Here is a 57,671-nt window from a genome sequence, read left to right as displayed (position 1 = left end):
TTGTGCCCAAAATTCTGGAGACGGTAATTCTAACTAGGTTTTCATCAAGTTTTTTTACGGTTACCTGGTGTTCTTCATCCCTATTTTATTTGTTAATTTGCACACTAGATGAAACGTGAAATTATATTGATAACGGGCGGCTCCTCGGGTATAGGAAAGGCCATAGGTGTGTTTTTGACATCCAAAGGCTTTACGGTATATGGTACCACACGTAACCTTGCAAAGTATCACGATTTTTCCCATTTTCAATTGTTATCTATGGATGTACGTAATCCGGAAAGCATACAAGCTGCTGTGGACATTTTAATTGAAAAGGAAGGTAGATTGGATGTCGTAGTAAATAACGCAGGCATAGGCATAACCGGACCGTTGGAGGAAACACCCCAAACTGAGATTCTGAAGGCATTTGACACTAATTTCAATGGACCGCTCAATGTAGTCAAAGCAGTATTGCCACAAATGCGCTTGCAAAACCATGGTCTTATTATAAACATAACTTCCATAGCAGGATATATGGGACTGCCTTTTAGAGGTATTTACTGTGCTACAAAAGGAGCTTTAGAAATTATAACAGAGAGTTTTAGACTAGAGACGAAAGCGTTTGGGATTCATTTTACATGTCTCGCACCGGGTGACTTTTCCACCAATATTGCTTCAGGCCGTTATCATTCACCTGTGCAGGCGAACTCTCCATATAGGGAGGTTTATAAGAGGACGCTCTCCGCTATAGACGAGGATGTGGATAATGGCGGTAATCCTTTAGAAGTGGCTAAGAAGATATTGCAAATAATCCATACCAAAAACCCTAAAGTGCATTATAAAGTAGGATCCTTCCTTCAGCGCTTTTCGATAGTACTTAAGAGAATTTTACCAGATAAGGTTTATGAGAAGTTACTTCTTAAACACAGTGGAATGTAACAAGTATAAAATAATGGATTATAGGGTGCTATAAATGTTAGAAAATGCATCCACGATTATACCGTCTTCCGTTATTATGCACTTATTCATTTTATCTATTATAAATGTTTCCGTCAATTTCTTAAAGTTTTCAGCACGATATTGTTTAGAAGGATTCAATCCATGATTTTGAATAATTCCTTTCCAATTCTTTTCATCTGTTTTCATGCTAATCCCAATAAACTCTAAACTTGCATCAGCACTATATAATTCAGTAACTCTTTTAAAAATGTTTTCATAATGGTTTTTATCAGCAGATGACCAAAAGTAAAATACTACCTTTTTATTTTTGGCTACTTCCCTAAGAGATATTCTTTCTCCATCAAAACCAATGACATCGATATTCGGAACCTCTTCCGTAGGTTGAATTTTTCTAATACCATTATAGAGCGTTTCGATCTCCTTTATATGAACGTTGTTTCCAGAGACTTTTTGAAATTTTTGGATAAATATTTCATTATTTTTTGGCTGATTGTGTTCCTTCAACAAATAATTGAAGGCGACATTTCTAAATAGATTGTCCCTTAATTCCCTTTCTTGCACTAAGCTATCTATCACATGAAGTTTATGCTCGTTGAAATGCAACTGATTGCCCACAGCCTTTCCTTTTATACCGCATTTTTCAGCACAGGTCATATACGAAATATTACCGAAGTGAGATTTCATAAAATCATAATAGGGCCTTAAGTAATTTAGATGTCCGTTGTTGTAGTTTATATTTTTTCTATAGGAATAAAAGTCATTAGGCAGATTGTGAAGCGCGTTCTCACGTAATTTTCTTTTATGCTCAAAAGGGTAGATTTCCATATGCCTAAAATAGGAGTAATCAATACTAGCCTTTGCAATTTCATAAGCCCGATCTGAAAGACCAGTTTCACTTTGTACTTCATCCAATGTTTTAAGCTTCTCTTCCTTTAAAGTCTCTATTTGTGCTTTAAAATCATCAGGTTCTAAGTCATAGTAAGTCCGGTACATATCCTTCTCTTCTTCTTCTTGTGCTAAGAAAAGTTCTAGAAGAAAATTATTGACACCTTCGTTTGTTCCAGAGAAAATTAGTGATTCGTCAAAGTCAACCGTATTAAGACGTAATTGGAGGCTATCACCTTTTTCTAGATAGACATATTGATATTCTGGCTCATGATTAAAGTGATACAGGCCGTCCTCAATGGAGTCGAGTTGGAAAGAAAATCTGTTATTCCCGTCTAATTTTGTGGAATCTAACGCTTTCCCACCTTTATACAATACAACATATTCGTTGGTTGCATTTACGATTTCTCCGGCAAAGTAAACCGAATTGTTATTTGTTTCGCTGTCGGAACAGCTGATGCATAGAAGTAAAAATATTAGGGATAGATATTTATCCATACACAAATTGACCAATGATTCAATTTCAAATTTAATGAACCCCCCGCGCCAATGCTGTTAATAGCGCGTTAAATAATAGCTTGTTAAGATGTAAGGTATGATAAGGCGGACATACATTAAGAATGTTGGTGTAAGGCATTTAAATTCTGTATTTTTGCACGGATTTTAAAAAAATGTAATATGTTATCCGTATCCAATTTATCGGTTCAGTTTGGTAAGAGAGTTTTGTTTGATGAGGTCAATGTGACCTTTACGCAAGGAAACTGTTATGGAATTATCGGGGCTAACGGTGCTGGTAAATCCACTTTTTTAAAGATAATTGCAGGACAAATGGACCCTACGTCAGGCCATGTTCATCTGGAGCCGGGTAAACGCATGTCCATCTTAGAGCAAAACCATAATTCCGCGGATGAGTTTACCGTTTTGGAAACCGTGGTTAAAGGTAATAAGCCTTTATACAAGATAAAAAAGGAGATAGATGCGCTCTATGCAGATTATAGCGATGAGAATGCCGATAAGATAGGGGAGTTACAGGTACAGTTTGAAGAAATGAACGGTTGGAATGCGGATAGTGATGCAGCGGCCTTGCTATCTAATTTGGGTATTGGCGAGGAGCTTCACTATACCCTAATGTCCGACCTGGATTCAAAATTAAAAGTCCGTGTCCTACTTGCACAGGCATTGTTCGGTTCCCCGGATGTTTTAATTATGGATGAGCCTACCAATGATTTGGATTACGAAACTATAAGCTGGTTGGAGAATTTTCTTGCGGATTATGAAAACACGGTCATCGTTGTTTCTCACGATAGGCACTTTTTAGATACTGTATGTACCCACATAGGTGATATTGATTTTGGTAAACTAAATCTGTACTCCGGGAATTATACCTTCTGGTACGAGAGCAGTCAATTGGCCGCAAGACAACGCGCACAACAGAATAAGAAAGCGGAGGAAAAGGCGAAGGAATTACAAGAATTCATCATGCGTTTTAGTGCTAACGTTGCCAAGAGTAAACAGGCCACCTCAAGAAAGAAAATGTTATCCAAGCTTAAGGTCGATGATATTAAACCTTCTAGTAGAAGGTATCCGGCAATTATTTTTGATAGGGAGAGAGAGGCCGGAGACCAAATCTTGAATGTTGAAGGTCTTACGGCATCTTCGGAGGATGGCGATCTGCTATTTGAAAATATAAATATTAATCTTGCCAAGGGAGACAAAGTGGCACTAATCTCAAAAGATTCCCGAGCCACGACCGCCTTTTATGAAATTGTAAACGGCAATAGAAAGGCTGATAAAGGCTCGTTCCAATGGGGTGTAACAACTATACAATCCTATCTTCCGGCTGATAATTCACACTTCTTCAATGAAAATATTAACCTTGTGGACTGGCTCAGACAATGGGCAAAAACAGAAGAAGAAAGAGAAGAGGTATATATCAGAGGATTTTTAGGTAAAATGTTGTTCAGCGGGGAAGAAGCCCTAAAAAAATGTACTGTACTTTCTGGAGGGGAAAAGGTACGATGCATACTAAGTAGAATGATGATGTTAAGAGCCAACGTACTAATGCTGGATGAACCTACAAACCACTTGGATTTAGAGAGTATTACGGCTTTTAATAATTCACTCAAAAACTTTAAGGGGACGGTAATTTTCACTACGCATGACCATGAGTTTGCACAAACCGTGGCCAATAGGATAATAGAACTGACTCCTAAAGGCAATATTGACCGTTATTCTACGTTTGACGAATATATGTCCGATAAGACATTAAAGGAGCAGCGGGGCAAAATGTATGCTGTTTCAGTATAGTATAGTTTAACCCAAATCTGTACATTATGAAAACCTACGCCTCCGTAGTCGGCATGCTGTCGGCCTTATTACTATTGTCTTGCAGTAAATCTCAAGTAGAACCGGTCAACGAGGGTGAAAATCCTGTCGCTGCCGATTATGCTATTTTGCTACAAAGTGCCTCCTCACTTACACAAACTTTTTTAAATGAGGATGCTGATGGCCTCAAACCAAATCCTAAGGGAAGTAATTTTCCTGGATTCGCAAACCCTGATTTGAGCTATCGAACGGACTCTAAATTAAGTCTCTTTCACAAAACCGGAAATTGTCTTGGAGAAGTGCTTATTTACGATTTTAGTACCGACACCAAAGATGAATTTGAGCTTTTTAATGATTTAGGCTCCTGCGATATTACCGTAACAGCTATATCCCATACGGATAGTCGACTTTTTGTATCCTATGTAATTGAGGTGGTTGGAAAGGATAAGGAATATTTTGTGAGAACTGTAAACCTAGCATCCGAGAACAAAGTATTTGTTGATTTGGAAATGGTGAAAAGACCCATTGGACTGGTACCTACGAGCAACAGACTCTTCATATTGACTTTTGACGAAGACATTACCGACCAGAATGGTATAAGTGTTATGGAAATTGTTTCGGGCACCCTTATCCATGAGATGAACCTAGGATTTGATGCGAGTAAAATTTTCAAAAACCCGGACGGTGACATAATAATTAGTTACCCTACACTTCATACTACCTTGAACCCTAATACTTTGGAGATAGTCTATACGCAGTATGGAGAAGGTACTGAGCCAAAGTTTATAGATTCCGAGACTGTTTCGTTTGACTTAGAAGGTAAAATGTACTATCAACTGAAAACTTTGGAAGGTGAAACCGAAACAATTCCCGCCGTTTACGATTTCGATACCAATACGGCAGTATTGTATTATTTCGAAAACTTTCTGACGGACAGTCAATTAAATGTAGAATTTAAGGTGTCTTCGGCAACATCGGTCCAGTATGACGACAAAAACGATTTAATCCTTATAGGCTACGAAAAAACCGGAACCCAAAGTAAGGGTGGGTTAATGCGCATAACGCCGTCACCAGACCTTACCTTTGTGGATAACATAGATTTGGGAGGAGTTCCTTATGCTATTTTTGTAGAGTAAATCGACTCAAAAACTACGCGTTGAAATATTTACTGTTCCAAATTGCAGGGTTGAAATTTTTGCCCAAGGCAAAACCGTAAAAAATAACCACCGAAGCGATACACTTAAACATAAAAAAGAAAAGTATCCAAAATTCCATGGCCGAATTGGATTTTGAGAATAACCCGGAAGGAATCATAAGTGTTGCCAAAAAACTTATGGCTACAACGAGAAAAGTTAGGTTGATAATGTTTTTAAAAGGCCACATTAATAACTTTCTCAAAGGATGTAGGTCATTACCCCATTGGTGTATCAAATAGAAATATTCGTTGCCAATGGGTGCAAATAATAAAGGATCATCTTTATCCTCCAATTTAAAAAGTTTAGACGGCGCAATTATCTTGTAGCCAGTAACTTCAATTTTATGCTCTTTTTCTAATAATTTAATTTTGGAAATGGCTTCCTGGGGAATTTGACCCTTAAAATACTTTGACTCCAAAAATCTTAGTCGATAATCAATACATATATTTTTTATCTCGTTAATATGATAAATTCTATCGGTTTCCAGCAGGTCAAAATTAAATGCATTGGTTGGAACGACTTTCCCCTCAGCAATCGTACTTTCAATTCTTTCCTGATTTTTACTATCAGTAAGCAAAATTCTATAGACCTGCTCCAGTGTATTTTGCTGTAGTTTTGCATCCCTTAACTTTTCGGCATTTAATTTCTCCCGAATATTGGTTTTCTTCAGTAGCATCTTTCTTTTTTTAGCAATTCTTTCAAAGTTAATTATTAAATGACAACGAAGAAATTCTGTTTAACCTTTACAAATGTTAATATTATGTTAATTAAGATGAATGGACTAATATTCATAATGCAATTTCGGCTTCAAATTGTATCTTGTCGGAGAAAGGTTGCCTTTCATCGATTATAATAATTTTTGCCCCAAAAGAACCTAAAATGAAAAACTGGACATCCCCCGTGTCCCTATGTTTTGTGCTTTTCTCCATGTTTTGCACAGCACAGGAAAGGACCCCCAACGCAGAACTAAAAAGCATAGTTTCCTTTATGGATCCTAACAAATCCATTATTGTAAATACGGAAACCTCGGAAAGACATACTACGTTATTAACCGCTTTACGTGCAACGGAATTGGACGCAGTTCTAGATTATGACGGGCAATTCACAGTTTTTGCGCCTTCAAACCTCGCATTTGAAAAGCTTTCGAAAGCAACCTTTAGCAGAATGCTAGACCCACAAAACACTGAAGCTCTAAAGAACATTCTTTCCTATCATATAATAGCCCGTAAACTTTCTGCATCCAAAATTCTCAGGGCCATGTGCCAAGGAAATGGAAAGGCAAAGTTTACAACAATTTTGGGTGAGGAGATAACGGCCACCATGGACGGAATTGATATTATACTAACCGACCCTGCAGGAAATTCAGCCAAGATTATATTGGCAGATTCAAACCAGTGTAATGGAGTAATCCATGAGATTGATTCTGTTTTTCTTCCCGTTAAGATGTAATTATCTAAGTTCTGCGCCTAATTCCCGCTCGTAATTGCTTTGCAATTTGGCCATAATTCTATCAATCTGTTTGTCCGTAAGCGTACCTTTAGAATCTTGAAGGGTAAAACTTACCGCATAAGATTTTTTACTCTCTGGAAGGCTTTTCCCTTGGTAGACGTCAAAAAGAGTGATGTTGGTAAGCATCTTTTTTTCTGTCCTGAACCCAATATCGTACACCTCCTTAAAAGTAGTCGCTTCGTTCAATAAGAGTGCAAAATCTCGCTTTACTTCTGGGAACTTCGGTATTTCCTTGTATTTTATGCTCTTATTTTCCAAAAGACTTAAAATCATATCCCATTCAAAATGGGCGAACAATACCTCTTGCTTTAAATCAAATTGCTTTGCAATTGATTTTTTTACGACGCCGAGCGATACTAACGCTTTATCACGACTTGTAAGGGTAATACCTTCTGAAAACACTGTAGACGACGTTGGAATACTAATGGTAGCGTTTATTCCAAGTCTCAAAAGAATTGTTTCTACAATCGATTTCATTTTAAAAAAACCAGTTTGACCGCTCTCGCCTGTCCAACTTGGTTCGTTAACACTACCAGAAAGCAAAATGCTCAAGTATTTTCTTTCATGGCGATTTGAACTTGATTGGTGATAAGTCTTTCCGAACTCGAACAGCCTTAAATTGGATCGCTTTCTATTGATGTTATATTTTGCAACTTCCAACGCCGAAAAAAGAGAACTTCTTCTTAGTACTGATAAATCTCCACTAAGAGGATTTATAATCTCCACGGAGGTAGTGCCCTTATCGGTATCCTCTAAAAAGTTGTTGTAATGTGGTGATGTAAGACTATTGGTCAATATTTCATAAAATCCTTTTGACGCCAAAAGGTTCCCTATAATATGTTGAATTCGATGGTCGTCCAAGCGTCCAGTTGGTGCAACGGATGCATTGAGTTTTTCACTAAAATTGATATTGTTATAACCATAAACCCTTAGAATCTCTTCTATTACATCTACTTGTCGCTGTACATCAACCCTATAGGAAGGTACGGATAATCCCATTCCTGCTTCGGTGACATTCCTTACCTTAATATCCAAAGAAGCCAAAATAGATTTTATGGTGTCTTGTGGGATATTCTGGCCAATAAGTTTGTCTATTTTTTCGAAAGCCAAGAAAACTTCAAAATCTTTCATTTTGTTCGGATAGATATCAACAATATCCGAAGTGATATCTCCACCGGCAATTTCCTTTATTAATAAAGCGGCTCTTTTGAGACTATATTCCACATTTTCAATATCTATCCCTCTTTCAAAACGAAAGGACGCATCGGTGTTAAGCCCATGTCTTTTGGCAGACTTACGAATGGAAATGGGATTGAAATACGCGCTCTCCAAAAATATAGAAGTAGTATGTTCAGTAACCCCAGAATGCAGCCCACCAAAAATCCCAGCGATACACATGGGCTTTTCAGTATCGCAAATCATAAGGTCTTCCTCGTGTAGTTCTCTCTCTATACCGTCCAGCGTTGTAAATTTGGTACCTGGTGGCATGGTCCGCACTACAATTTTTCCTCCCTTAATTTTATTGGCATCAAAGGCATGTAGAGGCTGACCAAGTTCATGTAACACATAGTTCGTGGCATCCACGATGTTGTTCTTTGGTGTAATTCCGATAGCATTTAAGCGATGCTTAAGCCAATCAGGAGAAGGTTGAACGATGAGATTGCTCAGCGTCACACCGCAATATCTTGGTGCCAGTTCGTTTTTTTCTACCTCAACATCAATCTTTAGGGATCTATTGTCTACATTGAAATGACTGGTAGAGGGAGTTATCAATTCCTTGGTAATCTCTTTCTGCTTTAAACCTGCTTTGAGGTCTCGGGCCACTCCATAATGGCTCATGGCATCCGCACGGTTAGGGGTTAGGCCTATTTCAAAGACCTCGTCTTTTTCTATTTCGAATATCATCGAACAGGGCGTTCCTGGCTTTAGCTTATCGTTCAAGATTAAAATACCATCATGGCTTTCTCCAAGACCTAGTTCGTCCTCGGCACAAATCATCCCATGACTTTCCTCTCCACGTATTTTACCTTTTTTTATCTTCCAAGGTTCGCCTTCGTTTGTAAAGAGGGTAGTGCCAATGGTTGCAACAGGTACCTTTTGACCTTTTTCAACATTCGGGGCACCGCAAACAATTTGAACAGGTTCTGCTGCTCCAATATCCACCATGGTAACCTTTAGTTTGTCCGCATTGGAATGCTTTTCGCACTTTAAAACATGACCAACGACAACTCCTTCCAATCCCCCCTTAAGAGATTCAAAAGGTTCAATGCCTTCCACCTCAAGACCTAGGTCTGTAAGTAACGCCGCCGTTTTCTGGGATTCCCAATCTATATTAATGAACTGTTTTAACCAGTTATAAGAAATCTTCATTCTTCGATTTTAAAGTGGGTAAAGATAAAACAATGCCCCAACAGATTCAATATGAGCCGCAGTAATTGTTTTTAATTTTCAATTCTTCCATTTTAGTTGTTATTTCGCTGTCTAAATTAAGTTCGGATGAAAAGACGTTTAGTTGTTATTTCTTGTTTGATATTGGTTTTCGGCTGTAAACAAGCGGAAAAAGCACAGGACTTGAAAGAAGGTGTTTGGCAAGCTCGTTTGGATGTTATGGATGGCCAGCAGCTTCCTTTCAACTTTGAAGTTTTCAAGGCCGAAAATGGAGATTACTCCTTACAAATCTTTAATGCGGATGAAAAAATTCTAGTTGATGAAATTGATGTCAATGGCGATTCAATATGGATTCGAACTCCGGTGTTTGAAGGTTACATCGCTGGTACGTTTTCAGATAGCAGTATTAAAGGAAAGTTTATAAAGGAAAGTTTGGATAGAATTGTTCCTTTTCACGCGACACATGGCATGGAAGAGAGATTCTCCAATCCAAAGCCAACTACAAAGGATATATCCGGTATTTGGGAAACTGAGTTTAGTCCCGATACGGAAGAGAGTTATATGGGTAAAGGAATTTTTACGCAAAAAGGCCAGAAAGTTTCAGGTACTTTTAGAACCACGACCGGAGATTATCGCTTTTTGGAAGGCGTGATGGATGGCGACTCCTTAAAATTGTCCGCCTTTGATGGGGCACACGCTTTTTTGTTCGCTGCTCAATTAAAGGATAGTATTTTGAACGGTACGTTTTACTCCGGGAATCATTTTAAAGAACCTTTCGTTGCGTTTCAAAATGCAGATTACGAATTACCTAGTCCGGACTCACTGACCTTTCTTAAAGAAGGCTATGATAAATTAGACTTTTTATTCCCAAATAGTGAAGGTGAGGTAGTTTCATTAAATGATGACGAGTATAGGAATAAGGTTGTTATAGTCCAAATTATGGGTACGTGGTGCCCCAACTGTTTGGACGAGACAAAATTTTTGGTAGATTATTTGGACGAAAATAACCACGAAGACTTGAAGGTTATAGGTTTGGCCTTTGAATATGCAAAGACCGAGGCTTTAGCTTTTAAAAGTATACAACGCTTAACGGATAGGATAGGAGTGGAGTATCCTATTTTATTGGCTCAGTTCGGGACTTCCGATAAGGACCAAGCTCAAGAAAAGCTACCCATGCTGAATCATGTGTTATCTTATCCCACAACGATTTTCCTTGATAAAAAAGGCGAGGTTAGAAGAATCCATACCGGTTTCAATGGCCCAGCTACGGGCGATGCCTATATTGAATTCAAAAAGGATTTTGATAGTTTTTTGAAAGGTCTTCTGGCGGAATAATTTAATACCTATATAATAGTGGATTTTCCCAGACCGATGTTTTCATCGTTTATATTGAAACTTCCATCCAATTCCATAATATTATCGGCAATAAAATCACCCACATAATTGGTGCCATATTTACTGCTACCCATAATATCCGGGGTAACAATTTTCTTGGAAAATGATTTGAGTACCGCTGCAACCACGGCATCGGATTCTTCATCCATTTTAAAATGTTGTAAAAGCATAGCCGTGCTAAGAATGGATGCGACAGGATTTGCTATGTTCTTATTTTTTGCATTTGGGTAGGACCCATGAATTGGTTCAAACATGGCGTGTTCCGTTCCCACCGAAGCTGAGGGTAAAAGGCCTATTGAACCGGCTATAACACTTCCTTGGTCAGATAAAATATCACCGAACATATTATCGGTCAAAATCACGTCGAATTGGCTAGGGTTCAAAATCATCTGTACCGCCGCATTATCAATAAATAAACAATTCAAAGAAACATCAGGATAGCTTTCAGCTATGGTATGCACCACTCTACGCCATAATCTAGAGGTTTCCAAAACATTGGCCTTATCCACAAGAGTAACTTTTTTACGTCTTGCACGAGCTGCTTTAAATGCCAAATGACTTATTCTGCTAATTTCGCTCTCGGTGTAGGTACAGGTATCGGTGGCTGAACTCTGACTTTCATCTTGGATTTTTTCCCCATAATATATTCCGCCAGAAAGTTCTCTATAAATAACAAGATCAGTATGCTGTACGGTAGATTTTGCTAAAGGGGACTGTTTTATAAGGGTAGGAAAAACTTTAACGGGCCTGATATTGGCAAAAAGGCCTAGTTCTTTCCGAAGCCTTAGCAAGCCTTGCTCAGGCCATATTTTAGACGTGGGATTTCCATCATATTCGGGAGCACCAATAGCCCCGAAAAGAACGGCATCTGATTTTTTGCAAATCTCAAGTGTTTTTTCTGGAAGCGGCTCACCGGTTTCCTTTATGGCAACGGCACCAACTTTGGCTTTTGTAAACGTAAAACTATGACCAAATGTTTCCTCAACAGAACGAAGACATTTTATGGATTGCGCGACGACTTCGGGCCCAATACCATCACCCCCTAAAACGGCTATGTCTAAATGCATAATTAACTGACGCTTTGGGCGTCGACTTTACTTAATTCGATGATTTGATGTATGTCTTCATCTTTGACCTCTTTTTTGCTGTCCGCAAACTTTAAGAACTCCTCATATACCTCATCCAGTTGCAGTTTGGTGAGTTCATATCCCACAATTTTTGCCCTGTAGGCCAAAGCAGCTCTACCGCTCCTTGCGGTAAGCACAATAGATGATTCGGTTACCCCTACATCTGCAGGGTCGATTATTTCATAGGTTTCCCTGTTCTTAATTACACCATCTTGATGAATCCCTGAACTATGTGCAAAAGCGTTGGCACCAACAATAGCCTTGTTGGGTTGCACCATCATTCCCATTTTTTGGGAAACCATCTTACTGGTGTCATAAAGCAATTTGCTATTGATAGTGGTGTCCAAATTTAAATCGGGATGTTGCCTTAAGATCATCACCACTTCCTCTAAGGATGTATTTCCGGCTCTTTCCCCTATGCCGTTTATGGTGCACTCGATCTGTCTAGCACCATTTATAACACCTGCGATAGAGTTGGCTGTTGCAAGGCCTAAATCATTATGACAGTGGCAAGATAAAATGGCCTTATCTATCCCCTTAACGTTCTCCTTAAGATATTTCATTTTTGCACCGTACTCCTCTGGAAGGCAATATCCCGTGGTATCAGGAATATTAAGCACCGTAGCTCCTGCTTTTACCACGGCTTCACATATTCTGGCTAAAAATTCGTTATCCGTTCTTCCTGCATCCTCGGCATAAAATTCTACGTCTTCTACAAAAGTCTTCGCATAACTAACGGCATCGACCGCGCGTTCAATTATAGCCTCTCGGTTAGAATTGAATTTAAATTTTATGTGCGAGTCGGAAGTTCCTATACCCGTATGTATTCTTGGCTTTTTGGCATGCTTCAATGCTTCGGCTGCTACTTCAATATCCTTTTTAACTGCCCTGGTAAGTCCACAAACGGTAGCATTTTTAACAATTTTGGAAATTGCTTCGACGGACCTGAAATCTCCCGGACTCGATATGGGAAAACCTGCTTCAATGATGTTAACCCCAAGCTCATCCAACCGTTCCGCTATCACCAACTTTTGCTCCATATCCAGTTTACATCCTGGAACTTGCTCGCCATCCCTCAATGTAGTATCAAAAATCTGTACTATATCTTTACTCATTATATTTACGTAGTTTTAGCTAGTTAAACGAATATATGACCCTATACACAAAATTGATAAATTTTGTTATAGCATTTACAACGTTAAGACACTTTTTTGCGTAATCAATATATTGAAAATCAATTATTTAAACTCTTTTTTTTACGATGACAAATGCACATAAAGATGCGCTGTTCATTCTGGTTAAATCACTTTCCAAATCTGAGAAACGACAATTTAAACTGTACGTTGGCAGGTTGGGTGTAAATACCGATGCCAAGTTTCTGGCATTGTTCAATCTGTTGGACAAATTAAAAAATTATGACGAGAAGACCATTTTAGAAAGTGGTATTGTAAAAAAAGCACAACTTTCCAATTTAAAGGCACACCTATACAAGCAGATTCTTGTGAGTTTACGGTTGAATCCGGTAAACCAAAATATCCGTGTTCAAATCCGGGAGCAATTGGATTTCGCGACCATCTTATACCAAAAGGGATTGTACAAACAAAGCCTTAAGATTTTGGACAAGGCCAAGACTGTTGCGATAGAAAACGAGGAGAAGAATATAGCCTATGAAATTGTGGAGTTGGAGAAAATTATTGAGACCCAATATATAACACGGAGCATACCGGACCGGGCGGATGAGCTGGCGGTACAGGCGAAGGAATTGTCTGGGCAGAACGTAATGACAAGCAAACTCTCTAACTTATCCCTTCAGCTTTACGGGATGATGTTAAAGGTAGGTTACGTTAGAAGTGATGAGGATTACCAACAGGTTAAAAAATACTTCGAAAAACATCTGCCAAAATACGATTTAGATACTTTGGGCTTCCGGGAAAAATTATGGCTTTACAAGGCTCACCTTTGGTATAGTTTTCTAACACAGGATTTTCTTTCCTGTTACAAGTATGCCAGTAAATGGGTAGACTTATTTTATGAGAATAAGGAGATGATTTATTTAAATCCGGTTTTCTTTTTAAAAGGAAATCATTATTTATTAGAATCCTTGTTTTATGTAAAATACAGCTCTCAGTTTAAAGAAGTACTAGAACGTTTGGAACAGACTATTCAAGAAAAGGATTTTCCTAAAAATGACAACGTAAATTCATTGGCTTTCATTTACCTGAATGCCAATAAACTTAATCTACATTTTCTAGAAGGCACTTTTGAAAAAGGTCTTTATCTGGTAAAAATAATAGAGTTTGGCATCAACAAACATAAAGATCGCATAGATGCCCACCATATTCTGGTACTGTATTATAAGATTGCCTGTTTGTATTTTGGCGTTGGCGATAATAAAACGTGTATTCTTTATCTGAAGAAGATAATTGATAATAAGAGCCTAAAGATGCGAGAGGACCTTATGTGCTTCGCAAGGGTTTTGAGCCTGGTGGCGCATTATGAGGCCGGAATGGATTACCATTTAGAGGTACAATTAAAAAGCACCTATAAGTTTTTATTAAAGATGAACGATTTACACGCAGTTCAAAAAGAAATGATAAAATTCCTCAGAAATCTTGGTGGCATCTACCCGAATGAACTAAGGTCTGAGTTCCAAAAACTGCATACCGAACTAAAGAAATATGAGAATCACCCTTACGAGAAGCGTGCCTTTCTGTACTTGGACATTATCTCGTGGTTAGAAAGTCATTTGGAAAATAAACCGGTCTCACAGATAATCAGGGAAAAAGCGCTTGCCTATTCTCGATAAACCCAAGAATACTAATCTTCGGGACTGATGCCGGGAGTGCCTGCTCCAAATTGATTGAGCAATCCATCGCCTAGGGTCTCGAATTCATTGTTTTTGGCCATGTCCCTTATTTTTACGGGGTCAAAATTTCCATTGAAGTAAAGGAAAGAACCTGTCTGATTGTTATTATTATAAATCAATATTTCCTTAACGGTATTTTTCTTCTCTCGTATAGAAACGATATTTCGTTTCAAATTGTCGTTTTTACGATAAACCTCAATAAAGGAATTCCCGGTTATGCCGTTCATTTGTTTATTCAAGAAATCGGTTCTAGCCGGAGTTGCACTGGGAAATTGCATATATCTTAAATCCTTGGTATTGCCCACCAAGGATTCCATTTCGGGTGAAATTCCACTAATTAGGGTAAGCATGAATTGTGGCACGCGAATCGCGGTAACTTGATCATCATTTTTATGGGTGTTGTAGAAGGTGTCGATAGAATTATAACTTCCACAATTGACCAATAGGCAAAAAAGTAAAAAAGCCGATATTTTCTTAATCATAATTCTTTTTTAGTGTTGTTATGGAATTCTAAAAATACAAATATTAAGAACACGCATCCCAAATGGGATCTTTTGGCGGGGGAGCTATAATGGTGAGGGGTTCCTTTTTTACTGGATGTACAAAATGTAGTTTTCTGGCGTGCAAGTGAATACTTGCATCACTATTACTACGGTCAAAACCGTATTTCAAATCCCCTTTAATAGGACTTCCGATTGCAGCTAATTGAGAGCGGATTTGGTGATGTCTACCTGTTTTTAAATCGATTTCCAACAGGAAATACCGATCTAGTTTTTTCAAGGTTCGATAACCAAGTATTGCTTTTTTACTGTCCGGCACCTCATTAATGTGCGCGTAAGATTTATTCTGCTTTGGGTTGCGCTTCAACCAATGTATAAGGGTATCTTCCTCTTTGTTTATGTTTTTTACAATGGCCCAATAGGTCTTTTCAGCCTCTTTTTCGGCAAAAAGCTTGTTAAGTCTAGGTAAGGCTTTTGAGGTTCTAGCAAATAATACGATACCAGAGGTAGGCCTGTCCAAACGATGCACCACTCCCAAATATACGTTTCCGGGTTTTTGATACTTTACTTTTAGATATTCCTTTACCACTTCGCTCAAGGGAGTATCCCCTGTTTTATCACCCTGAACTATATCTCCTGGCCTTTTATTGATTATAATGAGATGATTGTCTTCAAAAAGTACTTGAAGATTGGTAGGGTTGGAACGTTGTTTTTTGGACAAAGGAGTTTGGATTATCGATTTTTAAAAAGTCGCTTCTTTTCTCTTAATACTTAATGCTAAAATTATGATTACCCCCAGAGTAACGGCTACATCAGCCATATTGAATATTCCGGTCGTAAAAATGCCCAATCGTATTTGGAAAAAATCGGTTACTGAACCATAAAATATGCGGTCTATTAAATTACCCATACCGCCCCCGATGACAAAGGCAAAACCAATCACCATCCAAGGGTTTAAGTTAGTTTTGGTCAACATTCGAAATAAAATTATCAGCAAAACCAAAAGCGGTAACCCCTGTAACAAAACCATTTTCATAAACGGTGAAAAGTTTTGACCAAAACCCAGCATTGCTCCTGTATTTTCGACATTGGTCAAAATAAAATAGTGTTCGATTAACGGTATATAGTCTTGTTGCGCAACGTTGGTACGAACCACTTCCTTGGAAATTTGATCACAGCCTACATTTAAAAGGACCAGGACCAAAATATAAAAACGATTAAGGATGAAGTGCTTTTGCATGGTAATGACGACTAGTATTGTTCTTCATCGCTCGGAAAATCCTTGTTCTTTACATCTTTTACATAATGGGAAATGGCATTGCCCATTTCCTCATATAAATTCATGTATCGCCTTAAAAATCTCGGATTGAACTCGTGTGTCATGCCCAAAAGATCATGAATGACCAATACCTGGCCATCCGCATGTTTGCCACCTCCAATACCAATGGTGGGTATGGTAAGACTTTCAGAAACTTTTTTAGTGAGCTCGGCAGGTATCTTTTCCAAGACAATACCAAAACAGCCCAGTTTTTCCAGCATTAAGGCATCTTCCTTTAATTTATCAGCTTCTTCGTCTTCTTTGGCCCTAACCGTATAGGTCCCAAATTTATAAATGGATTGTGGGGTAAGTCCCAAATGTCCCATAACTGGAATACCCGCCGCTAAAATACGTTTAACGGATTCCTTGATTTCAGCTCCACCTTCCACTTTTACGGCATGTGCACCGCTTTCTTTCATAATTCGAATAGCTGACCGTAAAGCTTCCTTTGGATCACTCTGGTAGCTTCCGAACGGTAAATCCACAACTACCAATGCCCTTTCGGTTGCCCTAATTACGGAAGAAGCATGGTATATCATTTGGTCTAAGGTAATCGGTAAGGTAGTCTCATGACCAGCCATCACGTTACTTGCGGAGTCACCCACAAGGATAACGTCTACTTTGGCGGCATCTACTATTTTGGCCATGGAATAGTCATAAGCGGTTAGCATGGAAATCTTCTCGCCGTTCTTTTTCATGTCCACCAAGGACTTTACTGTTATTCTTTTGTATTCTTTTTTAGCTATGGACATCTAATTGTATTTAAGCGGATAAAAATAAGGAGTTTTGGCGAGATTATGATTCTGGTACAATAATGCGCACATCTCTGCCAATAGGTAGAATATCGTTATTTTTAGCCTACTCTTTTAAAAAGCGGAATATCATGAAAAAGTTAATGATTCTTTTTTTCAGTCTCACTTTTGCAATTGGATGGTCTCAAGAAGAGGAGGCGGTGAAAAATACCATAAAGAAATTTTTCGAATCATTTCACGCACAAGATTCGGTAGGAATGCAAAGTCTGGTACATCAAGAAATTACACTTCAAACCATAGGTGCGGGAAAAGATGGAGTGCAGCGTTTACGAACGGAGCGCTTTGAGGATATGATTCGTTCCATTGTGAGTATTCCCGATTCTGTAAAATTTGAGGAAAAGATTTTAGATTATTCCGTTGAGATAGATGGCCCAATGGCCAATGTTTGGACCCCCTATGAATTTTGGCTGAATAGCGAGTTTCACCATTGTGGAGTTAATTCCTTCCAACTTTTCAAGGAGGCGCATGCTTGGAAAATCATTTACCTAATCGATACCCGTAGGAGGGAGGGGTGCGATAATAGACTTCGATAATTCATCGTTAGTAATAAACATACGTAGTCATTACTCGCCCCATTTCCTTGATGAAGTTTTGCCGGTGGATGGGAAATCCTCTGGAATTTTTTGGGTCACCTTTCCGGTAGCCGCCCATTCCGCACCACGTTGCAATGTGGTTATAAAACCGACACACTCCATAGAATAGTCAAAATGACCCAGAGTGGTATGGAAAATCCTTCCTTTACCATAGTTTATAGCCATTAACATAGGCACATGCTGCCCTAGACCTTTAACGTTAGGGTCCCATGGGGGAGCATTCTTTTCAACATCGGCATAGGCGGTAGCCAAAATAGTCGCATTTTCAAAAGGACCGCGCATGCGCTCGTACATCTCATCTTGCGTGTGTAACCATTTTGCAGGTAATCCTTTCATAATAGGATGCTCTTTTTCGCGAGTAGTGATTTCAAACTCATATTCTATTCCGTGAGAGCCGCAAACCCCATCGGTACTATCTCGCACAACTTCACCATCATCATTATAATACACGTATGGACCAGAACTTGTATCACGCCCTCCCCAAGCACCCAAACCAATCATTTTATTGTATTCTTCCCAATTGCCCCATGAATTATTGGCCGCATGTACCACCAAGAGTCCGCCACCATTGTTCATATAGTCCTCAAATTCTTTTCTGGTAGCCTCCGGCCATAAGGCCGCATCAAAACCTAGGTTGGATACAATTACATCATACTTATCAAAATCCATAGAAAAATTGGAGGTCTTTATGGGCTCGTGGGAAATAGCGTATGAAGCATTGCCCACGGGGTATTTTTCAATAAACATGGTATAGGGTTCCGGTCTGTTCTCGTTGTATTTTATCCCTAACCAAACGGAATCCATTCTACGGATCTCAACCTCGAACAATCCAGTTTGTTCCAAATAATCTTTCATCATCATGGTCGTTTTAGGCCAGATGTAGTGATTGTTCTGACCGTCAATGATCAAAACTTTTTGTTTACTAATTGGCTTTTGTTTTGGGACCTCTTTTTGTTGCTTTCCACAGGCGACAACCAAGGAGGCTAAAAGGAATAGTATGGTCAATTTTTTCATAAGAAGTGTAATTCGTGGTTACTAAAAAAGATAATGCCTTAAAATACACTAAATAATAAAACGAAAACAGGATTTAAGTTTCTTCTTGTAAAGTGAAGTACAATCTTGGAATTCTAGGGACCAGGGTATAAATTTGTTAAAGAACTATAATTTGGTATACATGCAATTATTGGGAATTGGCTCTAGAATTAATCATCCGGAATACGGAAAAGGTGTTGTCACCAATGTATCCGCCTCGCAGTATTGGGTCACTTTTTTGGAAAATGGGTTGGAGACCATTGAAATTGATAGCGATTTTGAGGTTATCGAATCGGTTGAAAATGAAGTGGATACCGTTAGTTTTTTTGATGTAGAGAGCTCGTTGGTCACCATTCTTCAAAAATGGAGTGATGCTACCCAACGTGTGGCCATTGCCGACAAGTGGAAAGGTGGTAACCTCGTCTTAGAGCCTGGTGAAACGGGGTTGAGCAATAAGGAAATTCCCATTGATACGTTTTTTCACAAAATAGTGATGGTGAGGGACCGTATCCGCGTTATGGAACAAAAAATAAACAGCAGTAAAAATTTGGATGATCAGGAGAAGGTAGACCTGCAGCAGTATATTACTCGAATTTATGGTAGCCTAACCACTTTTAATGTGCTGTTTAAAAATAAGAGCGACCAGTTTATTGGAGAGCGAAAGTGATTATTATAAGTCCGGTTTCGTTTTCGGTCTACTATATGAAACCTAGGCAGAAAAAACGATAGTGTTCGGATTGATGGACCCTATATAAATACTAAACATTTCGTAATGCTTTACTAAGAATTTTTTATACTTGTTTTGAATTTATTATTGAGATTCTGGATTGCTAATTATCAGATATAGAGACTTATTTAGTTATTCTATTTTTTTTAATCCATACGTAACCTCTCCACCGGGCTTTATAGTTCTATAAACGAATTCAGCTTCAGTTAGTCTAACTATTTTATTCTGATTTAAGCCCTTTCTGTCTACAGTAATGAGCATCTTTCTCTTGGGGTCGAATTTCCATTCACCAAAATATGGCCTTGGGCCGTCACTTACTTTAGTCGTACCGTTAGGATAGAAAATCACCCAATGTCCATAGCTTACGGGCATTGAATAAAAGTTTGGTTGACAATCACCGCCTATCCAATAAGACTTGTGCCATTTAACAAAACAAAGATTCTTTTCTAATTCTTCTGTTTGAGCGGATAGCATTTGAATAAAAAAAACAAAAAAAAGTATTTTTAATTTCAAAATCTCTTTATTTAAACATCAATAAATTTTTCCTCTTTGGTAAAAAATTTTACAGCGTATAGCTAACTAGAACTTTAATTAAATTTATGTCTGCATAACGAAATTAAGAATTTCTACATTTTATTTTAAGATTTTGGCAACTAAGTTCTTAATTTATATTTATTGGCACTAAACCGCCTCTTTCTTCTCACTTAAATATTTCCAATAGCGTTTGGGCACATGTTGTGTATGTAGTTTTTTATTGATTCGGGATTTAATATTGGTACTTTGAAAGTAATTGTTCCACAGGTCCTGATATTCATATTCTTCTGATGTGAACGCCTTATTTTTATTTAGGCTATTGGCATACGTGTCCTCAAGGTCTAATGAAATTATTTCCACTTTATTCAGGTCATAATAAATACCGTATTTGCGCTTTACGTCATAAATGATCCATTGCTGGTCCGCATAGCGGCTACGAAAATGTTTTGAAATTAAAGGAAGCACATCAAAGTCCGGCTCAATATTCGCGAAATAAACGTTGTCCTGGGTCAATTGAAACCGTACAAAGGCTTCCATACGGTGTTTTTCCCTTCCCACTTTCTGTGCGAGCTGACTGATTTTTAAAATACAATCATCAGAAAAGTCAGAGGCTTTATTTTGAGTACCGCTCATCAATTTTTTGATATAATGGAAGAGTAGGGGCTCTATCCCTTTTTTTTCGCTCAAAAAAGCAAAGTAGATGTTTTTTATAGCGGTGTTACTCCGGTTTCGGATACCGTTCCATACCCGTTTGGCTTTCTCCAAGTGGGTGAAAATCGTTTCCGTTTCCGCGAACAGCCCATTTTGTGTTTGCCCTTTGCGTTGAATGTCAGCTACCTCAATTTTTTCCTCAAAAGCGACAAAAACAGCCGTTAGGAATCCGTTGAAACTTCCATCGTAGATTAATGTTTTTGACGTATTCATACTTTTTTATTTAAGTTCCTCTATACTTTTATTTTGAAAGGCTAATGACGATTTAAATCTTCATTCCGAAGGTTATTCCACTGACTTTGGAATTTTCACAAACTTCGTCAACCTTTTTCTCACCTTACTTTTAAAAGTTATGTATCGGTATCCCAAATTCAATAAGGTTTCACGGCCTTGTTCTAAAAAATGGGTCTTTTGTCGTGTAGGAAGGTTATTTAAATTATTCATGAGCATCTTAATTAAATAATGATAATTGACTGCTGTATTGATTTCGAAATTTTCCAGCTGATGTTTGTAAAATCATTCCTTTGATTCTACCTGCATCCAAATCGCGTCGTTCCCAATCTCGGGAATCACATACCACAAAATATTTGGCGCGGTTTAGGGCTAATCCAATTTTCTGCAAATGTTCCCAATTCAGTTTTCGGAACTTTCTTGCCTGCATTATTTTATGAACCGAACGCATTCCTAAGCCCGGTATCCGTGCCAACATTTGTTTATCCGCCTTATTGATATCCACAGGAAAGTGATGCAGGTTTCGAAGTGCCCATGATAACTTAGGGTCCACATCCATATCCAAATTGGGATGGTCGTCGTTCACAATTTCGTTCACTGCAAAACCATAAAAACGGAGTAACCAATCGGTCTGGTACAACCTGTTTTCCCTTAACATAGGAACCTGCGTGCCTATGGCGGGCAATCGCTTATCATCCGCTACGGGAACATAACCGGAATAGTACACACGCTTCATATTATAGTTCTTGTAAAAATGAGTTGCGGAATACATGATATCTTTGTCGGACTCACCCGTGGCGCCCACTATCATTTGGGTGCTTTGACCGGCGGGAGCGTATTTGGGTGTACTCCTAATGATTTTCTTTTCGGCCTTATAGCGAACAATTTCATTCTTTACTTTAAGCATTGGCTTCAGGAAATCTTCGTGCTTTTTATCCGGTGCAAGTAATTTAAGGCCGGAAATAGTGGGGATTTCGATATTTACAGATAACCGATCTGCATATAATCCGGCCTCGTACATCAATTCATCGCTTGCCCCTGGAATGGATTTTAAATGAATATAGCCGTTGAAGTTTTCCTCTTCCCTCAATTTTTTGGCGACGGCCACCAAACGTTCCATGGTGTAGTCTGGACTTTTAAAGATTCCCGAGCTTAAGAACAAGCCTTCAATATAATTCCTTCTATAAAAATTGATGGTCAAATCAACGACCTCTTGAATCTTAAAGGCCGCACGCTTCACATCATTACTCTTACGTGTTACGCAATAAGCGCAATCAAAAATGCAATGGTTGGTCAATAGAATTTTAAGAAGGGACACGCATCTGCCATCTTCCGTATAACTATGACAAATGCCCATTCCGGTACTGTCGCCAAGACCCTTGTTCTTATTAGTGCGATTACTACCGCTGCTGGAACAAGACACATCATACTTGGCGGCGTCCGCCAAAATGTTCAACTTTTCCTTTATACGCTCAAAGTTCATAGTTATGGTATATATTCCAAAATTATGGATATATTCCTAATTATGGAAATAATCCAAATAAAATTTTGGATATAATCCATAATCACTATATTTGAGTATGGAAAATGAACTTACTTTAAAAAGATTTACGGATATACGCAGAGAATTAGGCTACACACAGGCCGATTTTGCAGCCCTGCTTGGCGTATCCAATACCACTGCGGACATTGAACGGGGGCGCACCAAATTATCCGGGAAAGTGGTTTCCGAGCTTTTAAAGCAGTTTAAAATAAATCCCTTGTGGTTATTCGGGGAAAGTGACCAACAGTATTTGGAAACCTCCAACACCAGTGTTATTCCTAAAGTAGTAACCGTAGATTCCTCGGATAGTGATAACATGGTCTTGGTGAACGCGAAAGCCGCGGCCGGTTATCCGCAAAATATATCGGACACCAGTTGGTACCGACAACTACCCGCTTTTGATCTGCCCATACCTGAATTCAGAAATGCCACCTATCGTGGTTTTCAAATTGAGGGAGATAGTATGTTGCCCAATTTGCACCCAGGTGAATGGGTACTGGCGAGGGCCATAGAGCATATAGACCATGTAAGCGCAAACAAGATGTATGTAGTGGTACTTCAAGACTCGATTATGGTCAAGAAAATAGAAAAACGGCCAAATTCCAATAACATTACTTTAGTTTCGCTGAACGAAACTTACCCACCTTACGATATAAAACCGTTTCAAGTTCAGGAAATATGGGAGGTAAGCAGTAAGATTACCTTTAATGTAGATGCTACAACAGATAGTGGATTGTTACGCCAGTTGCAGGAATCCATGCAAGAACTTAAAAACCAGTTGCAACACGTCAAAAAGGTAGAATAGAAATTAGTTTAACTTCTTAACGTAGAGTCCACTACTTTTTAAATTGAATCCCAAGCTCTTGTAGAGACTGATGGCCGCTGTCCTATGATGACCGCTAAAAAGTAATATATCGTTCAGATTTCTTTGAGTGGCCCGTTCCAACAGTTTTTCCATCAATTTACGACCGATGCCCTTGCCCCGATGAAGTTCCGAAACAACAACGTCCTCCACCATGCCCTTAAAACCTGAGACTACCTTGTAGTTGGCCATCATAGCAATACCGATTAGTGTATTCCCGTCCATACAACAAACCACATCGATAGCATCTGGAACTTCTAAAATGGTTTTTAAAGAGAGTTGTTTTATTTCTGAATTTAATTGATGATACAGTTCGGTCAATTGGCCTTGGAGCTGTTGTGTAATATCTTCAGGTTGCAATAGTCTTATTGTCATGGGATTTTGATTTTACTGTAGTTATAAAAAATATACCTTTTTCTTCATCCTCTTACAAACACAACTTTTTTCTAAAATACTGTATATTTAGTAGCTTTCAAATACATCATACGCATGAAACGAATTTTATACATGCTGGGATTTTTATGCTGTTTGGCTACAAATGGTCAAAAGGTTAACGACACACTATTGGTCGGGTTTACACCCGCTGCACCCTTTATCGTTGAAAATGAAGGTAAACTGGACGGTCTAAATGTTTGGTTATGGAAGCAGGTTGCTAAAGATATAGGTAAACCGTATAAGATGGTGCAGATGAACTTTTCCGATATGCTAGACTCCTTAAAAACGGGAGGTATAGACGTAAGCATTAACCCTTTAACCATTACTAGCAATAGAAGCAAGGAGATGGAGTTTACCCATTCTTTCTTTGCATCCAATTCCACAGTTACGGTAGCCCAAGTTTCGTCTTTCAGTAAATTCATGACCTTTATAAAAGGTTTCTTTAACCTCAATTTTCTCAAGGGATTGTTTTTGCTATTATTGATTATTTTAATCTTCGGATTTTTTGGGTGGTATTTTGAACGAAAAAGAAATCCTGAAAATTTCAGACCAACGTATAGAGGTATTTGGGACGGACTGTGGTGGTCCGCAGTAACCTTAACCACGGTCGGGTATGGTGATAAGGCGCCCAAAACACGGATGGGCAAAATTTCCGCCTTGGTATTAATGTTCGGCGGACTTTTGTTCATTTCCGGACTCACGGCGAGTATAGCTTCCAGTCTAACCGTAAACCAGATGAGTAATAATCCGGAAGGGTTTAACGAATTTAAGAACAGAAAAGTTGGCACTATAGCCAAATCCGGTACCCGCACCTTCTTATCCGAACATTTTTTTAAGAATGTGAGCACTTATCCGAGTGTTGTGCCCGGCCTAACCGATGTTAAAAAGGGAAAGATAGATGCATTCCTATACGATGAACCCATATTAAAATATAGGATTCAAAAGGATTCCTCCTTACGGGAACTTCAACTATTACCCATAAAATTTGATGTGCAGTTCTATGCTTTTGGACTTCCAAAAACGCACACGCTGTTGGAGCAACAGATATCACAGCGCATTTTGGAAATCATGGAATCCAAAGAATGGGAAATTGTGCTGAACGAGTATGGGCTAGCGGAACTTTAGGGATTATTGTAACCTTCTACATCTCCCAACGAGAGCGTAAAGGGACCGAATTCATGGGATTTGGGCAGGAACGCTCCACTCCGGGTCACCAACCAATCGTCCCAAGTCGCTTCAAGTCCACCAATGGGAATGATTTTTACCCACATTTTAAAACTTTTAGGAAAGCCGTTGGGCTGCAATATCCATAGATAAGAATCGCCCGGGGTGGTCCCTCCAGAGGTGTAGGTAACCAAAAGTGCTTCCGAACCATCTTCTAAAGCAACGATACTGCGCAATGCGCCTTTATCAAAAACCTTGTAAGGCGCCACAAGCCAAAAGGAGTCATTATTAAAATAGTCTATAGCTTTCTCAACTATATCCTGATTTTCATTTTCATTTAAACGTTCGCCGTTTTTAAAAGCCAAACTAGATTCTGGCGCAATTAAATCGACCTTTACCTCATAATTATCCCATTTTACGACCACAGAACCATTTTCTTTATCCCACTTGTATTTGTTTTTTCCTCCTTGGTAAGACCATTCCAAAAAGCGGGTGTTTTGGTATTGCTTGTAATTTAGAGTGGCTAGCATATTTTCGGCAAGGGCATCAGCCTCTGGACCAGATCGTCCCTCAGGAAGTTTTTCGTTATATATGGCATAAATAATCCCAAAGGCTACTAACCCAAGAATTAGTACCCCTAAAACTATTTTCAGTAAGATTTTCAAAATTCTTCTCATTTTGTAATTATAGGATTTGGACTTCACAAGGCCGTACAGGTGATTTTTTACTTATTTTCTATTTGTGGGCTTAATATCCTACCGCAGCATCATCTCCTCGTTTATCGGCGCCGCCTTCTAATTTTCCATCGGGTAGAATACGGATTGCATCGACTTTTCCAATAATAGGGGTGCGTTCTTCATTAATGATATACCCCTTTGATTTCATTTCCTCTTTTAGGGTCTCCGGAAAACCTTCTGGTTCAAAAATCACCATATCCGGCAACCACTGGTGGTGAAAGCGAGGTGCATTTACGGCCTCTTGCATGCTCATATTAAATTCGTATGCATTCAAAATCGTTTGGGCTACTGCCGTAATAATTGTGGATCCACCAGGGGTGCCGACCACAAGCCACAATTTCCCGTCCCGCTCCACAATGGTCGGCGTCATACTGCTCAGCATACGCTTTTCAGGAGCAATGCTATTGGCTTCTGCGCCTATAAGTCCGAACATATTGGGAACGCCCGGTTTTGAACTAAAATCGTCCATTTCATTGTTTAAAAAGAAGCCCAATTCATCGGAGTACAGTTTAGAACCATAGGCACCGTTCAAGGTGGTGGTTACGGATACGGCATTACCCTCGGCGTCTACGATAGAGTAATGCGTAGTTTCCATACTTTCTACAATTTCTATATTTCCATGCTCCACTTCGGACGATTTGGTGGCCCTATCAAAGGAAAAATTTTGCATCCGTTCTTTTAAATAGCCACCACTTAAAAGAACATCCAATGGAATATCCACAAAATCAGGATCACCTAGATAATAGTTGCGATCGGCATAGGCCCTTCGAGATGCTTCGGTGAATAATTGTATGGTTTTGGCCGAGTTGTGACCAAAATCGGCCACATCATAGGGTTCCATCATTTTGAATATCTGGTTGATCGTTACACCGCCACTACTTGGGGGGCTCATGGAAATAATCCGCAGGTCCTTATAATCAAAAATGATAGGTTGGCGCCAAACGGCTTCATATCTGGCCAAGTCCTCTTCCGTAACAAAACCTCCTTTTTCCTGTATGAAAGTAGCTAACTTTTGGGCGACTTCCCCTTTGTAAAATCCGTCCCTTCCCTTTTCCGCTATACTACGCATAGTATTGGCCAAAGCGGGATAGGCAATAACGTCTCCTTCCTTGAATTCTGTGGCAAATTTTGTGTTATCACCGTTAACCTCGATAAATTTTTCCCGTTGGCTTGCCAGTCTTTTTTCTTGGTTTGCGGTAACTACAACTCCTTTTTCCGCCAAGGCTATTACCGGTTCAAAAATATCTTTGAGGGGGAGGGAACCGAATTTTTTATGAACTTTAATAATTCCGGCAACGGTGCCAGGAACACCTACCGCTGTAGCGCCTAACGTACTCATGTCGGGAATTACATTCCCGAGGGAATCCAAATACATATCTTTATGCCCTGCAAGGGGCGCCTTTTCACGATAATCTAGTCCTCCTACATCACCATTGGACTTTCTGTAAACCATGAATCCACCACCACCAAGGTTTCCGGCAAAAGGATAGGCTACGACCAGAGCCATTTCCGTTGCTACCATCGCATCAAATGCATTTCCACCTTTTTTCATGATTTCAACCCCTATTTTTGAGGCCTCCTCCCGGGCCGATACGACCATCGCCTTTTCGGTAACCAATCCTATAGGTTCAGCTGGTGCTTTTTTACATTGTGATACTAAGAATAGGCAAACAATAAAAAGGGAAATTCTTTTCATTTGAAATAGGCGTGGTTTAGAAATTGGTTTAGTTAGAGTAATTTGAATTTTTGATGCGAAAAGATAATCAATTCCTCAAAAAACTGCGTGAATTCTTTTTCAAAATCGGCGTAGTTTTCCTCAAGGTCTACTATGGCGAAATTCATTTTAGATTTGTTCTTTGTCCTACGGTTCATACCATTAAGAACCTTGGCAATACCTTCCATTTTTGCGTAATTGTAAATCCAGTTATCGGCAATCATATAGGGCATCATACGTTTGACTCCTTCTGGTAAAATAGTGTAACGGTCCTCTAAAAGGTCATAGAAATTGTTCACAAAAATTTCCAATGGGACATCGGAATAATTGGTCCAATTCTTAGCCAAAAAGTGATCGTAATAGATATCTACTATTACTCGGCTGTAATGACTATAGTTTAAATGAAGTCTCTTGCTACTAATTTTTGGAATGGGATGCATATCCGTATATGTATCGATTTGACGGTGCAGCTTAATACCTTTTTGAATTCTTGGCGGCAGATGCTTGAACCTATTCCCCCTAATACTGTCGGCGATAAAATTCCCGATGGTAATTTCTGGGTCGTTGAATGATAAGTAAATGTGGGCAAGAAAGTTCATTGACCGAGGATATTAAAGTAAGGCCGAATTTACGAATTGCTAAACTCTCAATTGATAACAGACCTTTATATTTGCAGAAACTTAATTGAATATATGACACTAATCAAATCTATTTCTGGAATAAGGGGCACCATAGGGGGGAAGCCCGGAGACAATTTAACTCCTATTGATGCGGTGAAGTTTGCCGCTTCGTACGGGATATGGTTAAAGGGTTATTCTAAAAAGGATAAATTGAAAGTTGTCATTGGACGTGATGCCCGTTTATCCGGGGAAATGATTCAAAATTTAGTGGTTTCCACCTTGGTGGGCCTTGGTATCGATGTCATTGATTTAGACCTGTCCACCACCCCTACGGTTGAAATTGCCGTACCCTTAGAGAAGGCGGATGGAGGTATTATCTTGACCGCGAGTCACAATCCCAAGCAGTGGAACGCTTTAAAGCTGCTAAACGAAAAAGGCGAGTTCTTAGATGCTGCCCAAGGCGCAAAAATATTGGAAATCGCTGAGGAGGAAGCTTTCGATTTTTCCGAAGTGGATGATTTGGGCGAAATTATCAGGAACGATAGTTATATCGATATCCATATTGATGAAGTCTTAAATCTATCCTTAGTAGAGGCTGATGTTATACGCAAGGTAAAATTTAAAGTTGTCGTTGATGGAGTCAATTCCACGGGAGGTATTGCCATTCCAAAGCTTCTAAAGGAATTGGGTGTGGAAGTGGTGGAACTGTATTGTGACCCAACAGGACACTTTCCACATAATCCTGAACCATTAAAAGAGCATTTGAAGGACATCTGTGAATTGGTGGTTAAGGAAAAGGCCGATTTTGGGATTGTGGTAGATCCAGATGTGGATCGTTTGGCTTTTATAAGTAACGATGGGGAGATGTTCGGAGAAGAGTATACTTTAGTTGCCTGTGCTGACTATGTGCTAGGTAAAACTAAAGGAAATACCGTCTCCAACCTATCATCATCACGGGCTTTGCGGGATATTACCGAAAAACATGGCGGTTCATATGAAGCGGCTGCAGTGGGTGAGGTGAATGTGGTTACAAAAATGAAGGAGAACAATGCCATAATAGGTGGTGAAGGTAACGGGGGAATCATTTATCCTGAAAGCCATTACGGACGCGATTCTTTGGTAGGTACTGCTTTGTTTTTGATGTTAATGGCAGAAAAAGGTGGAACCGTAGCCGAACTCAGGGCAAGTTACCCGAGCTATTTTATGAGTAAGAAGAAAATTCAGCTGACACCAGGATTAGATGTGGATGGAATTTTAACTGCGATGGCAGAAAAATACAAGGATGACGAAATTTCAACTATCGATGGAGTAAAAATCGATTTTGCCGAAAACTGGGTTCATCTAAGAAAATCCAATACGGAGCCTATTATCCGAATTTATACCGAGGCTAGGAGTCAAGCAGAAGCCGATACTTTGGCGGATAGGATTATTGTAGAGATTAAGAAAGTGGCTGGTATTTAAAGTGTAAAATTGTCAGGAGATTTTCGCAAAGGGAGCAGGCTCTTTTTCCCTGTGTTTCCAACGTTTATGTGTCCATAGGTAATGTTCCGGTTTTTCGCGAATCTGTTGTTCCGTTAATCTAAGAAAGGTATCGGTAATCTCATTTTCGGAGGTATTCTTTCCATTTTCAGTAATAGTAATAAACTCAGCCTGATAATATCCACGTTTTACTTTACTAACTTTTAGGAAGACTACTGCTAGTCCCAATTTACGGGCCATGGTTTCCGCGCCATTGAAAATGGGAACCCGAATGCCCATGAAGTCCGTCCAATATTGTGCCCTGTGGGCCTGTGGGGATTGATCGCTGACCATACCAAAAATTCCTTTTATACCGTCTCGTTTATTCCTTACAACGGTTGTTACGGTTTGTTGCTGCGTAATTAAGGTAGTATTCCATCTCGCCCTGACCTTTTTAATAAAATTATCAAAATAGACGTTTCCTATTTTCTGATAAACCGCATAACCCTTGGAATCCACATAGTTATTAATGCTTACATTCCATTCCCAGTTGGCAAAATGTGAGCATACGATCAGGATGCTCCGCTCCTTTTCCAGTTCTCTCAGTACATCAATATTCAGAACTTTATACCTTTTGCGAACATCTTCTTTGGACAAATTCATGGTTTTTACCGTTTCTAAAAACATATCGCACATATGTCTAAAAAAGGCTTTTTCAATACGACGTATTTCAGAGGGTTCTTTCTCCGGAAAGACCAGTTTCAAATTATTCTGCACTACTTTCCTTCGATAGCCAACCACATAATAAACTATGAAAAAAACTACATCCGAGAAGCCATAAAACAATCGGTACGGTAAAATAGAGATAACCCATAAAAATGGGTATACCAGAATAAATATTAGGAATTGCATGTGTTAAAATATAAGGGCAAATATAGCTATATTTGAATCCAAACATCACGCTTACAATGAACGACCTGCACATTGCCACTATTGCCGTTATCGCAGCCAATATCCTAGTTTCCTTAAAAGGTTTTAATGATTCTTATTTCTTTGATAGGTACAAGTTTGGTATTGGGGCCATAAAAGCAGGTCAGAAAGAGCGTATGGTAACATCCGGATTTTTACATGTGGACATTGCGCACCTCTTTTTTAACATGTTTACCCTATACTTTTTTGCCGATGTGGTCATAAGCTGGTTCGGTCCCGGAAAGTTCATTATCATCTATTTTATAAGCCTCTTGGCCGGAAGCCTATTGGCGCTGTTCTTTCATAAAAACGAGCCCTATTACAGTGCGGTGGGTGCAAGTGGAGCAGTAACCGGTATTTTATATGCTGCGATTCTATTGCAGCCTAATGATAGCTTGGGCATCATGTTCATTCCCATTCCCATTCCTGCTTATGTTTTAGGAATTGGCTATTTGTTGTATTCTATCTACGGTATGAAAAGCCGTTTGGGGAATATTGGCCACACGGCTCATTTTGGTGGGGCTATAGGGGGTTATGCTACTACACTTATCTTCCTACCAAGTCTTCTGCAGACCGATACCTTAATGGTCATTCTTTTGGCTTTACCAATAGTACTCCTGTTTGTACTGGAAAAGCTAGGAAAAATATAGAGAGAAAAGGATTTTCACCACATTTTACGTTGTTTAGTAGACAAATGCTGCAGTTCATCGAAAAACCTCAGTACTAAATAAGAGAAAAGGAATTGGTTCGTTCTTGTAGGACTTATTTAACCAAATCTGAAGTAGCTTATTATGAAAAGATTTTACATTTTATTATTAATCCCTTTTCTTTTGATAGTTTCATGTAGTGATGAAACTACAGTTTATAATGAAGATCCTCAAGAAAATCTTAGGGTTGAAACCAATGAAACTGTACTGGAGAACAGCGTAGTTTACGATAAGGCAGGTGTATTGGACATATTGGATGAGGCTACCGTTACTGGAAAATCAGCCTTATCCGCAAAAAATGAAACAGCCGGTGATTATCCATTGACATTGGTGGCCCAAGTTGATGTACCCTCCTTTAATGGAGGGGAGAATCTGACTGCTTCCCATGTGGATGTCTCAGGAGACTATGCCTATGTGTCGTATAATACAGTGGCCGAAGGTTATGTTGGTGGCGTGGATATTATAAATATCAGCGACCCTACTAATCCTAGGGTAACTTCTAGACTTTATTATTCGAACGCTGATATAAATGCGCTTAGATATGATAACGGCTTTGTGTATTTAGCAGGAGGGGTCGATGCGGAAAGATCAGTAACGGCGACTTCAAATTCTTTTGTGGCAAAAATTATGGCTTCTAATGGAAGCTTTAACTTAGATGCAGGTATTGTCTACGGATTTCAAGAAGGCTTTAATGCAACAGACATAGAAGTGACTGCTTCTCAGGTTATTGTAACCAGTGGTCAAGAAGGTTTTGTGACTATCTATAACAAATCTGACTTAACAACTGTAAATGAAGCCGCCTTCATGGACTTACGTTCGGTAGCCGTTAAGGATAACAGCATAGCAGTTTTGGACGCAAGTCAAGGTATCAGTATTCTGGATCAAAATCTAGGAGTCGTGAGCAACATAGCAATTGATTCCGATTTTGGAGTTAATACAAAACGTACACTCGATTTTAATGGAGAAAATATTGTTGTAGCAGAAGGATCAAGGGGCGCAGGAGTTTATAATGCTGCTACGGGAAATTTTGTAGAGTATGTGCCAATTTTAATAAGCCCAGACAATGTAGACGGTTCGGATATAGTAACAAACGCTGTTGCCGGCAATGAAGAGGTACTTCTTATGGCCAATGGTGGAGCCGGACTTTGTTTGTCGGAAGAACAACAGGATAACACTGAGTTGGTTGGTATAATTCAATTGGAAGGTTCTATTAACTATGTGGCTTCCAAAGGAGATTATATATTTGCCGCCTCTGGTAAGGAGGGATTGCAAATAATAAAATTGAATCGCCCGGATGAAAGCTTAACGGCCACTTGTAATTCGCTTCCTATTTATGAGGTTTCTGCAAATCTTATCATTAATGAAGGGGAAGATTTGGCATACAGAGGTGCGAAACGTTTCAATTCCTTTGATGTAAATGGTCAGCTCTTATTATGCGGATCTTGGACGGTCAAGGAGCATGCAAATATAAATGCCGATGCTTCATTTGATATGAACGGAACTTTTGTGGTTGGACGTAACAATAGAAGACGTGACGTTACGGTAGATACTGGCGGAACCATGCGTGTAGAAGGGAATCTTTCAATTTATGGAGATTTGGTACTGAACGATGGCGCCACTTTAGAATTCATAGGGGAGAGCTCTGTCGTCAATATCTTCGGAAGTGTAATTAGAAACGGTGAAGTTGTAGTAAGCGGTACTTTCTTCGATATTAAGAATAAGTTCTAAAGGTAATAACTTAACCAAAAAAAGAAAGCCCGAACAGTTAAACTGTTCGGGCTTTTAGTTTTTTAAAGTTATTTCTTCTAATTCAATAATTCGGCGACCTTTTCCTCTAAGGCCGGTCCCCTTAAATTTTTAGCTACTATAACCCCATTTTCATCCAAAAGAAAAGCAGCGGGAATAGCATCAACGTTGTAAAGTTTTGCGATTTGATCATCAAAATAAGCAACATTGGAAATGTGGTTCCATTCCAGTCCATCATCGGCAATGGCTTTTTTCCAGGCCTCGGCCGTTCTATCCAAAGATACTCCTATAACATTCAAACCTTTGTCATGGTATTTATTGTAGACGGCTACTACATTGGGGTTTTCCGCTCTACAAGGTCGGCACCATGCCGCCCAAAAGTCTATTAAAGTAACCTTACCCATTACATCGGATAACGCAATGGTCTTTCCATCGGGATTAGGACCTGAAAATTCAGGTGCCTTGGCGCCTATTTCGGTACTTTTATTGGATTCTTCAGCTTTCTTTAACGCTTCCAATCCATTCATAACACGTTGTCCAGGTTTGGAATCCTTAATTTCTTGGGAAAGTGCATTATAAAGTTTTTCTATTTCATCACTTGGCAATCCTTTGGTTGCAATGGCACGATCTAAAAGAAGGGCAGATATCAATGCACCTGGATTTTTTTCAATATAAGTCACTTCAAAACCTTTGTACTCTTCAATCAATTCCTCCATCTCGTCCCTTAGACCAGTGATAACGGCTTCTTGACCCGACGCTTCCTGCATATCCTTTTGGATTGCCAATCGTCTACTAGAGAGTTCCCGTGATTTTTCAAGATAGTCTGCGAATACATCATTCTGGGGCGTTCCCTTAATTTCAGCAAAACCTAAGCTATCTTTTTGGGCATTGAATTCAATAGTGCCATTTTCCAAGATTACAGCGGTATACCCTGGTGTTTCATCTACAAAAATATAATGTAGCTCCGGTGCGTTGGAAACGCCCTTGAACTGAAACTGACCCTCTGATATTTTAGCGGTATCTACTTCGACGGGTTGATTATCATCGCCTATTTTCTTTAAAAACACATTGGTCCCCTCTTCAAATTCTCCTCGCAAGGACCCTTCGATGATATATCCATCCGGTTCTTGATTACAACCGAACATGAGCAAGGTAATCCCTACAATTAGCAAACAATTTTTCATAAATTTTTGAATTAAATCAGCGCAAAGGTACTTATATATTGGAACATAAAAAAAGACCCCTACCATTACGGCAGGGGTCTTTTGTATTAAAGATTTTTTCTTAGAACTGATAGCGAATACCTAACCCAATATCAAAATCGAAATTATCCGAGAATCCATCGTAACCAAGAACCCCTAATTCTGGTCTAAAATCCAAAGAAAGTAAGAGAGGAATATCAAAGTTGTATTCAATTCCGATATCGCCCGCTGCAAAAACAAATACACCGCCATCGTCATCTGAGTTGAATACAGGAGCAAAGTCTACACTTCCTACACCGCCACCTACGCCATAATACCAATTAAAACCGCCTTCAATAGGCCTTACCCATTGATAGAGCGCAGCCAATTTAAATGCATCAAAGTTTCGACTGTCCCTCCAACCAAGGTCAAGCTCTAATCGATTAGCTCTACCAAGCGATTTTTGATAGGAAACTTCTGCGCCAAAACCATCGCTATCACCCAATCTAAGGCCTAAAGCATGGTCGGAAATATCCTGAGCACCTGCAGAGATGCATACAAACATTAGAATTACTGATAAAAAATTTAAAATTTTCATATGTTAACATTTAGTGTTCAAAGTTAAAAATTAGCTTTTAAAGTGTTGAGCTCAATCAATAAAACTTATTTTCGTGATTAAAATTGCGCACAGTTGACGGATAAAATTTTAACGCACTTAGAAGAAGGATTAGAGGGAGAGTTACGAACGGACAAACTTTTGAAAGTCCTTTACGCTACAGATGCTTCAGTATACCGTAAAATACCAATGGCGGTGGCTTTTCCAAAAACTAATGAAGACATAAAGCGGTTGGTTCATTTTGCGAAAACCCATAAAGTGGGACTTATTCCTAGAACTGCAGGAACTTCCTTGGCTGGGCAATGCGTCGGCGATGGAATCGTAGTGGATGTATCTAAACATTTCACGGAGATAATTGCATTGGATAAAACCAAAAAGCAGGTTACTGTACAACCGGGTGTTATCCGTGATGAATTGAACCAATTTCTAAAACCTCATGGATTATTTTTTGGACCCAACACCTCAACGTCCAATCGATGTATGATAGGGGGTATGGTGGGAAATAATTCATCAGGTACTACTTCCATACAGTATGGTGTAACCAGGGATAAGGTGCTATCCTTAAAAACTATTCTATCCGATGGCAGTGAAGCGGAGTTTGGAACACTGGAATTAGAGGATTTTAACTCAAAACAGAATGGTAATAATTTTGAATCATCACTTTATAAGAATATATATAAAGAATTAATTAATAAGGAAATAGCAAAGGAAATAATAGAGAATTTCCCAAAACCTGAAATCCATCGCCGTAACACTGGTTATGCCGTGGACGAACTCTTAAAATATGAGGTTTTTGGAGGGCCCGAAGCGGGACTAAACCTATCCAAACTGCTGGCTGGAAGTGAAGGCACCCTGGCCTTTACTACAGAGATAACTTTACAATTGGACGACTTGCCACCAGCGCTATCCGCCATGGTCGTAACGCATTATCGAACCTTGGAAGATTGTCTTATGGATGTAGCCCCGGTTATGGAACATCCATTACAGCTCTGTGAGATGATGGATAGGGTGATTTTGGACTGCACTAAGAACAATAGGGCGCAGATGGCCAATCGATTTTTCGTGGACGGAGATCCGGAGGCACTTTTGATGCTTCAGGTAAGCGCTCATAACGAAGAAGAATTGAAGACATCCATTGACAACTTATTAAACACAATTAAAAAATCTGGGCTGAGCTATTCCAGCCCCGTGCTTTTTGGGGATGATATCGGAAAGGCTATCGAATTAAGAAAAGCGGGTCTTGGACTTCTCGGGAATATAGTTGGTGATATGAAGGCTGTTGCTTGTATTGAAGATACGGCCGTAGCACTCGAAGACCTGAAGGACTTTATCGGAGAGTTCTCCCAAATCATGAAAGGATATGGGCAAAAAGCCGTTTATTATGCACATGCCGGAGCAGGGGAGTTGCATTTAAGACCTATTCTTAACCTTAAAAAATCAACGGATGTCTCCCTTTTTCGTGCCATTACCACGGATGTAGCCAAATTGACGAAAAAATATAGGGGTTCCTTTAGTGGAGAACATGGCGATGGCATTGTACGGGCGGAGTTCATTTCATTAATGGTGGGTGAAAAGAATTATGAATTGCTCAGACGTGTTAAATCTTATTTTGACCCGAACAATATTTTCAATCCCGGTAAAATAGTGGACCCGTATCCCATGGATGAGTCTTTTCGATATGAAGTAGACCGACAGGAACCTGAGATAAAAACGTTGCTGGACTTTTCTGATAGTGAGGGTATTCTTAAAGCTGCAGAAAAATGTAATGGTAGTGGAGATTGTAGAAAAACGCATCATATGTCCGGAGGTATGTGTCCTAGCTACCATGCCACCAAAAACGAGAAAGACACGACTCGGGGTCGGGCGAATGCTTTAAGAGAGTTTCTTACCCATCCAGAAAAAAAGAATGCTTTTGATAGTAAGGAGTTGAAGGAAGTGTTCGATTTGTGCCTTAGTTGCAAGGCTTGCGCCAGTGAATGCCCAAGTAATGTGGACGTGGCAACCTTGAAAGCGGAATTTCTTTATCAATATCAGGAAGCAAACGGCTATCCCCTAAGAAGCAAACTTTTTGCCTACAATACCCGTTTAAACCGACTAGGCAGCAAGGTAGCGGGATTTACGAATGCTGTTTACGATTCCTCTATTCTAGGAGGCGCTCTAAAGAGTGTAAGCGGGGTAGCTCAGAAAAGGAGCCTTCCAAAAGTTTATAGTTTCAATTTCGATAGGTACTTACAGAATATTGACAATAAGAGTATTAAAGAATTAAAAAAAGTGGTGTTGTATATTGATGAGTTTACACGCTACCTGGACATTGAAGTAGGTAAGGACGCTATTGAACTCTTGTCCAAACTTGGTTATGAGGTGGAGCTTTTTTATGCAGAAAGTGGTCGAACTTACCTATCCAAAGGGTTCTTAAAACAAGCAAAAAAACTGGCCGAACAGAACAGCGAAAACCTAAAGGTATTTGCGGAAAAGGGATGGCCGGTTCTAGGTTTGGAACCCTCCGCCATATTATCCTTTAGGGATGAGTATAAACGCATGACGGATAATACTAAAACGGCTGAAGCCATCGCAAACAACAGTTTTTTGATTGAAGAGTTTCTATCCAGCGAAATTGAAAAGGGTATTTTGGATGCCTCAATGTTCACAGAGGATGCAAAAGACGTTAAAATTCATAACCATTGCCATCAAAAAGCATTAAGTAATCAAAAAGTTACGTTTGATGTCCTAAATCTTCCAAAAAATTATAAGGTGACTATAATACCTTCCGGATGCTGTGGTATGGCCGGTTCGTTCGGATATGAGCAAGAGCATTATGAAGTGAGTATGAAAATTGGAGGGTTAACGCTATTTCCGGCAGTTACCAAGGCTAATCCAAAAACAATAATAGCTGCTAACGGAACCAGTTGCAGACATCAAATTTTTGACGGTACAAAAAGGATGGCCAAACACCCAGTAAGTATACTCAAGGAGGCTTTGGCTTAAAGTGGTTTTGCCATTTTTGAAGACAATAATTTAAGATTTACCTTTGCTACTCACATTTAACCAAACCAATGGCAGGAAATACCTTCGGAAACCTTTTTAAAATAACAACTTTTGGGGAATCACATGGCGTCGCAATAGGCGGTGTTTTAGATGGATGTCCATCAGGCTTGGAAATCGACCTTGAAGCTATACAACGGGATTTAAACCGGAGAAAACCAGGTCAATCAGCAATTGTAACACAGCGAAAGGAACCGGACGAAGTGGAATTTTTTTCTGGAATTTTTGAAGGTAAGACCACCGGCACTCCTATCGGATTTGCTATTCATAACACCAATCAGAAATCCAAGGACTATGGTCATATAAAGGATTCGTACCGACCTTCCCATGCCGATTACGTATATGATAAGAAATATGGCTTTAGGGACTACCGTGGGGGTGGGCGTAGTTCAGCTCGGGAAACGGCGAGTAGGGTAGTGGCCGGTGCCATAGCCAAGCAATTCTTGAAAGACGTAGAAATTAATGCCTTCGTATCTCAGGTAGGTGACATGAAACTGGAGAAGAGCTATCTAGATTTGGATTTATCGTTAACGGAGTCCAATGCCGTACGTTGTCCTGACCCTGAAACTGCCGCTAGAATGGAGGAGTATATCAAATCCGTTAAAAAGGATGGGGATACCATTGGCGGAATAATTACCTGCGTTGCCAAAAACGTGCCTGTTGGATTGGGAGAACCGGTTTTTGATAAACTTCACGCGGAACTAGGGAAAGCTATGCTCTCTATAAATGCGGTAAAGGGCTTTGAATACGGTAGTGGCTTTGAAGGAGTGAAAATGAAGGGTAGTCAACATAATGACCAGTTCAATACCGACGGGTCCACAAAGACTAATCACAGTGGAGGTGTGCAAGGAGGAATAAGCAACGGAATGGATATCTATTTCAATGTCGCATTTAAGCCCGTGGCCACCATCATACAGGCCTACGAAACTATTAATAAAGAAGGGAATAAGGTCCAAACCCAAGGAAAGGGCAGGCATGACCCTTGTGTGGTTCCAAGGGCCGTCCCTATCGTGGAAGCCATGACGGCTTTAGTTTTGGCGGACTATGCCTTACTCAACCGAACAATAAAATTATAGAAGCCAATTACGGGGTTTCGTTTCAATATGGTATCTTACCCGGATTAAAATTTTTATATGAAGAAACTGGAATTACACTGGAAAATCCTAATCGGAATGGTTTTGGGTATTCTTTTTGGGTTCGCTATGACCCAATTGGAATGGGGAGCAGATTTTGTAAACGATTGGATCAATCCGTTAGGCACCATCTTCGTAAAACTTTTAAAACTTATCGCCATACCACTTATTTTGGCATCCTTGGTCAAGGGCATCTCGGATTTAAAGGATATTTCCAAGTTTCGTAATATCGGTCTGCGTACGATTGGCATTTATATTAGTACTACCGTGGTCGCTATTACCATTGGTCTTCTTCTTGTAAATGTTTTAAAACCAGGTATTGGTATTTCTGAGGAAACAATCACTAAACTCACGGAGACTTATTCTAATGACAGCGGGGTAACTTCAAAACTGGAAGAGGCCTCTCGTCAAAAGGATAGCGGACCTTTACAATTTTTACAGGACATGGTGCCGGATAATGCCTTTAATGCCCTGGGCGATAATAGCCTGATGTTGCAGGTTATTTTCTTCACCATTTTCTTGGGAATCTCTATGCTGTTGATTGGTGAAAAAAGGGCAAAGCCGCTCAAGGACTTCTTCGATTCGTTAAATGATGTAGTCTTGAAGATGGTGGATTTGATCATGTTGACCGCTCCGGTAGCGGTTTTTGCTTTACTGGCGAACGTCGTGGTTTCTTCCGGAGACCCCGATTTATTGTACGCTCTTTTGAAATATGCAGGTGTGGTGGTTCTGGGCCTCGGTCTAATGATTGGATTTTATTGCTTGGTAGTATCAACGTTTACTCGGTATAACCCGTTAACCTTTCTGAGTAAAATAAGTCCAGCCCAATTGTTGGCTTTTTCAACAAGCTCCAGTGCGGCAACCTTGCCCGTAACCATGGAAAGGGTGGAAGAGCATATTGGCGTGGATAAAGAGGTTTCCAGCTTTGTGCTACCTGTAGGCGCCACAATAAATATGGACGGGACCAGTCTATACCAAGGTGTTGCGGCCGTTTTTATAGCACAGGCCTTAAGTTTTGACCTGACCTTTGCAGATCAGCTTACGATTGTTCTAACGGCTTTGTTGGCCTCTATCGGTTCGGCTGCGGTGCCGGGTGCAGGAATGGTGATGCTGGTTATCGTTCTGGAATCCATCGGTTTCCCTCCAGATAAATTGGCAATTGGTCTTGCATTGATTTTTGCGGTGGACAGACCCTTGGATATGTGTAGGACCGTTGTGAACGTTACAGGAGATGCCACAGTGGCCATGATGGTGGCCAAATCTGTTGGAAAATTAGGAAAGCCCAAGGTTCAAAATTGGGACGACCACTTGGATGAAGTATATAGAAAAGAATAGTATTTAGGTTGGGGTTGTATTTCATATTGGCTGCTTTGCAATCCACTCCCTTTAATTTTTTTTACCATCTCATACCTTCAAAATGGATATGGTTATTAATTACAGCTGGGAAACTGGAAAAGATTTTTTCATAAAGGTAATTACCTAACAAAATGTAGTGAAATTCAGGCATGCTTATCAAAGCATTAGTCATTCCCAATATCCTAAAATCGTATACGATTTTTAAATCTCTTCTGGTAATTTATTGCATATCAATACGTAATGTTATTTCAAACAACAGTATTATGCCATAGTAAACTTGGAAATGCCGTAGCATGCTATTCCGGCGGCAATGAGCCCTATCCCTTGTAAATCGGCCGGTATCATAAACGATTTTGGACCTCCGGCAGTGCTCTTTGAGAAATTTTTAACGCAAAAAACAATACCAAGCCCCATATAAATAAGTCCACTTATAAAAATAGTTTATGCGCTTAATCTCTCTCCTTTGGTGTCAAGCCTAATTTTTCCTGAGTTTTCTAGGTTCGAATAAACCGCTAAAGCACTTAGCAAAGCACAAAGCCAAGTGCCCCTAGAATTACTTTCCCGAATGGTTGATTTTCCAAAAAATCGATGACTTGCAACTTACCTGCCTTTTGTCCTCCCAAGTGAAACGTGGCTAAAAAGCGAAGACCTCAGTAAACAAATGGACCATTCCTTTGGCCACAAATCCAGTCCTGGCCACTAGTATTATTTTTTCGTCCATACGGCGAATATTTAAAATGAAGGATATTCCAAATAACTTGTTAGCGAATCTTAGTAATGCAATGAAATTGAAAAACTAAAGGAATTTGGCTTGCAATTCCGGAGTTGGAATCATACAGGACTCTTTTTTACCGTACCATTTATAGCGATTTCTTGCAATAAAATCGTATACGATATTTGATAAACTACTGGGAATCAGCCGTAAAATATTGGAAAGGGTTCGATAGCCTTTTAATTCGGTTCCAATTTCCAAAGCAGCTTCAGATTTAGTGTAGTAGGCCACACCCGGGTCGATTAAAATGATGGAATCGACCTTAGAAGTATCTATTCCGCGTTCTGCCACCAAATTCTGACCTATTTCGGATTGCAAGGCCGCAAAGCGAAACTTGTCTTCTTTGTCCCTTTTTATGACGAACTGGATGGCGTCATTACACAGATTGCAAACACCATCAAACAATACTATTTTTTTAGGTTCTTCCACACTGTAAAGATACGTCAGGTCGTAACTTGCACCTAAAATTTATAAAGTATTTAAGAAAGTGGTCAAATCAGTCTCCTTATCTAAATTTAACTTCTTTTTCAATCGATATTTTGACTTTAAAATACTATCGGGCAACACATTTAAGGTGGCCGCAATCTCCTTGGTGGTCAAATTCATTCGTAAAAAAGCGGCTAGTCGTATCTCTTTTTCAGAGATATCGGCGTAGAGGGTCTTTAATTTCTGGTCAAAGTCGTTATGAACCTCAGCGAAGTAGGTTTTAAAAACTTCCCAATCCTTGTCAGAAGCATTCTCCTTTTTAAGGAGCATAACAATACGTCTAAACTGGGTTTTAAAAAGTTCCGGAGACTTTTTAATATTCTCTAGGTTTTCCATTAACTCTTGTATAAAGGTATTTTTCTGAACCAAATGAAGGGTTTGACTAGTTAATTCTTTCTTTTTATGTTCGATTTCCTGTTTAAAAATTTCTTCTTGTTTTTCCCTTTCAATCCTATTTTTTTTGATTCGCTGACGGAAACCAAAAAATAGTAACCCGGATAAAGCAACACCAGAAAGGGCTCCTCCGGCATATAGGCCCTTTGTTAATTTATCTACCTTAGCCTTTTCATTCAACGTATCAATTTCTTCTTCTTTTAATGCAATTTCGGCTTCTTTTTTTCGGTCTCATATATAGTTTTTAATTCTTCGATTTGATTGGTCTTTTTAAGGTCATAGATACTATCCTTATAGATTTCGTATGATTTTCTATCCTCTAGAGCCAACGACTCATTACTTAAGGCTTCGTGCAGTTTGGATCTAAAAAGGCGTAGATTGGACTGATAATCCAAAGACTTAACAGAATCGGCAATTTTTAAAGCAGTATTCGTATAAGATAGGCTTTTGATTATATCCTGTTTGCCTAAATACAGTTCAGCCTTATTCTGTAAAATTTGAATTCTATTATTTATGAAGCCCTTATTTTTGTGAAAGTCCCAACTTTTGTCTAAGTATTCTCGTGCCAAATTATATTGACCAGTTTTTATGTAAGCCCCGCCCAAATTCGTATAACCTACGGCAGCAGTGCCTTCCAAATTGTACTTTTCGCAAAGTTCAATAGCATATTTAAAATTGCTTATCGCCATTTCTTTTTCCCCCATATCCAAGAAGGAAGCCCCTATATCTATATAAGCTTCAGCTGCAAAAACATTGTCATCGGTCGCCAAATATACCTTTAGAGCTTTTTCATAATAATCAATCGACTCTTGATAATTTTTAAGATTGTACTGTATGTGGCCAATTTTCCGCAAGATATCAGCCTGCATATATGGTTCCGTATCTAAAGTATCCAAAATTTGTAGCGCTTTTGAAAATTTTAATTGTGCAATATTGTAATTACCCTTGGTCATATGAATTGTTCCTAAATGGCCAGTAGTAACACCAAATCTTACATAGTCATTCACTTTCTTAAACAATTCAATGGCTTCTTCATAGGTTTCAAAGGATTTTTCATACTCTCCGTACAGTCCGTAATGATTTCCTATGTCTGATAAAGCCATTGCTAACGTTCTATCATCCTTTAACTCGAGTGCAAGTTCCTTGGTTCTCTTATGATAAAATATTGAGGAGTCCATATTGCCAAGGTAATTATGATTGGATCCTAGAAGATGGTAAGAATCCATTACATATTTTTTTAAATTGGTCGAGTCTGCTATCGAAAGTCTTTTTTGCACGTAGACTAATGCTTTTTTTGGGTCGCTATAGATAGCATTGTTATAAAGTGTTGCTAACGTATCCATTTTCGCTTCAACACTTGGGATATTTTTTAGAATATTAGTGAGACTATCAGTGATAGTGACTTGTGCTATACACGGTGAAGGTGACAAAAGCAGTAATAGGATTAATTTTTTCATAGTACATTTCAAAATTGGTTTAAATCGGCTTCTTTTACTAGTTCCAATAGCTTTTTTAGACGGTGTTTTGTATTTGTACATTTTCAGATTTAAATTTCAAGATTTGCACAATCTCCTTCGTAGTACGGCTCATGTCCAAAAAAGTTGTGAGATAAATTTCCAAGCCTAATATTTCAGCGTAAAGGGATTTTAGTTTTTGGTCAAAGTCTTTATGAACCTCAACAAAGTAGCCTTTTAATATTACCCAACATTCGTCCGAAATATTTTCTTTCTTGATCAGTATTACAATAGGAAGAACCTCCATTTTAAACTTTTCCAGGGAATTCTTGATATTCTCCAAGTTTTCCATCACCATTTTTGGTTAACATTTTCTTCTGCTCCGAGCGTGATTTTTGACGGGTAAGTTCTTTCTACTTCTCCTGTGTAGCGCAATATATGTTTACTAATGACATCAAAAAAATACTTGGTTGGACGTATGGGTTTAATTTGTTTATCCAAAACAAGTTAAGGATTATAGTTTTTGAAAAAAAGATGTTGGTAATCTCAAAAAAGCCGCTGTCCATGATTTGTCCATGCATATCAAGTTGTTAATATTATGAATAAAGCTCAGGGAAGCCCTGTTTTTATTGGGTTTAATAGCTTTTTATAGTACACTATACTTTATGATGTCCATGGTCAAAAACGAATAAATTAATTGAGTTTGTCCATGCTTTGTCCATGGACATAATTAGATAAGGGTTTGATAACTAGATAGTTTTGAGGTGTTGAATCTATAAAACCCAAGAAATTATGAAAACAAGTATCCAACAAAAACAAAGTAGAATACTGTCCTATTTAATTTTAGGCATAGCCGTTTTAACAACTATCTCATGTACAAAAGATGAGGTAAATACCGTTACCGATCCTATTTCAGGAGGTGAAGCTACTGAATTCAATGAAAAGGTAGCAGAATTGCAATTTTTTCAACAGTCAACTGAACTTAGTGAACCTCAAGAATTAGAAGCGTCTGAACCTGAACGGGACACCGAGGACATAGCTTTGGAATGTTTTACAAAAACTTTCAAGGCGGCGCCTGGTTATGATGAGATGTTGGCCTTAGACCCTTCAACTGATGTAATTTTCCCAGGAGCTCTTTTAAAAGGCGAATCCATACCGACAGGGGAGTATATTCCAATTACCACAAATAGAGCTCCCATCACACTATCTGCTTCGCTGACCAATATTAGTGGAAGTCCCGTAGTTTCTGTATCAGACCCCAAGCTTTCAACAGTCAGACAGGAAATTAAAACTATTTTGGATCAAGAAGTAACTGGAGCCACACCAGCAAGAATCAATTTTGAAATACAACAAGTGTATTCTTCGGAGCAACTGAGTGTTGCTATTGGTGCAAATTATAGATCTGCAGGTACAAGTGTTTCCGGGGCTTTTGATTTCAACCAATCCACTCTTAAAAACAAATTCGTGCTAAAATATCTTCAAACGTATTATACAATTGATATGGATCCGCCGAACAACCCAAGCGATCTTTTTACCTCAGTTCCGGATTTTAACTCACTTGGGTCAACTAGTCCCGTATATGTCGCCTCAGTAGCTTACGGCAGAATGGTATTATACACCATTGAAACGAACGCCAGTCAAACGGAGATTAATGCTGCATTTAGCGCATCTTTTGCCTCTGCTGACGGTAGTATTGATACTGAATATGAGAAGACCATTAACGAATCCAATATTAAAGCTTTGATTATTGGAGGTTCAGGAAGCGATGCAGCACAAGCTATAAATGGTCCAGCGGATGTATATAAGTTTATTGCTGAAGGAGGCGATTATTCCAAAGACTCCCCAGGTGCTCCATTGGCATATAAACTTCGTTATATTAAAAAAGGAACACCGGTCGCCCGCGTGGTATTAACATCTGAATATCCAATTAGAACGTGTGATTTGGCTTATCCGATATTTAGGATAAGTATTAATAGTCTCCGTATTGCGGATACACCAGGTGGTTTGGAGGGCTCTCATTTAGAAGTATATGGTATCGTAAAAGGTAAAATTAACACATCAAGCAAAGAGGTTAAATGGAGCAGAAGCAAATCTAACAACTTGCGATTTACTGGATTGCACAATGTTAATCAAGCCATTGAAATTGAATTGTACAGGCCGAATTATGATGTAGATTACGTAGAATTATCAGGCAGCCTTACAGATGAAGATACAACTTCTGATGACTTCCTTGGCTCAAGGTCGAGTAGAGTAATGTTAAAAGATTTAGTACCCGCTGCTGCAGTCACCGGAGTACAATTGCGATTTGATGAAAAGCCTCAGCATGATGTTCGGGCAAACTTTAGTGTAAGCAGAATAAAATAAGTTTTTTAGTAAGCGAATGGCAGTCGGCCGCTCAGGTTGGGTTCAACAACTTGATGCCGGCTGTTCTTTTACTAAATCGCCAAAAACATGCAAAGAATAACGGATATCTATCGATTCATGTATCGTATACGATTTAGCGTAAATATTTAATAATCAAATTATATAGAAGGTTATTTTTTCCTTTCTACCAATTCCAATTGGTCAACGCTTACATTGGTCGTAAACATGCCGTAATTAACGATAGCTTTCCCTTTTTCGAGCAAATCTATACTGCCCACGGCCTTACCGTCGAACATGCGTACACGGTCACCAACCTTAAAAACCGGTCTTGGTTTGTTCTTTTCGGCTACTACGGCTTTTTTCTTTTGAACTTTCTTTTTTTCGCGAATGACCTTCACTTCTTTTTGAACTTCCTGCGCAACTTGCGCTTTTTTAGAACGTTCGGCTTTGGCTTGGTTGGCACTTTTTTTCTTTCGTTTACTGTTTTCGGTTTCTACGATGCGTAGCAATTCTGAAACCAAGGGTCGTTTCTTTTTGTCGTGAAAGTACTTGTCCGCAGCCGTATTTACTTTGTTGCCCAATTGTATCATACGTTGATCATGGTCGTACAGTTCTTGGTAATTCTCCAATTTGGATTTGACCTTGGCGTTCAATTTTTTCCAAGCGGGCGGCTTCTTCACGTGCTTTCGATTCCTCCTGCTTGAGTTTGGAACCCGTTTCCGCCATTTTACTGCGTTCTTTTTGCAACTTGGCTATGGTAGCATCAAAACGCACCTTGCCGCGTTCTATCTTCTTCTTGGCTTTGTTGATAAGCGAGTAGGGGATACCGTTCTTTTGCGCCACCTCAAAAGTGAAGGAACTACCGGCCTGCCCTAAAATTAACTGAAATGTAGGTTCCAAGGTTTTGCCATCAAAAAGCATGTTCGCGTTGGTCGCATGGGGCAATTCGTTCGCCAAAGCCTTTAGATTGGCATAGTGAGTGGTGATAACGCCATACGATTCCCGTTCATAAAAAATTTCCAAGAAGGCTTCGGCCAATGCACCGCCCAATTCCGGATCACTACCCGTTCCGAATTCATCGATTAAGAATAGGGTACGGTCATTACAACGTTTTAAGAACTGGTTCATGTTCTTAAGCCGGTAACTGTACGTACTTAAATGATTTTCAATGGATTGGTTGTCCCCGATATCCGTCAATATCTTGTCAAAGAAACAGATTTCACTACGTTCGTGCACTGGAATCAGCAGTCCGCTCTGGGCCATAACCTGTAACAGGCCTATGGTCTTTAGGGTAATACTTTTCCCGCCTGCGTTGGGACCGGAAATCACGATAATACGGTTCTCCGGATGCAGTTCGATGGTCTGCGGATAAGTCTTTTCGTTCTTTCTTTTGTTGTTCAAATAGAGCAGCGGATGATAGGCATCCCGTAAATAGAGTCTGCGCATTGTGCCGAAGTTTGGCTTTAAAGCGTTAATATCTTGCGCGTATTTTGCTTTTGCCGCTGTAACGTCTATTTGGCTTAAATAATTTTGATAATCGCTTAAAAGAGCTCTAAATGGCCTGATTTGATTTGTAAGCTGATTCAGGATGCGTTGCACTTCTTCTTTCTCCTCAAATTGTAGGTTATTGAGTTCCCGACTGTACCGTAAGGTGGCTTCGGGTTCGATGTAAACGATACTTCCGGTTTTGGAAGTTCCCATTACGCTTCCCTTAATCTTCTTGCGGTACATGGCCTTTACTGCAAGGACCCGACGGTTCTCCACGACCGACTCCCGAATCTCGTCCAGATAGTCCGACGATTGGTAGGTGGCCAAAGCACTACCGAAGCTCTGGGTAATTTTCCCCCGTACATGGTTCATCTGCCTTCTAATGCTCAACAAAGCGTCCGATGCGTTATCCTTGACCTCTCCAAAACGGTCGATGACGTTATTGATGAGCAATGGTATTTCGGTATTAGGCTCCAACTCCGCCGCAAAATCATGGAGTAGGGGGTAGTACTCCTTAAATTTTTTAAAGAATTTTTGGTGGGTTGCAACGGTGCTGCAAATGGTGGCGATACGCTTAAACCCTTGGAGTTCCAGGGTTGTATTCTCTATCTTGAGCAATTGCAGCTCTCCGTTGATTTGGTCAAAACCGTGATTGGGTATACGATTTTCACTGATTAACGAAGAAAGATACTCTGACGTTTTGCCCAGGGCCTCTTCCATTTCAGCGGCATCCGCAAGGGGTACGATTTCCAACGCCACTTGCTTGCCCAACTCCGTGTTGCAACGGGCAGCCACCTGTTGTAAAACGACAGGAAATTCTAGGTCTTGGAGTGTTTTGGAATATATATTAGCCACGTATCTGTAAATTCAGCGGCAAAGGTACGGATTGGGGTCGAGATGGGAAATGGGAAGTTTTGTTATCGCGTTTGTTTATGATTAGTTGTTTTGGCTAGGTCTATATCAATAAAAGAAAACAAACCATAGGAAAATCTGCTAGATTTTCTAAAAGTACACACAGAACCAAACAATTAATAATATATGCTGTTATGGGCTCTTTTCATGGTTTTTAGTTGAAGATGGAAGATTCTTTTTCTTCATTCTATGACTCAAAATGAAAAGAATTCCTACAATCATAAACGGGATTGTAATAATAAGAATAATCATAAGACTCATCGATACAGATTGGTTCATATTATAATTATGCATGAAGATAAATGGGCTAAATCCAATCCCGATTAAAATAAATATTATACCACCTATAAATTCCCTTTTCCATGCAATGATCAGAAAAACGATTAAAACAAAAGACGGAATGAGATGCATAAGAAAATCACCAATCTGTTGCCAGATTGTTTTTTCGTGATTAAAAGCATCGAGCGCGAACATACTGATAAACAGGATTGCCAGTATACATATAACCCTTGGCAACCAATGAATAATTTTAATACTAACCTTCATCTCATTAATTTTAATTACTTGGTTAAGTTTTGAGTAAACTTCATTTTTGCATTAAGTCCTCATTTTTACTTTTGTCATTCTTTCGTTTTCTATCGCCTAAATCTTGCCCATAACATTTGGTGAGATGAATCTTTTTAAATGGTTTTTGTCCATCGATAACAAAGTTAGTTCTTTAAAAATTTTGGTTCAAAACCAAAGCTAATTAAGAGATACCGGAGTTTTTATCTGATCCAAGTAGGTTTGAACCCCTAAAATTCTGTGGATGGTAAGTATATCCAAACTGTCAAATTAAAGGCGAGTATGAAGTAACGGTGAGGTGGTTCATTTGTATGGACAAGCAAATTATTGTTCCAGAATATCCTTTAATTCGATTACTTTATAATGGTCATTATGCGCAATAAACAACTCCAGCATAGCCGCATGGCTTCCGCCGACCAACACCATAATTCTTTCATCGGAATTCAAAGTATTTTTCTGAATCAGGGACCACATGTACAAGTTGCGCTTAAACCACTCAGAGGTAAGCTCAGGACCTGTAAAATCATCTGGAGCCCCTGCCAAAAGCATCAGGTTGTTATGCCAGTTATTGGAAAGCTTACGAAATTCGCTACTATTGATGAAGTGAGTAAGCTCAATCAGTGAAATTCCCGCTTCTATTCTATTGTCGATTTCCGATGTGAGGTCAGTTATACCATCTTGTATGCTTGATTTAAGCTCTAATTGGTTATTTTTTTCAATGTCATTCATTACCTCCTCAAAGGGAAACGGGGTTGCATAGTCTATCGCATAAACTTTATCCAGTTTATTAGCTTTGGCCACTCTAAACGCCAGCTGAAAAATCTCGTTTTTCAGGTAAAAATCCGAAAGACTGTCATTAGTAAAATATTGATCGTTTACGTAAAGCTGATAAAGGGAATCTAATTCCTTTTGCTCGTCATATGGCCATTCTACGAATATTCTGGTTGGGCTATATTGTGTAGTGCTCTTTGAAATATATTCAAGCTCACCTTGTGTTTTTTTGTTTAAGATGTCAAAAGACTTGATTTTAGCTACGTCTGCACCGGGATTGTCATAGTGCAACGTTCCTATGAGTAATATTTCCTTCTGATTTATATCGTCCGCAATATTGCTAGTAACATTATTTTCATGGCTTTGTTGACAACTAAGGAAAAGTATAGCAATTGAAAGGAGTAAGAAGTGTCTCATTGTTTTTAAGGTTAGTGGTTCGTATTGGCTTCTTTATTACATAGACGCAGAAACATCAGCAAAGGTTGCCTGAAGTTCTTTTGAATCATGGCGTTCATGAAATAGATAGCGCATAGTCCTTTCTCAGATGGACGCGAAGAACAAGAATATGCCAGATGTAATCGGTATAACTATCCCTAAGTTTTGAGTATTTTTGCCTTTTGTTCCACTCATGTGGAAATCGACCTAAGCACTAAGTGGAAAAGATTAAAATTACAGCGTATATAATGTCCGTAAACATAGATCTCAGTTGGAAGATTCAGTTAAAAAAAGAATTTGAACAGCCTTATTTTAAAAACCTCATAAGTTTTGTAAAAGCCGAATATAGCCTGCATACGTGCTACCCTAATGGTTCAGATATTTTTGCAGCTTTTGACCATTGTCCGTTCGACGAGACCAAAGTGGTCATCATTGGGCAGGACCCCTATCATGGGCCCGGGCAGGCCAACGGGCTCTGTTTTTCCGTAAAGGATGGGATTCCGCATCCGCCATCCCTTATCAATATTTTTAAAGAAATCCAGACGGACTTGGGCATAACTTATCCCCAAAGTGGAAACTTGGAACGTTGGGCCGATCAAGGGGTGTTGCTCTTAAACGCTACACTTACCGTAAGGTCGCACGAGGCAGGAAGCCATCAAGGCAAAGGCTGGGAAATTTTTACGGATGCAGCGATTAGCAAACTGTCCGAAAAAAAGAGGGTTTGGTGTTTTTGTTATGGGGCGGTTTTGCCAAAAAGAAACAGACCTTAATCGATATTACGAAGCACCACGTATTGACTTCTGGGCATCCTTCGCCCTTGAGTGCGAATAGGGGTTACTGGTTTGGCAACCGTCATTTTAGCCAATGCAATAAAATTTTAGCATCAAAGGACAATAAAAACATTGTTTGGTAAGTTTTCATCATAAGATTTTTGGTAATTTAACTACCGTATTTTCTGACGAATCAAATCAAACTATGAAAAAATTTGACAATCTAAAATCGATTTTGCTGGTAGACGATGATGAGGCCAGTAACTTTCTTCATTCCATCTTCATCAATAAAATAGGTTTAGACATTGACGTCAATTCCGCCTTGAACGGACAGGAAGCGTTGGACTTTATCTTGGACAAAGGTGTAGAAAAACTGGATCTTCCCTGTATGGTGCTTTTGGACCTAAGAATGCCAGTTATGGACGGCTGGGAATTCATGAGAAATTATGAGGAGCAAGTACCCCAGAAATTAAAGGATCAGATTATCATCGTATTGGTAACCATTAGCGATAACAGTGAGGATAAGGAGCGCGCAGATGCTAACATCCATATTGCGGATTACTCGCAAAAGCCATTATCGGACTCTACGATCAAAAAACTGATCAACAAGCATTTTTCGTTGGAAATGGCCTAATCAAGGTTGATTAATACAAGAAGGTTTCAGGTGGCAACTTTTCATTAATTAGTTCCAATTCTATAAGCGTTTCTTGTACTGCGGTCAAGGTGTCCACTGGAAGTTGTGACTGGCTCCACTGCGTGATACCCATCCATTGTTGGATATCTTCTAGCTGTTGCCCGTATCTGTTGGACAATGTGCGGTCTATACTGGGTATATTCCTAAACTCCAAGGTGTACATATTGATGATTTCCAGGATATGGTCTACAGTACTACCATTTTCTTTCAAGAATTTATTCGTCCCCACAAGCAAGAAACAGGGCCAAGGCGTTGGGCAATATCCCAATCTTCTAAAAACCCCTTGATCTACTAATGGTTTGGTAGTGAAATGTTCCCACATAAAATAATCGGCCTTTCCGGATGTAAGACCTTCTATGGCACCGTCTAGATTGTTGATGATTTCGAATTGTAATGTACTAGGATCCCAACCTTGATTCTTTGCATTTACATAGGCCATTAGATGACTGCCGCTTCCATAACGACTGATGGCCGCTTTAGTGCCCTTTAGGTCATCAATCGTGCTGTATTCGCTATTAGCCGCAACATGAATCCCCCAAAGCAATGGTGTGCCAATATACGTTTGTATAATTTTTGACGGGTTTCCCTCCGTAATACTTTTTATGATACCTTCCGTAAGAATAATAGCGAGGTCGGTTTCCCGTTTTTCCAATAATTGGCACATTTTTCCCGTTCCTTCGGGGATATCCCTCCATTGCAAATCTATTCCGCGTTCCGTAAAGGCACCTTCCTCTATGGGGAGATGCCATGGCAGGTTAAAATGTTCGGGGACTCCAATAATCCTAACTTTTTTCATCAATCTTTGCTTTTAGGTAATCATAAATGGCGTATTGCGACCTAATGGCAGGCTCTCCCTTGATTCGATTTACAAGTTGATTCGTATTCTCGTCATCTAGCACCCTCGCCTTAACGGTATCATTTAATTGTAAATTTAATATTGTTTTCAACTCACCAAACACTGCCTTATCCAAAATAGGGGTAAGCACCTCTATACGTCTGTCTAAATTACGAGTCATCCAATCCGCAGAGCCGATGTACATTTTTTCCTTTCCTCCATTCTCGAACAAATAAATCCGTCCATGCTCTAGGAAGCGGTCCACAATACTGGTGATGTGAGGGTACACCAAGTTTTCCTCCTTATCCAATGAACTGTTAAGGAAACAGCAGAAGCCGCGAACCAGAAGACGTACTTCCACGCCCGCCTCACAGGCCCTGTATAGGGCCGAAATCATTTCTTTATCCTCAAGGCTGTTCATTTTAGCGGTTATGCGCGCCGGTTCTCCTCGCTTTGCGGCATCGATTTCATTTTGAATAAGGTTCGTAAAAGTAGTCCTGGTCGTGAACGGAGAAACCAATAGCTTTTTTAGCTTGGGTATGATCAATTTGCGTTCCAATACCTCAAAAACCTGTTTTAAATCATTAGTGATTTTTTTATTCACCGTAAATAACCCATGGTCGCAGTAGATTCTAGCCGTTTTAGCATTAAAATTTCCGGTACCGATATAAGCGTAGCTCTGTAGGTCATCCTCCTCTTCCCGATCGATCATTAATATTTTGGAATGCACCTTTATATTGGGAACGCTGAAAATAACCTTAGCACCCTTCTCTTCAAATATACGACCCCATTTGATGTTGTTCTTCTCATCGAACCGTGCCTGTGCTTCTACGAACAAGGTCACTTGCTTTTTGTTTTCCAAGGCCTTGAGTAGCGCATCGGACAGGACGGAGATTTTCGCCATGCGATAAATCGTCATACGAATTTGGGTCACCTTAGGGTCTACTGCAGCTTTTTTGATAAAATTCTCCACCACATCAAATTCCTGATAAGGAAAGTGAATTAGTTGATCGTTACTTTTTATCGCCTCAAACATATCCTTTGTAAGGGACAACACGGGATGTTTTAATGGGGGTTTTTCCTCGTATTGTAAATGTGCTGTGCCCTCTGGTCTTGGAAAATCGAAAAAATCCGAAGAATTATGATATGCCGCACCTTTAAACAGGTCTAGTTCCGTGAGGTTTAGCACATCTTTTAATCGGTTCCGTAGCCAACTGGGCATATGGGCATCGTATAAGAGCCTTGTGGGCTGGCCCGACTTCCGCTTGTCCAGAGAGGCGTAAATCTTTTCTACAAGCGCATTATCCGTGTAGTCATCTTCCAGATAAAGTTCTGCATCCCTGGACATTTTAATCGCATAGCATCCGGTTACATGTTTATTTGGGAATAACTGGTCTATGTTGAACTTGATAATATCATCCAAATAAATAAATTGGTGGCCTGGACCTGGAATCGATTGAAATCTGGCTATTTTCTTTGAAGGGATTAAAACCAGACCAAAACTGTTGTCCGGATGGGCCACGGTGAGAAATAAATAACCGTCCTGGAGTTTAGAAACCGTGCTATCGTCTACAATTTCGCAATGGTGCCTTACTTCTTTTTGAAATAGTTCTTTGACATAGTCTCGCTGTTCCTGATTTAATTCGGTGATTTTTCTTATTTGGATATCGTGTTCTTTCAAAGCGGAGATGATATTGTCCAGCACGTCTCCAAAATGCTCCTGTTGTTGACTGATGATATGCAGAACCGTTTTTAAAGTCTTGTTCGCCTTGGACATTAGCTTTTTTCTCAATTTTTTCTTGATGCTCTTAATTTGACGGAGTTGCGAAACACGGACTTTAAAAAATTCGTCCAGGTTTGAAGAAAAAATCGCTAGAAACTTTAAGCGTTCCAGTAGGGGAGTGGATTCATTTTCGGCTTCCAACAGGACTCTTTCGTTGAAAAAGAGCCAATTGATATCCCGATGCTTGAATTCGTTTCTTTTCATGGAAAAATTTCATCAAAAATAGCTAATCTTCAAATAAGAATCATCAACAGCTAGTTATGTAAACGTGGATAATAAAATTTAAAGATTGAGTGATGCCTAAGTGTGTTTTGTTATCCGTTCTAAAGTGAACTGGATAAGGTCGGATACGGATTTTGGTGGATTTTTTGAGAACTCCCCCGTGGCCCTATTGGCCAAGATACAATTCAAGGACACCGCTTCGTGACCTAACAGTTTTGAAAGTGCATAAATCCCTGATGTTTCCATTTCCAGGTTGGTAATCTGCCTATTTTCATAACTGAAGCGGCCAATTTTTTGAATGAACTCCCCATCGCTAGAAGCAAGTCTTAGTCGCCTTCCCTGTGGTCCGTAAAACCCTGTACTAGTGGCAGTAAAGCCTAATCGTATATGATTGTCGATAAAATGTGAGCCCAGATTTTTGGAAAATTCAGTGATGTAAGGCCGTGCTTTGGAAGGGGACCAGTCCGTTTGTTCCATAAAGGCATCCTCCATTTGGGAATGTAGGTTATTTTCGTTTTTGTAGAAGTGTAGAAGTCCATCAAACCCGATGGAATATTGACTCATAAGAAAGGAGTCGACCGGAATATCCTTCTGTATGGCTCCCGAAGTGCCGACACGCACAATTTGTAATCGTATACGATTTTGGTTAATGGTTCTGGTTTTAAAATCGATGTTAACGAGGGCATCCAGCTCGTTCAGAACAATGTCAATATTGTCAGTTCCAATTCCAGTGGATATGACACTTAAACGTTTGCCATTTAGACGACCCGTATGCGTCAAAAACTCCCGCTTCCCTTTCCGAATTTCTACGGAGTCAAAATGCTTCGAAACTTCTAGCACCCTGTCGGGGTCACCGACGGTAATAATGATGTGTGCTATATCAGTTGGAAGAAGGTTGAGGTGGTAAATACTGCCATCAGCATTTAGAATAAGCTCAGAGGGGCTTAATTGCATGCTATAATTTAAGAATGCGGTTGGATTCCGTGTTGTAAAGGAAGTTATACTTTAACGACCCTCCTAAATAGACATCGTTATCCTTAATGCAGGAGTAATAGCTAGTTTTGCCTTCTAAGATTTCCTTACCCTTTTTAGATAGGCGGACTGGATTAAAATTGGTAAACAGGGGCTTGAGCCTACTCAATGCGCGCTCATGTTGAGTGTCACCAAAGCCAAGATTACCTTGGTTACGTAAAATGGCACCCAGAAACTCACCCTTGGAACCTGGTTTTTTTTCATTGCCCAATCTTAGAATGTTGTTTTCCATTTCATTCAAGCCATTGGCTATACTAGGAAACCTTCTTAAATGGGATTTTACGGCATCGCCCAGATAATCGAACTGAAAGTCCTCATAATCGGATAGATTTTCCAAACGGATCGGATTGTTACTGCAATATAGTTGCCATACATAATCCGCATATTCAATATCATCTTGGGAAAGTACCTTTTTGTTGCGGTAGAGTGAAAGTAATTGTTCGTCCGTTAACTCGTTTAAACCGTAAAGTTGGTCACTTTCATCCTCTTTTCCACTGCAAACCAATGAAATTTCGGCATATTTCCTATTCGCCAACAACCAACTTATGACCGCTAACATATTTACTTGGCAAAACAGGTCGTATTCAAACCAAAGAACTATCTGATCCTGTTGTTTATGGTTACAAAGCGATCGGTATTCTTTTAGAGTCTTTTCTATGAACCAGGATTTAGAAACTTTGTAGTTCTTGTGCAGAAATTCGTAGCGTTTCTTCCAAAAGGACTCACTGCCCACATTTGTTAGGGTTTCTCCTTCACAAAGCATTTCACGCCAAGTAATGACATCCCCTTTTAAATTTAAGTTGCCAAGACGTTTTGTAAAACTGTCTCCATTCGTAATATGCAGAAGGGAACTCATTTCCAGTGTCGTTTAGGTTCTGACTTATAAAAGTAACATTAAATAGAAAAAAACAAAATAATTTAACAGAAATCAACGCAACCCGTTCGAATTGATTTTATTTCTAAGGGATTCATCCTCCGACCCTTTTAACATTAAACCCTTTGGCCTTCAAAATTTCCATGATTTTATCTCGATAATCACCCTGAATTATAATCTTATCATCCTTAAAACTACCGCCCACACTTAATTTGGTCTTTAGTTCTTTAGCAAGCTTTTTAAAATCCGAATCCGCACCGGTGTATCCCTCCAAAATAGTGATAGGTTTTCCTTTTCGCTTTTCATATTTACACAGAATAGGATCTTCTTGGAGCCAAACGTTCGCTTTCTTTTCCGTTTTAGGAATTTCTTCCGGAGTATGGTCCGGAAACAGGTTCTTGAGTTGGTCTTGTAGGTCCATTCCTATTGCTTTATCAGTCCTAATTCAATAAGCCGTTCATGAAGAAATTCGCCGGCCGTGATATCCTCAAATTGTTTGGGATGTTCCTCATCGACACAATTTTCCAGACAGTTCAACGGCATTTCACTAATAGGGTGCATAAAGAACGGCACGGAATATCTAGAGGTTCCCCACAATTCTTTGGGCGGATTAACCACTTGATGTATGGTAGACTTCAATTTATTATTGCTTAGTCGGGACAGCATATCCCCGACATTGATCATGAGCTGGTCGGGCCTTGCAATAGCATCAATCCATTCTCCCTTATGGTTTTTGACCTGTAAACCCTTTCCGTGAGCACCCATTAATAAAGTAATAAGATTGATGTCCCCATGAGCAGCCGCGCGAACGGCGTTCTTGGGTTCCGACGTAATAGGCGGATAGTGAATGGGCCGTAAAATGGAGTTTCCATTGGTGATAAATTCGTCAAAATAGGTTTCCTCCAATTCTAAATGCAGCGCCAAAGCACGTAAAACATAGCGAGCCGTTTTTTCCAGCATCTTAAAGGTCTCTTTTCCCACCTCGTTGAACTTTGGAAGCTCCTTTACGAAAACGTTATCTGGGTATTCTGCTTCTAGTTTCGGATTGTCCGTTACGTATTGTCCAAAATGCCAAAACTCCTTTAAATCGCCCTCTTTCCTGCCTTTTGCATGTTCCTTTCCGAAGGAAGTGTACCCACGCTGTCCTCCAATTCCTTCAATTTCGTAACTATCCTTTACTTCTTGTGGCAAATCAAAGAATTTTTTGATTTCCGCATAGAGATCTTCCACCAATTCTTCCGATAGAAAGTGGCCGCTCAAAGCAACAAAACCAATTTCCTCAAAAGCTTTACCAATTTCATCAATAAACTGCTGTTTTCTTTTTGGGTTTCCCGAGATAAAATCGGAAAGGTCTACACTAGGTACCAAACTCATACTGCTTTTTTAACTATTTACGTAAAATTACGAATTATTGCTTAGTTGGTGTGCAGTTGCACAATTATTGCTAACAT

Annotated in this window: 51 protein-coding genes and 2 pseudogenes; 19 read left to right on the top strand and 34 right to left on the bottom strand. The window is 39.5% G+C overall.

The window, feature by feature from the left end:
* Positions 1-108 precede the first annotated feature (108 nt).
* Positions 109-918: an SDR family oxidoreductase gene (locus N8A89_RS17365; protein WP_281540339.1), complete on the top strand. Its 810-nt coding sequence runs from the start codon at positions 109-111 to the stop codon at positions 916-918.
* Positions 919-936: 18 nt separating this feature from the next.
* Here the strand turns inward: N8A89_RS17365 and N8A89_RS17360 are convergent, their stop codons facing one another.
* A complete protein-coding gene (locus N8A89_RS17360) occupies positions 937-2,322 on the bottom strand; it encodes a peroxiredoxin family protein (protein WP_289644673.1) in 1,386 nt (461 codons plus the stop codon).
* Positions 2,323-2,502: 180 nt separating this feature from the next.
* Here N8A89_RS17360 and N8A89_RS17355 point away from each other — a divergent pair, with 180 nt between their 5' ends.
* Together N8A89_RS17355 and N8A89_RS17350 are read left to right on the top strand one after the other, a co-directional pair.
* A complete protein-coding gene (locus tag N8A89_RS17355; RefSeq protein ID WP_281540337.1) occupies positions 2,503-4,131 on the top strand; it encodes an ABC-F family ATP-binding cassette domain-containing protein in 1,629 nt (542 codons plus the stop codon).
* A gap of 26 nt (positions 4,132-4,157) precedes the next feature.
* On the top strand, positions 4,158-5,285 hold the full coding sequence (locus N8A89_RS17350) for a hypothetical protein (RefSeq protein ID WP_281540336.1): 1,128 nt from the start codon (positions 4,158-4,160) through the stop codon (positions 5,283-5,285).
* 13 nt (positions 5,286-5,298) lie between these two features.
* On the opposite strand, the gene N8A89_RS17345 is transcribed toward N8A89_RS17350, so the two are convergent.
* Positions 5,299-6,021 carry a hypothetical protein gene (locus tag N8A89_RS17345; RefSeq protein ID WP_281540335.1) on the bottom strand — a complete coding sequence of 241 codons (723 nt, stop codon included), beginning with the start codon at positions 6,019-6,021 and terminating at the stop codon, positions 5,299-5,301.
* 112 nt (positions 6,022-6,133) lie between these two features.
* Positions 6,134-6,322, bottom strand: a complete 189-nt coding sequence (locus N8A89_RS17340; protein WP_281540334.1) for a hypothetical protein — start codon at positions 6,320-6,322, stop codon at positions 6,134-6,136.
* A 10-nt stretch (positions 6,323-6,332) separates the two neighbouring features.
* Between N8A89_RS17340 and N8A89_RS17335 the strand changes: the two genes are divergently transcribed.
* Positions 6,333-6,794 carry a fasciclin domain-containing protein gene (locus tag N8A89_RS17335; RefSeq protein ID WP_281540333.1) on the top strand — a complete coding sequence of 154 codons (462 nt, stop codon included), beginning with the start codon at positions 6,333-6,335 and terminating at the stop codon, positions 6,792-6,794.
* On the opposite strand, the gene pheT is transcribed toward N8A89_RS17335, so the two are convergent.
* A complete protein-coding gene (gene pheT / locus N8A89_RS17330) occupies positions 6,795-9,224 on the bottom strand; it encodes a phenylalanine--tRNA ligase subunit beta (protein ID WP_289644672.1) in 2,430 nt (809 codons plus the stop codon).
* Positions 9,225-9,350: 126 nt separating this feature from the next.
* On the opposite strand from pheT, the gene N8A89_RS17325 reads away from it, so the two are divergent.
* Positions 9,351-10,577: a peroxiredoxin family protein gene (locus N8A89_RS17325; RefSeq protein WP_281540332.1), complete on the top strand. Its 1,227-nt coding sequence runs from the start codon at positions 9,351-9,353 to the stop codon at positions 10,575-10,577.
* An 8-nt stretch (positions 10,578-10,585) separates the two neighbouring features.
* Here N8A89_RS17325 and leuB read toward each other — a convergent pair whose 3' ends face one another.
* Both leuB and N8A89_RS17315 read right to left on the bottom strand, forming a co-directional pair.
* Positions 10,586-11,704 (bottom strand): 3-isopropylmalate dehydrogenase, encoded by a 1,119-nt coding sequence (leuB, locus tag N8A89_RS17320; protein ID WP_281540331.1) that lies wholly within the window; start codon positions 11,702-11,704, stop codon positions 10,586-10,588.
* 2 nt (positions 11,705-11,706) lie between these two features.
* Positions 11,707-12,879 carry a 2-isopropylmalate synthase gene (locus N8A89_RS17315; RefSeq protein ID WP_281540330.1) on the bottom strand — a complete coding sequence of 391 codons (1,173 nt, stop codon included), beginning with the start codon at positions 12,877-12,879 and terminating at the stop codon, positions 11,707-11,709.
* A 146-nt stretch (positions 12,880-13,025) separates the two neighbouring features.
* On the opposite strand from N8A89_RS17315, the gene N8A89_RS17310 reads away from it, so the two are divergent.
* A complete protein-coding gene (locus tag N8A89_RS17310; RefSeq protein WP_281540329.1) occupies positions 13,026-14,570 on the top strand; it encodes a hypothetical protein in 1,545 nt (514 codons plus the stop codon).
* Positions 14,571-14,581: 11 nt separating this feature from the next.
* Here the strand turns inward: N8A89_RS17310 and N8A89_RS17305 are convergent, their stop codons facing one another.
* From N8A89_RS17305 to panB, 4 genes are read right to left on the bottom strand one after another with little or no spacing between them, the layout of a single operon-like run.
* Entirely contained in the window at positions 14,582-15,112 is a 531-nt protein-coding gene (locus N8A89_RS17305) for a DUF4252 domain-containing protein (protein WP_281540328.1), read from the bottom strand.
* Between the two features lie 43 nt (positions 15,113-15,155).
* A complete protein-coding gene (locus N8A89_RS17300) occupies positions 15,156-15,851 on the bottom strand; it encodes an RluA family pseudouridine synthase (protein ID WP_289644670.1) in 696 nt (231 codons plus the stop codon).
* 21 nt (positions 15,852-15,872) lie between these two features.
* Positions 15,873-16,370, bottom strand: a complete 498-nt coding sequence (gene lspA, locus N8A89_RS17295; protein ID WP_281540327.1) for a signal peptidase II — start codon at positions 16,368-16,370, stop codon at positions 15,873-15,875.
* 11 nt (positions 16,371-16,381) lie between these two features.
* Complete coding sequence (panB, locus tag N8A89_RS17290; protein ID WP_281540326.1) at positions 16,382-17,200, bottom strand: 3-methyl-2-oxobutanoate hydroxymethyltransferase; 819 nt, start codon at positions 17,198-17,200, stop codon at positions 16,382-16,384.
* Positions 17,201-17,331: 131 nt separating this feature from the next.
* On the opposite strand from panB, the gene N8A89_RS17285 reads away from it, so the two are divergent.
* Entirely contained in the window at positions 17,332-17,793 is a 462-nt protein-coding gene (locus N8A89_RS17285; protein ID WP_289644669.1) for a nuclear transport factor 2 family protein, read from the top strand.
* A gap of 30 nt (positions 17,794-17,823) precedes the next feature.
* Here N8A89_RS17285 and N8A89_RS17280 read toward each other — a convergent pair whose 3' ends face one another.
* Entirely contained in the window at positions 17,824-18,867 is a 1,044-nt protein-coding gene (locus tag N8A89_RS17280) for a ThuA domain-containing protein (RefSeq protein ID WP_281540324.1), read from the bottom strand.
* Between the two features lie 160 nt (positions 18,868-19,027).
* On the opposite strand from N8A89_RS17280, the gene N8A89_RS17275 reads away from it, so the two are divergent.
* Complete coding sequence (locus N8A89_RS17275; RefSeq protein WP_281540323.1) at positions 19,028-19,552, top strand: hypothetical protein; 525 nt, start codon at positions 19,028-19,030, stop codon at positions 19,550-19,552.
* A 192-nt stretch (positions 19,553-19,744) separates the two neighbouring features.
* Here the strand turns inward: N8A89_RS17275 and N8A89_RS17270 are convergent, their stop codons facing one another.
* The 3 genes from N8A89_RS17270 to N8A89_RS17260 form a co-directional block, all read right to left on the bottom strand.
* Positions 19,745-19,984 carry a hypothetical protein gene (locus tag N8A89_RS17270; RefSeq protein WP_281540322.1) on the bottom strand — a complete coding sequence of 80 codons (240 nt, stop codon included), beginning with the start codon at positions 19,982-19,984 and terminating at the stop codon, positions 19,745-19,747.
* A 309-nt stretch (positions 19,985-20,293) separates the two neighbouring features.
* Complete coding sequence (locus N8A89_RS17265; protein ID WP_289644668.1) at positions 20,294-21,070, bottom strand: TIGR03915 family putative DNA repair protein; 777 nt, start codon at positions 21,068-21,070, stop codon at positions 20,294-20,296.
* Between the two features lie 238 nt (positions 21,071-21,308).
* The gene (locus N8A89_RS17260; RefSeq protein WP_281540321.1) at positions 21,309-22,571 is read right to left on the bottom strand and encodes a putative DNA modification/repair radical SAM protein; all 1,263 of its coding nucleotides are present in this window, start codon (positions 22,569-22,571) and stop codon (positions 21,309-21,311) included.
* A gap of 97 nt (positions 22,572-22,668) precedes the next feature.
* Between N8A89_RS17260 and N8A89_RS17255 the strand changes: the two genes are divergently transcribed.
* On the top strand, positions 22,669-23,436 hold the full coding sequence (locus N8A89_RS17255; protein ID WP_281540320.1) for an XRE family transcriptional regulator: 768 nt from the start codon (positions 22,669-22,671) through the stop codon (positions 23,434-23,436).
* 3 nt (positions 23,437-23,439) lie between these two features.
* Here the strand turns inward: N8A89_RS17255 and N8A89_RS17250 are convergent, their stop codons facing one another.
* On the bottom strand, positions 23,440-23,868 hold the full coding sequence (locus N8A89_RS17250; RefSeq protein WP_281540319.1) for a GNAT family N-acetyltransferase: 429 nt from the start codon (positions 23,866-23,868) through the stop codon (positions 23,440-23,442).
* A gap of 114 nt (positions 23,869-23,982) precedes the next feature.
* On the opposite strand from N8A89_RS17250, the gene N8A89_RS17245 reads away from it, so the two are divergent.
* Complete coding sequence (locus N8A89_RS17245; protein ID WP_281540318.1) at positions 23,983-25,053, top strand: transporter substrate-binding domain-containing protein; 1,071 nt, start codon at positions 23,983-23,985, stop codon at positions 25,051-25,053.
* Here the strand turns inward: N8A89_RS17245 and N8A89_RS17240 are convergent.
* From N8A89_RS17240 to N8A89_RS17230, 3 genes are all read right to left on the bottom strand, one after another.
* Entirely contained in the window at positions 25,050-25,769 is a 720-nt protein-coding gene (locus N8A89_RS17240) for a hypothetical protein (protein WP_281540317.1), read from the bottom strand. The genes N8A89_RS17245 and N8A89_RS17240 overlap by 4 nt on opposite strands.
* A gap of 70 nt (positions 25,770-25,839) precedes the next feature.
* Complete coding sequence (ggt, locus tag N8A89_RS17235; protein WP_289644667.1) at positions 25,840-27,525, bottom strand: gamma-glutamyltransferase; 1,686 nt, start codon at positions 27,523-27,525, stop codon at positions 25,840-25,842.
* 32 nt (positions 27,526-27,557) lie between these two features.
* Positions 27,558-28,142 (bottom strand): acyl carrier protein phosphodiesterase, encoded by a 585-nt coding sequence (locus N8A89_RS17230; protein ID WP_281540316.1) that lies wholly within the window; start codon positions 28,140-28,142, stop codon positions 27,558-27,560.
* A gap of 93 nt (positions 28,143-28,235) precedes the next feature.
* Here N8A89_RS17230 and glmM point away from each other — a divergent pair, with 93 nt between their 5' ends.
* Positions 28,236-29,624, top strand: coding sequence for a phosphoglucosamine mutase (gene glmM / locus N8A89_RS17225; protein ID WP_289644666.1), 1,389 nt, complete (start codon positions 28,236-28,238; stop codon positions 29,622-29,624).
* Between the two features lie 12 nt (positions 29,625-29,636).
* Here glmM and N8A89_RS17220 read toward each other — a convergent pair whose 3' ends face one another.
* Positions 29,637-30,533, bottom strand: coding sequence for a lysophospholipid acyltransferase family protein (locus tag N8A89_RS17220; protein ID WP_281540315.1), 897 nt, complete (start codon positions 30,531-30,533; stop codon positions 29,637-29,639).
* A 56-nt stretch (positions 30,534-30,589) separates the two neighbouring features.
* On the opposite strand from N8A89_RS17220, the gene N8A89_RS17215 reads away from it, so the two are divergent.
* A complete protein-coding gene (locus N8A89_RS17215) occupies positions 30,590-31,240 on the top strand; it encodes a rhomboid family intramembrane serine protease (RefSeq protein WP_281543310.1) in 651 nt (216 codons plus the stop codon).
* Positions 31,241-31,381: 141 nt separating this feature from the next.
* Positions 31,382-33,025, top strand: coding sequence for an LVIVD repeat-containing protein (locus N8A89_RS17210; RefSeq protein WP_281540314.1), 1,644 nt, complete (start codon positions 31,382-31,384; stop codon positions 33,023-33,025).
* A 77-nt stretch (positions 33,026-33,102) separates the two neighbouring features.
* Here N8A89_RS17210 and N8A89_RS17205 read toward each other — a convergent pair whose 3' ends face one another.
* Both N8A89_RS17205 and N8A89_RS17200 read right to left on the bottom strand, forming a co-directional pair.
* Positions 33,103-34,227 carry a TlpA disulfide reductase family protein gene (locus N8A89_RS17205; RefSeq protein WP_281540313.1) on the bottom strand — a complete coding sequence of 375 codons (1,125 nt, stop codon included), beginning with the start codon at positions 34,225-34,227 and terminating at the stop codon, positions 33,103-33,105.
* Positions 34,228-34,327: 100 nt separating this feature from the next.
* Positions 34,328-34,822, bottom strand: a complete 495-nt coding sequence (locus N8A89_RS17200) for a hypothetical protein (RefSeq protein ID WP_281540312.1) — start codon at positions 34,820-34,822, stop codon at positions 34,328-34,330.
* Between the two features lie 93 nt (positions 34,823-34,915).
* Here N8A89_RS17200 and N8A89_RS17195 point away from each other — a divergent pair, with 93 nt between their 5' ends.
* The 3 genes from N8A89_RS17195 to N8A89_RS17185 all read left to right on the top strand — a co-directional run bounded on the left by N8A89_RS17195 (position 34,916) and on the right by N8A89_RS17185 (position 40,350).
* Complete coding sequence (locus N8A89_RS17195) at positions 34,916-37,825, top strand: FAD-binding and (Fe-S)-binding domain-containing protein (RefSeq protein ID WP_289644653.1); 2,910 nt, start codon at positions 34,916-34,918, stop codon at positions 37,823-37,825.
* 68 nt (positions 37,826-37,893) lie between these two features.
* Entirely contained in the window at positions 37,894-38,958 is a 1,065-nt protein-coding gene (gene aroC, locus N8A89_RS17190; protein WP_281540311.1) for a chorismate synthase, read from the top strand.
* A gap of 57 nt (positions 38,959-39,015) precedes the next feature.
* Positions 39,016-40,350 carry a dicarboxylate/amino acid:cation symporter gene (locus tag N8A89_RS17185; RefSeq protein ID WP_281540310.1) on the top strand — a complete coding sequence of 445 codons (1,335 nt, stop codon included), beginning with the start codon at positions 39,016-39,018 and terminating at the stop codon, positions 40,348-40,350.
* Between the two features lie 817 nt (positions 40,351-41,167).
* On the opposite strand, the gene N8A89_RS17180 is transcribed toward N8A89_RS17185, so the two are convergent.
* The 4 genes from N8A89_RS17180 to N8A89_RS17165 are packed head-to-tail and all read right to left on the bottom strand — an operon-like array spanning position 41,168 to position 43,828.
* Positions 41,168-41,572 carry a thiol-disulfide oxidoreductase DCC family protein gene (locus N8A89_RS17180; RefSeq protein ID WP_281540309.1) on the bottom strand — a complete coding sequence of 135 codons (405 nt, stop codon included), beginning with the start codon at positions 41,570-41,572 and terminating at the stop codon, positions 41,168-41,170.
* 39 nt (positions 41,573-41,611) lie between these two features.
* Positions 41,612-42,202, bottom strand: a complete 591-nt coding sequence (locus N8A89_RS17175) for a helix-turn-helix transcriptional regulator (RefSeq protein ID WP_289644650.1) — start codon at positions 42,200-42,202, stop codon at positions 41,612-41,614.
* A 20-nt stretch (positions 42,203-42,222) separates the two neighbouring features.
* Positions 42,223-43,479, bottom strand: coding sequence for a tetratricopeptide repeat protein (locus N8A89_RS17170; RefSeq protein WP_289644648.1), 1,257 nt, complete (start codon positions 43,477-43,479; stop codon positions 42,223-42,225).
* A 55-nt stretch (positions 43,480-43,534) separates the two neighbouring features.
* Entirely contained in the window at positions 43,535-43,828 is a 294-nt protein-coding gene (locus N8A89_RS17165; RefSeq protein ID WP_281540305.1) for a hypothetical protein, read from the bottom strand.
* A 440-nt stretch (positions 43,829-44,268) separates the two neighbouring features.
* On the opposite strand from N8A89_RS17165, the gene N8A89_RS17160 reads away from it, so the two are divergent.
* Positions 44,269-45,840: a thiol-activated cytolysin family protein gene (locus N8A89_RS17160; RefSeq protein WP_281540304.1), complete on the top strand. Its 1,572-nt coding sequence runs from the start codon at positions 44,269-44,271 to the stop codon at positions 45,838-45,840.
* Between the two features lie 170 nt (positions 45,841-46,010).
* Here the strand turns inward: N8A89_RS17160 and N8A89_RS17155 are convergent.
* The 3 genes and pseudogenes from N8A89_RS17155 to N8A89_RS17150 all read right to left on the bottom strand — a co-directional run bounded on the left by N8A89_RS17155 (position 46,011) and on the right by N8A89_RS17150 (position 49,992).
* Positions 46,011-48,183 (bottom strand): annotated as a pseudogene (locus N8A89_RS17155) (endonuclease MutS2).
* Positions 48,184-48,372: 189 nt separating this feature from the next.
* Positions 48,373-48,786: a DUF7670 domain-containing protein gene (locus tag N8A89_RS17830; RefSeq protein ID WP_430682037.1), complete on the bottom strand. Its 414-nt coding sequence runs from the start codon at positions 48,784-48,786 to the stop codon at positions 48,373-48,375.
* Between the two features lie 342 nt (positions 48,787-49,128).
* Positions 49,129-49,992, bottom strand: coding sequence for a DUF5694 domain-containing protein (locus tag N8A89_RS17150; RefSeq protein ID WP_281540303.1), 864 nt, complete (start codon positions 49,990-49,992; stop codon positions 49,129-49,131).
* A 266-nt stretch (positions 49,993-50,258) separates the two neighbouring features.
* On the opposite strand from N8A89_RS17150, the pseudogene N8A89_RS17145 reads away from it, so the two are divergent.
* Both N8A89_RS17145 and N8A89_RS17140 read left to right on the top strand, forming a co-directional pair.
* Positions 50,259-50,923: pseudogene (locus tag N8A89_RS17145) on the top strand (uracil-DNA glycosylase).
* Positions 50,924-50,985: 62 nt separating this feature from the next.
* Positions 50,986-51,414: a response regulator gene (locus N8A89_RS17140; RefSeq protein WP_281540302.1), complete on the top strand. Its 429-nt coding sequence runs from the start codon at positions 50,986-50,988 to the stop codon at positions 51,412-51,414.
* A 10-nt stretch (positions 51,415-51,424) separates the two neighbouring features.
* On the opposite strand, the gene N8A89_RS17135 is transcribed toward N8A89_RS17140, so the two are convergent.
* The 6 genes from N8A89_RS17135 to N8A89_RS17110 all read right to left on the bottom strand — a co-directional run bounded on the left by N8A89_RS17135 (position 51,425) and on the right by N8A89_RS17110 (position 57,594).
* A complete protein-coding gene (locus N8A89_RS17135; RefSeq protein ID WP_281540301.1) occupies positions 51,425-52,270 on the bottom strand; it encodes a substrate-binding domain-containing protein in 846 nt (281 codons plus the stop codon).
* Entirely contained in the window at positions 52,257-54,296 is a 2,040-nt protein-coding gene (gene ppk1, locus N8A89_RS17130) for a polyphosphate kinase 1 (RefSeq protein ID WP_281540300.1), read from the bottom strand. Before ppk1 ends, N8A89_RS17135 begins: the two co-directional genes overlap by 14 nt.
* Before the next feature lie 96 nt (positions 54,297-54,392).
* Positions 54,393-55,268 (bottom strand): nucleoside phosphorylase, encoded by an 876-nt coding sequence (locus N8A89_RS17125; RefSeq protein ID WP_281540299.1) that lies wholly within the window; start codon positions 55,266-55,268, stop codon positions 54,393-54,395.
* A gap of 1 nt (position 55,269) precedes the next feature.
* The gene (locus N8A89_RS17120; RefSeq protein WP_281540298.1) at positions 55,270-56,202 is read right to left on the bottom strand and encodes a DUF1835 domain-containing protein; all 933 of its coding nucleotides are present in this window, start codon (positions 56,200-56,202) and stop codon (positions 55,270-55,272) included.
* A 112-nt stretch (positions 56,203-56,314) separates the two neighbouring features.
* The gene (locus N8A89_RS17115; protein ID WP_281540297.1) at positions 56,315-56,641 is read right to left on the bottom strand and encodes a translation initiation factor; all 327 of its coding nucleotides are present in this window, start codon (positions 56,639-56,641) and stop codon (positions 56,315-56,317) included.
* A 2-nt stretch (positions 56,642-56,643) separates the two neighbouring features.
* Entirely contained in the window at positions 56,644-57,594 is a 951-nt protein-coding gene (locus tag N8A89_RS17110) for an isopenicillin N synthase family dioxygenase (protein ID WP_281540296.1), read from the bottom strand.
* Positions 57,595-57,671 lie beyond the last annotated feature (77 nt).

The organism is Maribacter aestuarii, assembly GCF_027474845.2.
GTDB classification, from domain to species: Bacteria; Bacteroidota; Bacteroidia; order Flavobacteriales; family Flavobacteriaceae; genus Maribacter; species Maribacter aestuarii.
The sequence above is the reverse complement of the archived record's forward strand: the minus strand, read 5'-3'. Positions and strand labels throughout refer to the sequence as shown.

What these genes read in the sequence shown, in the direction of transcription:
- N8A89_RS17365 (WP_281540339.1), top strand. Translation starts at nt 109, where the DNA reads ATGAAACGTGAAATTATATTGATAACGGGCGGCTCCTCGGGTATAGGA.
- N8A89_RS17360 (WP_289644673.1), bottom strand. Translation starts at nt 2,322, where the DNA reads ATGGATAAATATCTATCCCTAATATTTTTACTTCTATGCATCAGCTGT.
- N8A89_RS17355 (WP_281540337.1), top strand. Translation starts at nt 2,503, where the DNA reads ATGTTATCCGTATCCAATTTATCGGTTCAGTTTGGTAAGAGAGTTTTG.
- N8A89_RS17350 (WP_281540336.1), top strand. Translation starts at nt 4,158, where the DNA reads ATGAAAACCTACGCCTCCGTAGTCGGCATGCTGTCGGCCTTATTACTA.
- N8A89_RS17345 (WP_281540335.1), bottom strand. Translation starts at nt 6,021, where the DNA reads ATGCTACTGAAGAAAACCAATATTCGGGAGAAATTAAATGCCGAAAAG.
- N8A89_RS17340 (WP_281540334.1), bottom strand. Translation starts at nt 6,322, where the DNA reads ATGCTTTTTAGTTCTGCGTTGGGGGTCCTTTCCTGTGCTGTGCAAAAC.
- N8A89_RS17335 (WP_281540333.1), top strand. Translation starts at nt 6,333, where the DNA reads ATGGATCCTAACAAATCCATTATTGTAAATACGGAAACCTCGGAAAGA.
- pheT (WP_289644672.1), bottom strand. Translation starts at nt 9,224, where the DNA reads ATGAAGATTTCTTATAACTGGTTAAAACAGTTCATTAATATAGATTGG.
- N8A89_RS17325 (WP_281540332.1), top strand. Translation starts at nt 9,351, where the DNA reads ATGAAAAGACGTTTAGTTGTTATTTCTTGTTTGATATTGGTTTTCGGC.
- leuB (WP_281540331.1), bottom strand. Translation starts at nt 11,704, where the DNA reads ATGCATTTAGACATAGCCGTTTTAGGGGGTGATGGTATTGGGCCCGAA.
- N8A89_RS17315 (WP_281540330.1), bottom strand. Translation starts at nt 12,879, where the DNA reads ATGAGTAAAGATATAGTACAGATTTTTGATACTACATTGAGGGATGGC.
- N8A89_RS17310 (WP_281540329.1), top strand. Translation starts at nt 13,026, where the DNA reads ATGACAAATGCACATAAAGATGCGCTGTTCATTCTGGTTAAATCACTT.
- N8A89_RS17305 (WP_281540328.1), bottom strand. Translation starts at nt 15,112, where the DNA reads ATGATTAAGAAAATATCGGCTTTTTTACTTTTTTGCCTATTGGTCAAT.
- lspA (WP_281540327.1), bottom strand. Translation starts at nt 16,370, where the DNA reads ATGCAAAAGCACTTCATCCTTAATCGTTTTTATATTTTGGTCCTGGTC.
- panB (WP_281540326.1), bottom strand. Translation starts at nt 17,200, where the DNA reads ATGTCCATAGCTAAAAAAGAATACAAAAGAATAACAGTAAAGTCCTTG.
- N8A89_RS17285 (WP_289644669.1), top strand. Translation starts at nt 17,332, where the DNA reads ATGAAAAAGTTAATGATTCTTTTTTTCAGTCTCACTTTTGCAATTGGA.
- N8A89_RS17280 (WP_281540324.1), bottom strand. Translation starts at nt 18,867, where the DNA reads ATGAAAAAATTGACCATACTATTCCTTTTAGCCTCCTTGGTTGTCGCC.
- N8A89_RS17275 (WP_281540323.1), top strand. Translation starts at nt 19,028, where the DNA reads ATGCAATTATTGGGAATTGGCTCTAGAATTAATCATCCGGAATACGGA.
- N8A89_RS17270 (WP_281540322.1), bottom strand. Translation starts at nt 19,984, where the DNA reads ATGCCCGTAAGCTATGGACATTGGGTGATTTTCTATCCTAACGGTACG.
- N8A89_RS17265 (WP_289644668.1), bottom strand. Translation starts at nt 21,070, where the DNA reads ATGAATACGTCAAAAACATTAATCTACGATGGAAGTTTCAACGGATTC.
- N8A89_RS17260 (WP_281540321.1), bottom strand. Translation starts at nt 22,571, where the DNA reads ATGAACTTTGAGCGTATAAAGGAAAAGTTGAACATTTTGGCGGACGCC.
- N8A89_RS17255 (WP_281540320.1), top strand. Translation starts at nt 22,669, where the DNA reads ATGGAAAATGAACTTACTTTAAAAAGATTTACGGATATACGCAGAGAA.
- N8A89_RS17250 (WP_281540319.1), bottom strand. Translation starts at nt 23,868, where the DNA reads ATGACAATAAGACTATTGCAACCTGAAGATATTACACAACAGCTCCAA.
- N8A89_RS17245 (WP_281540318.1), top strand. Translation starts at nt 23,983, where the DNA reads ATGAAACGAATTTTATACATGCTGGGATTTTTATGCTGTTTGGCTACA.
- N8A89_RS17240 (WP_281540317.1), bottom strand. Translation starts at nt 25,769, where the DNA reads ATGAGAAGAATTTTGAAAATCTTACTGAAAATAGTTTTAGGGGTACTA.
- ggt (WP_289644667.1), bottom strand. Translation starts at nt 27,525, where the DNA reads ATGAAAAGAATTTCCCTTTTTATTGTTTGCCTATTCTTAGTATCACAA.
- N8A89_RS17230 (WP_281540316.1), bottom strand. Translation starts at nt 28,142, where the DNA reads ATGAACTTTCTTGCCCACATTTACTTATCATTCAACGACCCAGAAATT.
- glmM (WP_289644666.1), top strand. Translation starts at nt 28,236, where the DNA reads ATGACACTAATCAAATCTATTTCTGGAATAAGGGGCACCATAGGGGGG.
- N8A89_RS17220 (WP_281540315.1), bottom strand. Translation starts at nt 30,533, where the DNA reads ATGCAATTCCTAATATTTATTCTGGTATACCCATTTTTATGGGTTATC.
- N8A89_RS17215 (WP_281543310.1), top strand. Translation starts at nt 30,590, where the DNA reads ATGAACGACCTGCACATTGCCACTATTGCCGTTATCGCAGCCAATATC.
- N8A89_RS17210 (WP_281540314.1), top strand. Translation starts at nt 31,382, where the DNA reads ATGAAAAGATTTTACATTTTATTATTAATCCCTTTTCTTTTGATAGTT.
- N8A89_RS17205 (WP_281540313.1), bottom strand. Translation starts at nt 34,227, where the DNA reads ATGAAAAATTGTTTGCTAATTGTAGGGATTACCTTGCTCATGTTCGGT.
- N8A89_RS17200 (WP_281540312.1), bottom strand. Translation starts at nt 34,822, where the DNA reads ATGAAAATTTTAAATTTTTTATCAGTAATTCTAATGTTTGTATGCATC.
- aroC (WP_281540311.1), top strand. Translation starts at nt 37,894, where the DNA reads ATGGCAGGAAATACCTTCGGAAACCTTTTTAAAATAACAACTTTTGGG.
- N8A89_RS17185 (WP_281540310.1), top strand. Translation starts at nt 39,016, where the DNA reads ATGAAGAAACTGGAATTACACTGGAAAATCCTAATCGGAATGGTTTTG.
- N8A89_RS17170 (WP_289644648.1), bottom strand. Translation starts at nt 43,479, where the DNA reads ATGAAAAAATTAATCCTATTACTGCTTTTGTCACCTTCACCGTGTATA.
- N8A89_RS17165 (WP_281540305.1), bottom strand. Translation starts at nt 43,828, where the DNA reads ATGGAAAACTTGGAGAATATCAAGAATTCCCTGGAAAAGTTTAAAATG.
- N8A89_RS17160 (WP_281540304.1), top strand. Translation starts at nt 44,269, where the DNA reads ATGAAAACAAGTATCCAACAAAAACAAAGTAGAATACTGTCCTATTTA.
- N8A89_RS17830 (WP_430682037.1), bottom strand. Translation starts at nt 48,786, where the DNA reads ATGAAGGTTAGTATTAAAATTATTCATTGGTTGCCAAGGGTTATATGT.
- N8A89_RS17150 (WP_281540303.1), bottom strand. Translation starts at nt 49,992, where the DNA reads ATGAGACACTTCTTACTCCTTTCAATTGCTATACTTTTCCTTAGTTGT.
- N8A89_RS17140 (WP_281540302.1), top strand. Translation starts at nt 50,986, where the DNA reads ATGAAAAAATTTGACAATCTAAAATCGATTTTGCTGGTAGACGATGAT.
- N8A89_RS17135 (WP_281540301.1), bottom strand. Translation starts at nt 52,270, where the DNA reads ATGAAAAAAGTTAGGATTATTGGAGTCCCCGAACATTTTAACCTGCCA.
- ppk1 (WP_281540300.1), bottom strand. Translation starts at nt 54,296, where the DNA reads ATGAAAAGAAACGAATTCAAGCATCGGGATATCAATTGGCTCTTTTTC.
- N8A89_RS17125 (WP_281540299.1), bottom strand. Translation starts at nt 55,268, where the DNA reads ATGCAATTAAGCCCCTCTGAGCTTATTCTAAATGCTGATGGCAGTATT.
- N8A89_RS17120 (WP_281540298.1), bottom strand. Translation starts at nt 56,202, where the DNA reads ATGAGTTCCCTTCTGCATATTACGAATGGAGACAGTTTTACAAAACGT.
- N8A89_RS17115 (WP_281540297.1), bottom strand. Translation starts at nt 56,641, where the DNA reads ATGGACCTACAAGACCAACTCAAGAACCTGTTTCCGGACCATACTCCG.
- N8A89_RS17110 (WP_281540296.1), bottom strand. Translation starts at nt 57,594, where the DNA reads ATGAGTTTGGTACCTAGTGTAGACCTTTCCGATTTTATCTCGGGAAAC.